This window comes from Neobacillus pocheonensis, assembly GCF_050477905.1.
GTDB lineage: Bacteria > Bacillota > Bacilli > Bacillales > Cytobacillaceae > Neobacillus > Neobacillus pocheonensis_A.
In genome coordinates, this window is the sequence record NZ_JBCNAD010000020.1 from 230,687 (window position 1) to 286,993 (window position 56,307).

Genomic DNA, 56,307 nt, shown 5'->3' on the forward strand with positions numbered 1-56,307 from the left:
ATCTCTGAGAAATGGTTTGGTGAAGATGTACTTAAATAGTATTTTTCTTGACCCTAAAAAAATTGAGATTGCAAAAAACTCCCTCCAGCCGCTGCTGGAGGGTGCTATTATGAATACCATTCCCTTAACGATTGTTTCGTTTATCTTTGGGATTATTTTAGCTGTATTAACAGCCCTTGCCCGTATATCTTCGGTAAAAATTCTTCAAATCATTGCAAGAGTTTATGTTTCGGCCATCCGTGGGACGCCATTATTGGTTCAATTATTTATCATTTTTTATGGTCTTCCGAATATAGGGATTATTCTCGATCCATTTATTTCAGCTGTTATTGGGTTTTCCCTTAGTGTTGGGGCTTATGGCTCTGAAGTTATCCGCGCTGCTATTCTTTCAATTCCAAAGGGGCAGTGGGAAGCGGGCTATTCGATTGGAATGACTTATTCACAGGCTTTAAGAAGAATTATTCTACCGCAAGCGGCTAAAGTATCGATTCCGCCATTATCTAATTCGTTTATTAGTTTAGTTAAAGATACCTCGCTCGCTTCTGTTGTGCTTGTAACAGAGATGTTTCGACGTGCTCAGGAAATTACCGCAGCCAATTATGAGTTTTTATTGGTCTATACCGAAGCCGCACTCATTTATTGGGTCATTTGCTTTTTTCTTTCCATTATTCAAGGATTTTTGGAGAAAAGACTGGACCGTTATGCGTCTTAATGAGGGAGTTTTACGATGATTTCAATTAAAGGTTTATATAAGCAATTCGGTCAATTAGAAGTGTTAAAGGGAATTGACCTTGAGGTTGCAAAAGGAAAGGTAGTTGTAGTCATTGGGCCGTCCGGCTCAGGAAAGACAACGATGCTCCGCTGTTTAAATGTGCTTGAAAACCCAACCAAGGGTGCTATATCCATTGAAGGTCAGCAGCTTGATTTTTCAAAAACCGTTTCGAAAAAAAATATTGCTTCTTTCCGCCGCTTAACAGGAATGGTTTTTCAAAACTATAATCTGTTCCCTCATAAAACTGCCCTTGAGAACGTAATGGAGGGGCCGATTATTGTAAAGGGGGAAAACAAAGATTCTGCTCGAAAAAAAGCACAAGCTTTACTTGAAAAAGTTGGTCTAGGTGATAAAATCGACTACTATCCAGCACAGCTTTCAGGCGGCCAGCAGCAGCGTGTCGGCATTGCCCGTGCGCTAGCGATGGAACCTAAGGTTATGCTATTTGATGAGCCGACGTCCGCACTCGATCCAGAGCTTGTCGGTGAAGTTTTAAAGGTAATGAAGGATCTCGCTAGTGAAGGTATGACGATGATTGTTGTAACTCATGAAATGCGTTTTGCCCGTGAAGCGGCTGATGAAGTCATTTTCATGGACGGCGGCGTGATTGTTGAACGGAATAAACCAGAAGAGATTTTCACAAATCCAAAAGAAGAACGAACCAGGAAGTTCTTGAATATGATTCAATAAGGTGTTGTGGCGTGGGTGCCATGGCACTTTTTTATTTTCTAAAGTAATAATTTTCCAAAAAATGTTTAAATGTTCAAAACGGGTTAAAAAATGTCCAAAGCCTAAATCTTAGACAATTTGTTCAAAGAATCTACTCAATATTCGTGCAGGAAATTGCAAATCTGTAGAGAACTAGATTAGAAAAAGGTGATTTTTGTATGAAATGTGAAACCTTTCCATAAATCAACCGTAATAAAGGTATATACATAAGAAGGGATTGATGCCAAATGGATGAGGAGTGGTTGATAGCGGGAAAAAGGATACAGTTTAGTGAATTTAACGAAAAGGATTGATGCACTTGGAACCTTTCAGCATACCTTTGGAAACCATTTATTTATACGGGCTAATTATTTCAGGTGTTTTGACGGTTTTGTATGTTTTATTTGCAGATGTGTTTCATTTTCATGGGGCTGGGGATGGTGGTCTTCACTTTCTAAACCCAGTGCTGATTTTTGCCTTTATTACCATTCTTTCCGCAAGCGGTTACTTATTTGAAAGGCTATCATCACTACATTATTTAATTTCACTAGGGATCTCGGCTATTGCCGCTTTTATTGTAGTTACCTTATTAAATGTGTTCGTTCTCATTCCGCTGTCGAGCGCGGAGGAATCCTTAGTATACAAAGAATCAGACTTGCAGGGCAGAATCGGGACCGTGATCACTACCATTCCTGCTGATGGATTTGGTGAAGTGATGATTGACAGTACAAGCGGCAGAATTGCAAAACCAGCATCAAGTTTTGATGGTGACACAATTCCAAGTGGTACTAGCGTACTTGTCGTCCAGGTAAAAAACGGCGTAATGGAAGTAACGGTTCATCATCAATTAGAAAGCTTCATTTAGAGAGGGGCATAAACTATGGAATTTGGATTTGTTTGGATAATCGTAGGAATAGTTGTACTTATTTTATTGGCGCTAATCGGTGTCTTTATTACAAAGTACCGAACAGCAGGACCAGATGAGGCATTGATCGTCACAGGAAGCTTTTTAGGTAATCGAAACGTTCATGTGGATGAAGCGGGGAATAAAATAAAGATTATTCGCGGAGGGGGAAGTTTTATTTTACCCGTATTTCAACAGGCAAAGCCACTAAGCTTATTATCTAGTAAACTAGAAGTTACGACTCCTGAGGTTTACACTGAGCAGGGTGTACCAGTCATGGCCGATGGTGTGGCGATTATTAAAATTGGAAGTTCAATTAGTGAAATCGCAACAGCAGCAGAACAGTTTCTAGGGAAGCCAAAGGAAGGCCGAGAAGGTGAAGCAAGGGAAGTTTTAGAGGGTCACCTGAGGTCCATTCTCGGCTCCATGACCGTGGAAGAAATTTATAAAAACAGAGACAAATTTTCGCAAGAGGTTCAAAGGGTTGCGTCACAAGACCTTGCAAAAATGGGCTTAGTAATCGTTTCGTTTACAATCAAAGACGTTCGCGATAAAAATGGCTACTTGGAATCACTGGGTAAACCACGAATCGCACAAGTGAAACGGGATGCTGATATTGCTACAGCTGAGGCGGAAAAAGAAACCCGCATCAAAAAAGCGGAAGCGTCAAAGGAAGCCAAGCGTAGTGAATTAGAGCGGGCAACCGAAATTGCTGAAGCAGAGAAAATCAATTTGATGAAAATTGCGGAATTCCGTCGTGAGCAGGATATTGCTAAAGCCCGCGCTGACCAAGCCTATGACCTTGAAAGTGCAAGAGCAAAGCAGGAAGTTACTGAGCAGGAAATGCAAATCAAGATAATCGAGAGACAAAAGCAAATTGAATTAGAAGAGAAAGAAATTTTGCGCCGAGAGCGCCAATATGATTCCGAAGTAAAAAAGAAAGCAGATGCAGACCGCTACTCTGTTGAACAGTCCGCTGCTGCAAATAAGGCGAGAGAGATTGCAGAGGCAGAAGCAAATAAATACCGTATCGAAGCGATGGCAAAAGCGGAAGCCGAGCGGATTCGCCTTGATGGTCTAGCCAAAGCCGAAGCGCAAAAAGCACAAGGTTCCTCAGAAGCAGAAATTATCCGCTTGAAAGGTTTGGCTGAAGCGGAAGCGAAGGAAAAAATCGCCGAAGCGTTTGAGCAATTTGGTCAAGCGGCAATTCTAGATATGGTCATCAAAATGCTTCCTGAATATGCGAAGCAAGTGGCAAGCCCATTATCCAATATTGATAAAATCACCGTTGTGGATACAGGCGGCGGTTCGGGTGCTGATGGCGGTGCTAATAAAATCACCAGTTATGCCACGAACCTAATGGCAAGCTTGCAAGAATCATTAAAGGCCTCCAGTGGAATTGACGTGAAAGAACTGATCGAAAACTACTCTGGTAAAGGTAATGTCCGGAAAAGTATCGACGAATTGACGGACGAGGTCAAAAAGAAAGCTGAATAAGCATGAAAAAATCCTTATCAATAGAAGATAAGGATTTTTTTGCGTTATAGGATAATGTTAAAAGTTGTTCCCACATCAACACTGCTAAACACCTCAATCGTCCCCCCGTGCGCTTCCACCAGTTGTTTCACAATCGAAAGCCCGAGACCTGATCCGCCGAGCGCCCGTGTCCGGGATTTATCAACCCGATAGAATCTTTCGAAAATACGCGGCAAATCTTCAGGCGGGATCCCTTTTCCTTCATCCTGGACCGTTATATGAAGCTTAGCATCCACAAGCCTTACCTCAACAACAATTTTCGTATTTGGTTCCGAATATTTCCGGGCATTGTCCAAGAGATTGAGGATAACCTGTTCAAAACGAATAGGATCTATTTCCTCATAGTGCTCAGAAGGGCATGCAAGGATAAGTTCCATATGATTCTCTTTAAGAGCAGGTGAAACCTTCTCAATGATACTCTGAAAGAAGCTTAGCAAATGCACCTTTTCTTTTTCAATCGAAAAAGTATTTTCATCCATTTTTGCTAGATTGAATAACTCTTTCACGAGCTGCGAAAGCTTAACGGCTTCCTCAAAAATAATCCCTAAATATTTGTCTCGATCTCCAGCGGTTGTTTCCCCGCGGCGGGCAATTTCCGCATAGCCCTTAATATAAGTCAATGGGGTTCTAAGTTCATGCGAGATGCTCGCCAAAAACTCATTCCGTTCATTTTTTAATATTTCTAAATCGCTTGCCAGCACTTTTATCGACTCGCCGAGTTCACCGATTTCGTCCTTACCTAGCTTTGGCAGAGAAACGGAAAAGTCTCCATTACTAATCCGCTTAGTCGTTTCGCTCATCTGAATAAGCGGATGCGTTACCACCCTTGTCAAAAATACAATGATGATCATCATGAATAAAAGGGAAAGCAGCCCAGCGAGCAGGAAATGTCTGTTTAACCCAGAAATTAAATCCTTAATTTTTTGTGTACTCTGAAACATATAAACATAACCATTAATCTTATGATCGATAACTATAGGACTAACGGAGGCAATATATGTTGCTTTCTTCCAGTCGTCTTCTAGAATTAATCCATCGTGTGGAACATTCTTTGGTGTTGTTTTTATGATTGTTTTCATTTCATCTGTTACCTTATTGGATGACATATAAATGCCGTCGGCTGGTGTTGTTAAGATGACCTGGGTATCTGTCCGCGCTTCCATCATGGCAATATGCCTGATTGTCTCATCGTGATAAGAAGCCTCAAGAATTTCGCGATGATTATTTCCTCTCGTTTGAAGTGCCGACAACTCATCATGGACCCGGGAATGAATGATATTATCATGTAAAAAAAACATCGAAATACTTTCTAATAGAAAAATAGCCAAAAAGAAAAGCAAGCCTATTTTAAAAGAGATTTTATTCATCGTTTATCAACCACCTCACAAACTAAGAATACTACATGTTAGGTCATGAGAAAGACACTATTTGTAGCCATTTTCTTAAAAAAAAAATGGGGCCCCGTACGTCGGGACACCCTGGTATATAAAAGGAGAGGTTAAATTTGGGATGAGTAAGAGGTTTTTGAACCTTGTTACTGCATCAAAGAGGTGATTATGAAAAACTGGGGGTCCTTCAATTAATCTCCTCTTCTTAACTACAATCACATTTTAGCGGGAAATATTGAAGATGTTATGAAGAACTTGTGGTGAATTTGTGAAGTTAGAAAAATCACAGACCTAAGATGCTATAGTTAAGATATGGGGAGTGATAATAATGAAAATATTATTAGTGGACGATGAACGTAGAATAATAGAAGTTCTCGAAGCTTACCTTGAAAGAGAAGGCTATGAAATACATAGCGCCGATAATGGAATTGATGCCTTAAAAAAAGTCAAAACCATCAGCCCTGATCTTATCATACTAGATTTAATGCTTCCAGACATTTCGGGGGAAGAGGTTTGCCGGCTCGTCAGAAAAGAATCGGAAGTACCGATTCTCATGTTGACTGCGAAATCAGCAGAGGATGACCGCATTAATGGAATCGTGATGGGGGCAGACGATTATTTAACAAAACCCTTCAGCCCTCGGGAAGTCGTTGTTCGGGTCCAAGCCATTTTAAGACGTGTCAAAAAGACGGAAAAAGTGGAACGGCTCGAATTTAACGGGAAAAAGCTGGCAATAGATTTAGATAAAAAAGAAGTTACAGTAAACGGACAATATGTGACCCTGACTCCACTTGAGTATAAACTTTTAACCAATATGGCGACGAACCCTGGACGAGTATACAGCCGCATGGACCTCTTAGAAAAAATTCAAGATGAAGGGATGTACTATGAAGGCTATGAGCGCAGTGTCGATACACATATCAAGAACCTGCGTAAAAAAATCGAGCTTGATTCAAGGCAGCCGAATTTCATTGTAACGGTATTTGGCATGGGTTATAAATTTGGAGGGGTGCTGGATGCTGCAAACGCTACGGTCTAAGATCCTCTTTTACTTAGTACTGATCTCCATGATCGGGATATTAATCGTCAGTTTTTTTATCCAATATGGTTTTGAAGAAAGCTTTCATAGCTATTTAGACCGAAACCGGGAGAAAAAAATCGATAGAATTATTACCGAAATTGAGAAGGATTATAAAAAAAATGGCCACTTCACGAGTGACCCAGTGTTTGGATTGCTGCACGAGCATGCGATGACCGATCAGCTTTATTTTCAAATGTACGATCGCTTTGGGCAGATGCAGATGGATTCTTCGAACATTCGAGGTATGTTGAACAGCTTAGGTTTAACAGAACCGACGCCAGATGGGGAGGAATGGCATTCTAAAACGTATACCTTAAAAGTTGATGATGCAATGATCGGAAAGTTAGTTGCCATCTACCCAGAAGGCTTAATTGACGATGAATATACCTTCATACAAACCATTCAATTATACATTTTAGCGGCCGTATGTTTAACAATCGTCTTAGCCATTGTCTTTAGCATGCTTTTTTCAAAAAAATTAACGTCAGGCTTAAAGAAGCTATCGTTTGCGGCAGTTGAACTGCAGCAGCACAATCTTAACATTCGAGTCCCTTTATCTGGATTACCGACAGAGGTAAAGCAAATTGCTATTTCCTTCAATAATCTCGCCGAGTCATTGTCAAAGGAAGAAATGCTCCGTAAGCAGTTTACGGGCGACCTTGCTCATGAACTGCGGACGCCGCTTGCTACTTTGAGAAGTCAAATTGAGGCCTTTCAGGACGGCATTTGGGAGCCGACCTCGCAGCGCCTACAGGCCAGTCATGAAGAACTTATGCGCTTAGTTAGGCTAGTTAATGAGTTAGAAAAATTGCTTGCAGCTGAGAATCCGCAAATTAGACTTGAAAAAATAGAATTAGATGCAGGCAGTGTTCTCGCGGCACTATGGGAAATGTTTATGCCCTTGTTTAAAGAAAAGGGTGTTAACCTCCACATTGAAGAACCAGAACAAGTGGAATTATTTGAAGCGGATAAGGACCGCTTGATGCAAATCCTATCCAACATCCTCAATAATGCCCTGAAATATACACCGGAAGGAAAAAATGTCACCATCTCCGTTGAAACGGATAAGGTAGGCTATGTCGGCTTTAAGATTCAAGATGAAGGCTCTGGTATGGCTGAAGATGATATTCCGCATATTTTTGAGCGCTTTTATCGCGGCGATAAATCACGTGACCGGAAAACGGGCGGAGTTGGGATCGGACTGTCCATTGTCAAAGCGTTGATGGATGCCCATAAAGGAGTTATTAAAGTAAAAAGCAAACTAAATAAAGGAACAAGCATTACATTATGGTTTCCAAATGAAGACTAAGAGTTAAGGCCTCTGCAAATATGCAGGGTCTTTTTTTGCTAATAAGAAAATAAAAAAACAGCCCCAAACGGAGCTGCGATTAACGTGCTTGGGGATAAAATTTTTTCCACTCGTTCAGGAAGGGGATGGTGGATAAATTGGGATGTTCTAGGACCTGAAGGGTCGGTCCAGTTTGTTTCATTTCACCATTTACAATAATGGCAAGCCGATTTGTTAAGTAATTGATTTCCATGAGGTCATGGCTTACCAACACTGCCGTTGTTTTTGTTTCACCGATAATTTTCTTGAAATCTTCCATTAACTTAATCTTAGTAGGAAAGTCTAGGGCTGAAAAAGGCTCATCTAAAAAAAGGATTTCCGGCTCGACAATCATCGCCCGCGCTAAATTAACGCGCTGCGCCTCACCACCGGATAAATAATGGGTGTTTTTCTTCGCCAAATGGCTGATTCCAAACAGCTCTAGCCAATGAGCTACTTTTTCTTTTATTTCTCTCTTTGGTACTTTTCGTAAGGTTAAGCCAATCGCAATATTGTGATAAACAGTCCCATCTAACAGCAAAGACTGCTGAAGAGCAATCGAGAACTTCCTCCGTAATTCAAGGGGGGCGCTGCCCTTAGGAATGACCTGGCCACGATAAAGGATTTCGCCGCTGCTGCATTGTTCAAGAAAGGACAGCAATTTCAACAGGGTACTTTTGCCCGCGCCGTTCGGACCCATAATGCCGAGAAATTCGCCTGCCTGAATCTGAAAATGAGGGATTTCCAGAATCTTTTTCTGATGGGCATTTAAGGTGATATTTTTCAGCTCTATAATCGGGCTCAAGATAATCCCTTCCTTTGCTGTAATAAGGTTAACGCTGCCGTTATCAAAAGGGCAACTGATAAGAGAATAAACGAAAGGGCTAAGGCGATATCAAAGTTACCTTTTGAAACCTCCATCACAATCGATGTGGTTAGAATCCGAGTGTCACCTTGAATATTTCCGCCTACCATCATCGCGGCGCCCACTTCGGCAATCACTCGGCCAAAGCCTGCCATAATCGCAGCCATAATCGCAATTTTCGATTGCTTGACAAGTATCATCAAGGTCTGGAGCTTTGTGGCTCCGAGGGCTTTAATTTGCAAGAGCATTTTGTCATCGATTTGCTGAAAGGCAGTGCAAGTCAGACTTGTGACAATGGGCAATGAAACTAGTATTTGTGCCATGACGATCGCTGTTGGCGTATAGAGCAAAGAGAAATTGCCAAGCGGGCCGGAGCGCCACAAAAACATCGTAATCCATAGACCGGCAACGACAGGAGGCAAGCCCATACCAATATTAATAAATAATAATAGTAGTTTTCGACCTTTGAATCTAGCTAGCCCGAGAAAAATACCAAGAGGCAATCCGATGAAAGTGCTAATCATTATCGAATAAAGACAAACTCTTAGCGTAAGCCAGGTAATCGCAAACACTTCCTGATCACCGGAAAAAATCATCTCTATCGCTTTCTTAAGTCCATCGATTAGCAGTTCCATGGGTGCCTCCATCAATACTAATTCTATTCGGTATATTTAATAAATAACGATTGGCCGTATTCCTTCTTGCCAAAGTTTTCAATGACATCCTGTGTTTTTGGAGCTACCATAAATTCAACAAATTTTTTGGCGTCTTTGCTATTAATTTTTTCATGTTTATCAGGGTTTACCTGCATAACGTGGTAAATATTCATTAAATCTTTACCGCCCTCAACGACAATTTGCATGTCAGCCAAATTTTTAGATTGAGCTAACCATGTCGCACGGTCAGTTAATACGTAGCCTTTTTTCTCAGCTGCTACCTGTAACGTTTGCCCCATACCTTGACCAGTTGAAACATACCATTCGCCAGCAGGCTTAATGTTATCCATAGTCCAAATAGAGAGTTCTTTTTTATGTGTTCCAGAATCATCGCCACGTGAAACGAAGGTTGCTTTAGCATCGGCTAATTTTTTAAAGGCTGCCATAATATCATCACCGGTAACACCGGCAGGATTATCCTTAGGTCCTACTAAAACAAAATCATTGTACATTACGCGTTTGTAGTTAATGGCATCACCAGCATCGACAACTGCTTTTTCAGCTGCTGGAGCATGAACGAGAAGGACATCTGCCTCTCCTTTTGTTCCCATTTCAAGTGCTTGACCAGTACCGACAGCAATCGTTTTTACTTTTACATTGTTTTGTTTTTCAAACATTGGAATGATAACGTCAAGTAAGCCGCTGTCCTGTGTACTTGTAGTGGTTGCCAAAATCATTTCAGTTGGTGCTGCTTTAGGCTCAGCTTTTTTCGTTTTTGCCTCAGCTGTTTTCGTTTCTGAATGTCCGCACGCTGATAAAACCAAAAGTAGCAAAGCAAATAGGGCTGCGAAATAGCGTTTTTTTAACATGTTTGTTCCTCCGTTTGATAGATAATTTTTCCTAAATCTTGAGTTGAATAGCCCTCTAAATCTGTCAGGCTATTTTGAAAGTCAAATGATTGCAGGTAATGAATTAAATCGGTCAGGCATTGTTTATTACCTTCTGTAAAGCGAAAGACAAGATCAAAATTTTCTTTAGCAACTGAAATGAAATCAAGTCCCAGGTGACTGGCAGCGGATTGAATACCAAAGGTAACATCTGCCGTTCCTCTGCTGATATAGGAAGCCGCAGACAGATGATTCCATTCTTCCGTGTTATAGCCTTTAATATTTGTTGGATGTATGCCATAGCTAGAAAGTTTTGAGTCTAGTAAGAAGCGAGTACCCGAGCCTTTTTGTCGATTGATAAATTGAACGTTTTTTCTAGTGAGGTCGGGAAAATCATCAATCTTTTTCGGATTACCCTTGGCGACGATGAACCCTTGTTCTCTAGCGGCTAATCTTATAACCATAATAGATTCATAGACAAAAAGCTGGCGGATAAATGGAAGATTATATTCTTGTGATGCAGGGTCTAATAAATGTATAGCCGCCATATCACATTGTCCCCGATACAGCATCATTAACCCTTCTAAGCTGCCTATGAATGAAGGCTGGATTTGCAGGTTGCAAGCAATTGTCGCTTGTTTGGAAAAATGCTCAACCAGAAAATCGTGGCTCCCAGATAGCCGGATTAAGCTAGCTTGATTGCCTGGATTAGGTGTTTCTTTTTTCGATGGTGCTTTTGTATTTTCCTTGAATCGCTCAATCTCTGCATGTTCGATTCGCATCTTGTTTCCGATTTTAAATGCTTGGAGCTCACCTCTTTTAATTAATTCATAGACGGTATGTTTTGAGATTTGAAAAATTTGTGCTACCTCATCGGGGGTATAAGCCTTTTCTTCCATTTTTCACCCTCCTTTTGTCATTATTTTAAAAAATGCCTAGTAATGTGCATGTGACTTTTGTTAAGTGTTATTTAGTTTTGTTAAGTTTCGTTAAGAATTGTCGTGATTTGTTCAAAATATAGGCATGTGTTTCATATAATTTTCACAAACTTCACTTATTGTTCATTTGTGAGCAATCCCTTATGTAGTAGTATAGTAATAGAAGAAGAAATTGTAGATAAAGGAAGGGATCGATATGGCCAAGTTATTATATATTACCGCCAATCCGAAAAACGATATAAAACTTTCCAAAGGGATGCAAATTGGGGAAGTGTTTTTAGAAGAGTTTAAACAAGCACAGCCTGATGTTGAAATTGAGCGCTGGCACTTATATGATATGGAAATCCCTGTTATCGATATGGATTTATTATATGCGCGGGCGAAACTCTCCTTTATGGGCTACACAAAAGAACAGCTAAAAGAAGAGGAACTGACGAAAATTGAAAAAATGCACGCCCTGGCCGACCGCTTTATTGATGCAGAGTATTATGTGTTTGTGACACCAATCTGGAACTTCGGTGCACCGGCAATCGTCAAAGCCTTCATGGATTGTTTATTTATTGCCGGAAAAACCTTTACATATACTGAACACGGTGCGAAGGGACTGCTTACCGGCAGAAAAGCCATCCATATTCAAACCCGCGGCGGCATTTACTCAAGCGGTCCAATGGTCGAATTTGAAATGGGCGATCGCTATTTAAGGAAGGTATTTGAATTCCTAGGGTTTGAGAGCCTGGAAACCGTGTTTGCAGAGGGAATGGACCATTTTCCGAAAAAAGTACCTGAAATTATGGCCAAAGCAAAAGAACAAGCAGCAGAAGCAGCAAGAGAAATGGCGAAACAGCCTGTTAATCAATAAAAAAATGCGACCCTCGAGTCGCATTTTTTACTGTCTAGCTTAAGCGCCAAGGAAAAAATGAACTACTTTTTTCCTAGGACAAGGGGCTTGCGCTTTTCTATTTAGAATCTACCTGTAAACTGGAAAAATAGTACGATGATTCCCAGAGCCCAAACATAAATCGCAAACGGTTTTAAGGAATGCTTTTTCAAATAGCCAATCATCCATCTTACGGCAACATAGCCAAATAGGGCAGAAGAGACAATTCCGACGAGCAGGGCAGATAAAGAAATTTCTTCTCCGGCACCACCGAGTAAATCCTTCGTTTGCAAAACGATTGCTCCGGCAATGGCTGGTGTTGACAATAGGAAGGAGAAATATGCAGCCGTTTCACGGTCCAATTTTCGCCACAAGGCTGCCACAATCGTCATCCCTGAACGGGAAATGGCTGGCATGATGGCAACCGCCTGAAACGTTCCAATGATCAACGCATCCTTATAACTGATGTCGTCCATTTTTTTATGGCCATTTTTCGCTGAATCAGCGAGCCACAGAAAGATCCCCGTAATTAAAAACTCCCAGCCAATCGTCACGCCAGTTTTCGAAATTTCATCAATAAAATCCTTAAAAGCAAGTCCAAAGATAACAGCAGGAATCGTTCCGACAATGAGCAAAATCGTTAATTTACTAAACGGATTTTTAATAATTTTAATAAATTCATCCTTATAAAAAACAAAGACAGCAAGCAATGTACCGACATGGAGCATCGTATCGAGCAGGAGTCCTGCTTCCTGTAAGCCAAATAAATTTCTTCCTAAATAGAGATGTCCTGTACTACTGATGGGCAAAAACTCTGTTAAACCCTGGATAATCCCAAGTATCAGCGCTTCTAATTTTGTTAACATACATTCCCTCACATTCTAAAAAAAATAACTTGTACAATTAAAGATATGTCAAACTAGATATTGAAATTCTCTTCTATTGGATTTAATTGCCAAAACCGTCAAATAAAATCTGAAACAAAATATGTGCAATTTGTTAGTCCACTCCCATAAAATAGGATTAAAGCCCTTCCGAGAGGAGATACACGTTTGGAAAATAAACATTTGCACTTTAATACTTCAATCGGTGTCAAAAAGCCTGAGAATATCCGCAATAAAGCCCAGGCATGCCCTTTTTGTGAAAGGGACCAGCTTACCGACCTCATAGCAACGGACGGTCCGATTATTCTATTAAAAAATAAATATCCCGTTTTGGAAAATGCCTATCAAACAGTGTTAATTGAGACGGACGATTGTCATGCTGAGCTATCAACCTATTCGAAAGAGCATTTACATAGATTGATTAGGTTCGGCATCAAGCATTGGTTAGAAATGGAGAAAACCGGCAGGTACCGATCTGTTATTTTTTTCAAAAATCACGGACCATTATCTGGCGGCACACTTGCCCACCCGCATATGCAAATCATCGGACTTCATGACCTTGACTATAAAGAAAAAGCAGATTATGAAATGTTTCAAGGGATTGTGATGGACGAAGGGGAAGGGGTTCGGATGATTTTATCAACAAAGCCCCGCGTTGGTTTCTATGAATTTAATATAGAAATGTCAGAGTCAATTTATTTGGAAAGGTTTGCGGAATATCTGCAAATTGCAGTCCACTATATTCTTAATCATTTTCCCTTTAAGGCAAATAGTTATAACGTGTTTTTTCATCATCTTGATCGAAAAATTTATGCAAAGGTGGTGCCGCGTTTTGTGACGACCCCGTTATATATCGGCTATGGTCTTCCGCAGGTGCCCAATAATCTGGAGTGGATGGCTGAGGAGTTAAAGCGGATTTATTTTTGTAAATAAATCCAGTCAATGGTTAGAAGTTGTGATTTAGGCGTTAAAAAAATATAATGGAGTAATGTAAAAGTTTTATTAAGGTGGAGACTTACGCATGACTTCCAATAAAAACACAACTTCCAAACTTGATTACAATCTTGTTTTTATTTTATTATTATTGTTTTTGGCGAGCTGTATTTCTATTTATAGCGCCCAGGCGAGCGGGCAATATAAGGAGAATTTCGTCGTTAAGCAAATCTTTTGGTACGCCGTGGGCGGCGGTATCATCACCGCGGTGATGACCCTGGACTCCGACCAATTGAAGAAGCTGACATGGTATGCCTACGGGTTCGGGCTTTTTCTGCTGGGCTTTTTAATTGTTGCGCCAGCGAGCATTGCTCCTGTGATTAATGGAGCGAAGAGCTGGTTCATCGTTCCGGCAATTGGTTCACTTCAGCCATCAGAGTTTGTTAAAATATTCATCATCTTAACCATTTCACGAGTGATTGATGATCATCATCTAAAAAATCAGGGAAACAAGACGATACAGTCTGATTTTTGGTTATTAATAAAGATTGGCATTGTGACGATGGTGCCATTGATGCTGGTCATGCAGCAGCCTGACTTAGGTACGTCGCTTGTGTTCCTTGCGATCATGATAGGTATGATTTTTATTTCCGGTATTACCTGGAAGCTGCTTGTACCGATTTTCTCATTTGGAACGGTGCTAGCTTCAACGATTTTATATTTTGTTGTCTGGAAACCGGATATTCTGGAAAAATATCTTGGTGTAAAACAGTATCAATTTGGCCGAATATACTCCTGGCTCGATCCATACAATTTTCAAAGCTCGGCCGGTTACCAGCTAACGAAATCCTTGCTTGCGATTGGCTCAGGTCAAACAGGTGGAAAAGGTTACGGAAATCGGGAAGTTTACTTGCCAGAAAGCCATACTGACTTTATCTTCAGTGTAGTTGGCGAGGAATTTGGATTTATTGGCGCGAGTGTGTTAATCAGTTTGTTTTTCCTTTTGATATACCATATCACGAAGGTAGGCATGGAAACGAAGAATAATTTTTATACGTATATTTGTGTCGGCGTCATCAGCATGATTACCTTTCACGTTTTCCAAAATATTGGCATGACGATTGGCGTTCTGCCAATCACCGGTATTCCGCTTCCGTTCATCAGTTACGGGGGTAGTGCATTAATGGGGAATATGCTCGGACTCGGCTTAATCTTTTCGATTCGTTACCATTATAAAAAGTATATGTTTTCGACAACGGCATAATCTTGTTTTGAAAAGGGCGACTTGGATCGCTCTTTTTTTTGCTGAAAAATTGGTTTCGCGGAATAAATCCCAAAATCGGCGAAATAAATTAGAAAACGCGCGAAATAAATTCAAAAGTTCGCGAAATAAATTCAAAAGTTCGCGAAATAAAACTCAAAACTAGCGAACATCAAAAGTGCGCGAATTTCCTCCAAAACAAACTAAAAAAGAGCGAGGCCATGGCAAGCCTCGCTCTTTTCATATATATAGAATGGAAGGTTTTTTACAAAAATTATTTCTTTAATAAGATTTTCTCAAGATCATCCAGCATTAGGTTTGCTGCTAAAACACCGCCGGCTGTGTTCCAAATTGCGTCACTTACTTCGTGCACATTTCCGCTCTTCACCGCATTTAAATTTTTCCAAAGTGGGTCATTTGTCCACTCTGTTGCTGTATCCAACGCTGCTTTATCACCGTTTGGCGCATAGGTGAAATAGAAAAGTTGGTCAGCATCCATTTTAGGAATCACTTCTTTGCCTACCTCAACCGCAAGTTTACCGAGCTTATTTTCTGGTGTGAACAGCGCTTCCTGTTGGGCTGCTCGTTTAAATCCTAATTTATCGAAAATTACGCCGGAGAATGAATCCGTGTAGTATATACGGGATTTTCCAGCCATAAAACGCACGATGGAGATCTGTTGATTTACTTGATCGCCTAGCTTTCCTTTAACATCTGCAACGTGTTTATCAAAATCACTTAAGACTTGGGTGCCTTTTTCTTCAAGGTTTAAAGCTTTTGCATATAATTTAAAGTTCTCTTGCCAATCTCCTCTAAGTGTTTCGGAAAATACAGTTGGTGCAATCGCACTTAGCTGAGGGTAAATCTTTTCTTGTCGAAGCTTGTTGCCAATGATTAAATCAGGCTTTAGGGTGGCAATCTTCTCAACATTTACTTCACTTTCCACGCCAACAACCTCTACGCCGTCCATATCCTTTTTAATATGGTCGTACCATGGATTTCCAAGATAAGATTGAACAGCCCCAACAGGTTTTACACCTAATGCGAGCAACGCTTCTGTTCCCTCGTTTGTTAAAATAACGACTCTTTTTGGAGTCCCTTTAATAGTGGTAGAGCCCATGGCATGTTCAACCGTATAGGATTTTTCTTCTGCTTGTTTCGGTTCTGCCTTCGTACCGGCCGTTTTTTCAGTCGAACTGCCGCAAGCAGCTAATAAGAAAATAGCTAAAACAGATAAAAGCGTAAGTATCGTTCTTTTCATCTTACTATGTAGCCTCCTTGTTTAAATGTGAATGATAATCATTTTCATCTACACGCTTATCATAAAATGGGAACTAGCCAACTGTCAACAATTTTATTGAAAATGATTCTCATTTCAATTGACAATCATTATCAATTGAGGCTAAACTTAAATTAATAACCTAATAGAAAGGTTTAACTCGAAATGTTTTTAAAAAGTACTTTTACAAAATGGATTGGTTTAATCACGGCAATCCTGTTTATGCTTGGTTTTATCTGTGCCAGCATTGTTTTTGGCTATACGGAAACAAGTTGGCAAACAGCGATCGATGCCTTTACAAATAACAATGGATCCAATGAACATATTATTATTCAAACGGTTAGATTGCCGAGGGCGTTGATTGCTTCTGCTGTTGGGGCCAGCTTGGCCATTGCCGGGGTTCTCATGCAAACATTAACGAAAAACCCATTGGCTTCGCCTGGAATTTTTGGGATTAATGCTGGTGCAGGATTTGCTGTTGTCGTCGCCATGAGCTTGTTTTCGGTTAACAGCCTGCAGGCATTCAGCGGTCTCGCTTTCCTAGGAGCAGCTGTCGCCGCCATCAGTGTTTACGCTATCGGTTCATTCGGCCGTGAAGGGTTGACACCAATGAAGCTGACACTAGCGGGTGCTGCGATGTCAGCGATGTTTTCCTCATTTACACAAGGTTTGCTTGTATTGGATGATGCCATGCTTGATCAAGTATTGTTTTGGCTGGCAGGTTCAGTTTCAGGCCGGAAATTGGAAACGCTGATTTCAGTCCTGCCATACATAGGGATAGGCTGGCTTGGTTCTTTCATCATTGCAGGAAAAATGAATATCCTCGCTATGGGGGAAGACGTAGCAAAGGGCCTTGGGTTAAATACCGGCTTTGTAAAAATTACAATTGGAGTTTTGGTCATTTTATTGGCTGGCGGCTCCGTTGCTGTGGCTGGTCCGATTGGCTTTGTTGGAATTGTGGTCCCGCACATTACTAGATCGATTATCGGAATCGACCATCGGTGGGTGATACCATTGGCCGGAATCCTAGGGGCGATTCTATTATTAGCCGCAGATATTGCTGCGCGCTATATTTTAATGCCGTCCGAAGTTCCTGTCGGGGTTATGACGGCCATCATTGGAACTCCATTCTTCATTTACATTGCAAGAAGGGGGTTCAATGCTAGATGAGTAAATATAAAAATTTCCGTGTATTTAATGGTCGAATGTCATTTTTACTCGATCGTAAAGCAGTCATTATTTTTATGATTCTTTTTTTGATAACTTTTGCAGTCTTTATCATAAGCACGGGCGCTGGTGAAATGAAAATTAGCCCGCTTACCGTGGTTAAGGTTTTATTTGGTACAGGACCTGAAATGGAAACGCTGGTTATCGAATCCTTTCGGCTGCCAAGAATCATTATCGCTTTAATGGTTGGGATTTCTTTAGCCGTTGCAGGAGGCATTTTACAAGGAATGATCCGCAATCCGCTGGCTTCCCCAGATGTCCTTGGGATTACTGGCGGAGCGGCCTTTGCCGTTGTTAGTTTTTTAGCGTTATTTAGTGATAAAAACCATTCCTTAACCGTCAGCATTGCCTGGCTGCCATTAGCTGCTTTTATCGGTGCTGGAGTTGTTGCTTTTTTAGTCTATTTCCTTGCATGGAAAAATGGCGTTTCACCAATCAGGCTGGTTTTGATAGGAATAGGAATATCAACATTAATGCAAGCATTAACAACTTTAACCATGGTAATGGGTCCGATTTATCAGGCAAGTCAGGCAAACATTTGGATTACTGGTACTGTTTACGGCTCCAATTGGAAAAATGTTGCCACTCTGGTCCCATGGTCAGTCATATTTCTCATTATTGCTTTTGCAGTTTCAAGAACCATCAATATCCAAGAGCTTGGTGATGAAGTTGCTACCGGATTGGGTGGTAAGGTTCAAAAGCAGCGGTTTATGCTGCTCATGATTAGTACCGCATTAATCGGAAGTTCGGTAGCCTTTGCCGGCGGAATTGGCTTTGTTGGCCTTATGGCTCCGCATATGGCACGGAGGTTAGTAGGTTCCTCATTTGGCGCACTGCTTCCAACCTCTGCGCTCTTAGGCGGAATTTTAGTCATGGTCGCAGATTTAATCGGGCGAACAATGTTTTCGCCATTAGAGGTTCCGGCAGGTGTATTCACAGCTGGAATTGGTGCACCTTATTTTATCTATCTGCTTTTTAAAACAAGAAATGCTTAGAAAAGGAGCTGGCATGATGAAGAATGCGATTGAAACGAAAGAATTATCACTTTCATATGGGGAAACGCTCATTATTAATGAGTTGAATTTGCAAATTCCAAAGGGTGAAATAACCGTTTTTATTGGAGCAAATGGCTGTGGAAAGTCAACTCTGCTTCGTTCAATCGCCCGTCTGCTCAAGCCAAAATCCGGTTCGGTTATCCTTGAAGGAAAGGCAATTGCCACGCTTTCTACCAAAGAAATTGCAAGAAAAATGGCGATTTTGCCGCAGTCGCCAACCGCGCCTGAGGGCTTAACCGTTTTGCAGCTTGTCAAACAGGGACGTTATCCGCATCAATCCTGGTTAAAGCAATGGTCGGAAGAGGACGAGAAAAAGGTTAATGATGCCCTAAAAGCGACACGCTTAGAGCACTTGAAAGAAAGGCCAGTTGACTCTCTTTCCGGAGGACAAAGACAGCGCGCTTGGATTGCGATGACTTTGGCCCAGGACACCGAGATTATTTTACTAGATGAACCAACCACCTATTTAGATATGACCCATCAAATCGAAATTCTCGATTTGTTGTTTGAACTAAATGAATTGAAGAATCGAACCGTCGTTATGGTCTTGCACGACCTTAACCTCGCCTGCCGCTATGCTCATAACGTTGTAGCGATTAAAGATCAAAAGGTTTACGCTCAGGGAAAACCCGAGTATGTCATCAATGGCAGTCTTGTAAAAAATGTTTTTGATATGGACTGTGAAGTTATGAAGGACCCTTTATTCGGTACACCCCTTTGCATTCCTTATGGGAAGGGAAGATGTATCATCGAGAAGGCGGTAGCAGCCAATGGGTAACATGCTGGCAGAAACTAATCTGCAAAAATATAGGTTAGCATCAGAATTGAAAAATTCATTTTGCGTCGGCGATTTACTTGATGAAAAATTTCTAAAGGTATTCATTGATAATCTCAGTGAATCAATTGGTGCTCCGTCGGAAAAAGTGTCTGCTTCGATTTTTATGAAAAGGTATGCATTCATTACGGTCTTGTCACTTTACGTCATGACTGTTTGGAATAAAAAGCTGAATGTGACTTTAAGCAATATTGAAATGGAGTCTCCCGAGCAAGGGAAGGAGTGGCTCCCTTCCCTATCATTAAAGGATGCAAACGGAATTGCATGGGATGGGAAGAACCGTGCTGAGTGGAGAAGAGGAGTATTAAAAGACCTTTTTGCAAAAAATATATTCCCTATCATCGAAAAATTAGAAAAAATGTTCAGAATTTCGAGGTTAATTTTGTGGGAAAATATTGCTGTGTACATATTCTGGCTGTATGAAACCGAATTAAAGGATTTAAATAATGGAAACGTATTAAATGATTTTCGTTTTTTGATGGTCGAAGCAGAAGGAGCGATGTTTGGACGATATAAAGGAAATCCTCTGCAAAAATACTATACCGAAAAGGTCGAAGAAGTTAGAATGAGGAATACATGTTGTTTTTCTTATCAATTACCGGCTGGTAAGCGTTGCAAAACCTGTCCGTGTACGCAAATCACCAAAGATAGAAGGTGTCATGATGGAGAAAGTATTTGCTCAGCAGTTCGAAGCTTTGCTTGAAAAATACAGTGAGTTATTAGTTGGGGAATCCTCTGAGGTTACGAAAGAAAAAGTGAAATCCTGGGCTCTCTACACCCACATCGCTAAATCCATGCCCGCTCTCGCCAAGCACTGGAATGAACTATACCCAGAAGCAAAGGAAGAAATGAAGCAAATCATTAACGAAATCAAACAACTAAATGAACAGCATCGAAACTCTGCAAAAAAGTGAAAAACAGGCTGAATGGTTCAGCCTGTTTTTCTATTTTTTAAACTGACTATTTTGGCTGTTTGTTTTGTTGAATCCTGGATCCTCGCGGCCAGGGCCAGCATTGCCCTGCGCACTAGCAGCACTTACGCTTGCCTTGGAAGGATTTTTTTTCATTTTACCCATTGATATCACCTCTAAAAATAGATTTCCCACATCACCTAAAATTATCAAAAGTCAAGATAAAAGTAATTTTTCAAAAAAAATTCAATTTTCCGCGTTTATTGATTGCACAAATTTTCGAAATATTTTATATTAATTAATAACAGGACTCATTCAAATGTGAAATTTTTTTAATAAAAAAATGAATGAGTATTCATTCAAAGCGATGAAGGGGGAGACAATGTTGAACCAACTTATTAAAAAAGCAGCCGTCCTAGGATCTGGAGTAATGGGGTCAGGAATTGCGGCGCATCTCGCAAACATTGGAATACCAACACTATTATTGGATATTGTGCCACGTGAATTAACCAAGGAAGAAGAAGCAAAAGGACTCTCTTTATCTGACAAACAGGTACGCAATCGTATCAGTGTAGCGAACATTCAAAAATTATTAAAGCAAAAGCCAGCACCATTAACCGTGAAAAAAAATCTTGCCCTAATTGAAGCAGGAAACCTCGAAGACGATTTAGTCAAATTGAAAGATGTTGACTGGGTTATCGAAGTAGTTGTTGAAAATCTGAATGTAAAGAAACAGGTTTTTGAAAAGGTTGATCAATACCGCAAGCCCGGCAGTATCGTCAGTTCCAATACTTCTGGAATCTCAGTGGAAGCGATGGTGGAAGGACGTTCCGATGATTTTAAAAAGCACTTCCTTGGAACACATTTCTTTAACCCGCCGCGTTATTTAAAATTGCTTGAGATTATCCCAACGCAATATACAGATCCAGAAGTTCTCTCATTCATGAAAACGTTTGGTGAGGATGTTTTAGGTAAAGGTGTGGTTGTCGCAAAGGATACACCGAACTTTATTGGTAACCGCATAGGTACTTATGGGCTCCTTGTAACTGTTCGTGAAATGCTAAAAGGCGGCTACAGCGTCGGTGAAATTGATTCAATCACTGGACCTTTAATCGGCCGTGCGAAAAGTGCGACATTCCGTACACTTGATGTAGTAGGATTAGATACTTTCTATCATGTAGCAAACAATGTATATGAAAATGTCGCTGGAGAAGAAAAAGAAGTATTCGAAGTCCCTTCATTTATGAAGACAATGGTGGAAAAAGGATGGCTTGGCAGTAAATCCGGGCAAGGGTTCTTTTTGAAAAAAGGCAAAGAAATTCTTGAATTGGATCCAAACACACTTGAGTATGGTCCACGCAAAAAGCTTTCCACTCCTTCAGTAGAGCTCTCTAAGCAGGAAAAAGGAACAGGGAACAAATTGAAAGCGCTTGTATACGCAAATGATCGTGCCGGACAATTTTTATGGAATACAACGAAACATTCTTTAATATACTCTGCACAGTTATTAGGAGAAATTGCTGAAACAATCGTTTCAATCGATAGAGCGATGAAATGGGGCTTCGGCTGGGAAAAAGGTCCCTTTGAAAATTGGGATGCCATTGGTGTCGAACAATCAGTTCAGAAAATGAAAGAAGAGGGCTTGGAAGTGCCAGCTTGGGTGACAGAAATGCTCGAGAAAGGAAACACCACGTTCTATAAGGAAGAAAACGGTGATCTCTATTTTTATCACAAAGGCGAATACCAACTTGTGGAGATCAATCCAAAAGTGATTGACCTTAAGAAAATTAAAAATCAAAAAGGTGTTATTAAAAAGAATGGTGGCGCAAGCCTGATTGATATTGGTGACGGGGTAGCCCTGCTAGAATTCCACTCACCAAATAACGCCATCGGACTAGATATCGTGCAAATGATTAACTTCGCTGTCGATGAAGTCGAGAAAAATTATAAGGGACTAGTGATCGGAAACCAAGGAAAGAACTTCTGCGTTGGTGCAAACCTGGCGATGATGCTAATGGAAGCCCAGGATGATAATATACCTGAGCTAGATATGGTGGTTCGTCATCTTCACAATGCACTTTTAAAAGTAAAATACAGCTCTAAGCCAGTTGTGGCAGCCCCATTTGGAATGACACTTGGTGGCGGAGCAGAGGTATGCTTACCTGCAGCACACATTCAAGCCTCGTCAGAAACATATATGGGTCTTGTTGAAGTAGGTGTAGGCTTGCTTCCAGGTGGAGGCGGAAACAAGGAGCTTTACATTAAGCATTTAGAAAGCTTGCCAAATGGTGTCCAATTCGACTTGCAGAATATAGCGAATAAGGTATTTGAATCCATCGCCACCGCGAAGGTATCTACATCAGGTGATGAAGCTCGTGAAAATAATTTCTTAAACTTTGCTGATGGAATCAGTTTCAATGGCGACCATCTGCTCTATGATGCCAAACAAGCAGTGCTAGCTTTACATGAAAAAGGCTATAAGCCTAAAGTGCGCCGCAAGGTTCCAGTCGTAGGTGAAACAGGTTATGCGACACTTCTGCTTGGTGCAGAAGCGATGCGTTTATCCGGCTTCATTTCTGAACACGATCTAAAAATTGCCAAGAAGATTGCCTATGTCATTGCCGGCGGGAAAGTGCCATTTGGTACGGAAGTCGATGAGCAATATCTATTGGATTTAGAGAGAGAAGCATTCTTAAGCCTAATTAGAGAGCCAAAAACACAACAGCGCATGCAGCACATGCTTGTAAAGGGTAAACCATTACGTAACTAAACTAATAGATTAAGAGAAAGTGAGGGAACTTCATGAGAGAAGCGGTAATTGTGGCCGGAGCGCGGACCCCGGTTGGCAAAGCAAAGAAAGGAACGCTTGCCCAGGTTCGTCCAGATGATTTGGGAGCATTGGTCGTAAAAGAAACATTAAAGCGGGCCGGTAATTATGAAGGAAATATTGATGATTTAATCATTGGCTGTGCTATGCCTGAAGCGGAACAAGGAAATAACATGGCCCGTAATATCGGGGCATTAGCAGGACTTCCTTACACGGTCCCCGCCATCACTATCAATCGTTTCTGCTCATCGGGCTTGCAGGCGATTGCTTATGCAGCCCAAGGAATTATGCTTGGCCACACCGATACAGCCATCGCAGGCGGAGCAGAATCGATGAGTTTAATTCCGATGATGGGGCATGTCGTTCGTCCAAACGTTAAATTGGCGGAAACTGCTCCTCAGTATTACATGGGAATGGGGCATACCGCTGAGCAAGTAGCGCAAAAGTATGGCATTTCCCGCGAAGATCAAGACGCCTTTGCGGTAAGAAGTCATCAGCGTGCGGCTAAAGCGTTAGTCGAAGGAAAATTCGTTGATGAAATCGTACCCGTCGATGTCACCATTCGTACAGTTGGTAAAGACAATAAACTAGTTGAAAAAACGATTCAATTTTCACAAGACGAAGGTGTTCGTCCAGATACAAACTTAGAAACATTAGCGAAGCTCCGCCCGGCCTTCTCTGTTACAGGTTCGGTAACGGCTGGTAATGCCTCACAAACTAGTGATGGAGCAGCGGCCCTCATGTTGATGGACCGTGAAAAGGCAGAGTCGCTTGGACTTAAGCCATTAGCGAAATTTAGATCATTCGCAGTCGGAGGAGTTCCTCCTGAAATAATGGGTGTCGGCCCGGTTGTGGCGATTCCAAAAGCGTTGAAGTTAGCTGGTTTAGAGGTATCTGATATTAATCTATTTGAATTAAACGAAGCCTTTGCCTCACAATCTCTTCAGGTTATTCGTGAGTTGGGACTTAATGAAGAGAAAGTAAACGTAAACGGCGGAGCCATTGCTCTTGGCCACCCACTAGGCTGCACAGGAGCAAAGCTTACATTAAGTCTTATCCATGAATTGAAGCGCCGAAACGAACAATTTGGTGTTGTCACCATGTGTATTGGCGGCGGAATGGGTGCAGCAGGAGTATTTGAATTATTGTAAAACCTTAAAAAAAGATTAGGAGGAATTTTCATGACTGAAACTAAAAAAATCGTAAAAGGCGGAAGCTTTTTAGTTGAGGATCTTTCATATGAAGATATTTTTACACCAGAGGATTTTACCGAAGAACACTTAATGATTGCCCAAACAGCAGCAGACTTTGTTGAAAAAGAAGTGGCTCCGGTGCTTGAACACTTAGAAAACCATGAATTTGATCGTACCGTGAAGCTGTTAAAGAAAATGGGTGACCTTGGTTTATTAGCCGTTGACGTCCCTGAAGAGTTTGACGGCTTAGGATTAGATAAAGTCACTTCATCAGTTATTACAGAAAAAATGTCAGGGGCTGGCGGATTTTCCCTTTCTTATGGGGCACACGTTGGAATTGGATCCTTACCAATCGTTTTATTCGGAAACGATGAGCAAAAGAAAAAGTATTTGCCTGCCCTTGCATCAGGTGAAAAAATTGCAGCCTATGCCTTAACAGAGCCAGGCTCAGGCTCAGATGCCCTAGGTGCTAGAACTACTGCAAAACTAAATGCTGCAGGAACTCACTATATCCTAAATGGTGAAAAGCAATGGATCACAAATGCCGGCTTTGCTGACGTATTTGTTGTCTATGCAAAAATCGATGGTGAACACTTCACGGCTTTCATTGTCGAAAAAGACTTCAAAGGCGTTTCTACTGGTGCTGAAGAAAAGAAAATGGGGATCAAAAGCTCATCCACTCGTACACTAATTTTAGAAGATGTAGCAGTCCCTGTTGAAAATTTATTAGGCGAATATGGCAAAGGTCATGTTATCGCGTTTAACATCTTAAACATCGGCCGTTACAAGCTAGCAGTCGGCGGTGTCGGCGGCTCAAAAAAAGCATTTGAAATGACAGTAAAATATGCAAATGGCCGTAAACAATTTAAAACACCAATTGCCCAATTCAATTTGACAAAAGAAAAATTCGGCACAATGGCTTCTAAAATCTATGCCGCTGAAAGCTCTGTTTACCGTACAATTGGTTTGTATGAAAATAACCAGGGACAGCTCTCTACTGAAGAGGCGAAGGACATTAAGAAGGTTGCTGGTTCAATTGCGGAATATGCAATCGAATGCTCCGTAAATAAATTCTTTGCAAGTGAAGTATTGTCGTATGTGGTAGACGAAGGCGTCCAAATTCATGGCGGATACGGCTTCATGCAGGAATATCCAATTGAAAGAGCTTATCGTGATGCCCGGATTAACCGCATTTTTGAAGGAACAAACGAAATCAACCGACTATTGGTGCCAGGCACCTTCTTGAAAAAGGCATTTAAAGGAGAGCTTCCTTTATTCCAAAAAGCAATGGCGCTTCAAGAGGAATTAATGATGTTAATGCCGGAAGAGCCTGGCGATGAGCCGCTTGCGCAAGAAAAATACCTCGTTAGAAATGCAAAAAAGATTGGCTTGCTTGCAGCTGGTTTAGCGGCACAAAAATTTGGCAAAGCGCTTGAAACTGAACAAGAAATCCTCTCTAATATCGCGGATATTACATCTCAAGTTTATGCAATGGAATCAGTTGTTTTACGTACTGAGAAAGCAATTGCTAAGGCCGGCTTAGAGAAGAGCAAGCAAAAGCTTCTTTACACACAAATCTTCTGTCAAGAAGCCTTTAATGAAATCGAAGCGCATGCGAAAGAAACACTAGTGGCGATCGAACAAGGTGACACCCTTCGTATGATGCTTACATCACTTCGCAAGTTCACTCGCCACACACCGATCAACGTGATTGCGAAAAAACGTGAAGCCGCAGATGTAATCATTGAGGCAGAACGCTATTTAGTGTAACGTGCTCCGCTCCCTTCAAGTTTGAGGGGAGCTTTTTATTTTTAAATATTTTTTTTATAAGCAGGAAATTCTACAAAAGGTGTCGAAATTTATCTTTGAATGCCGTCTATTAGGATTTTGAAATGTCATATGATAAAATGCATTTGACTAAAGGGTTTTAGAGGGTGGTGTAACCGTTGGCATTAACTTTTTACTGGTATCCGAAATGTGGAACCTGTCGAAACGCGAAGAAATGGCTGGATGCCAATCATATTTCTTATGAAGAAGTACATATTGTGGAAAATCCTCCGTCACGTGAGCAACTGCAGGGATTTTTCCAAAAAAGCGGCTTGGAATTAAAGAAGTTTTTTAATACAAGCGGTCAGAAATACCGGGAATTAGGGATGAAAGATCGAATGAAGTCGGCAACTGACGATGAACTATTAGATTTATTAGCATCCGACGGCATGTTAATCAAACGTCCTATCTTATCTAACGGTGAGCATGTTACAGTGGGCTTTAAAGATGAAGAGTTTGAAAAAATGTGGCTGAAGTAACGTTGCCATCATGCGAAACTGGTAATCGATTTATTTCGATGATAGATTTAAGAGAAAATTTATTGGAGGGATTTAACTAATGAGTACACCAAAAGAATTACGTTATTCTGAAGAACATGAATGGGTAAAAGTTGAAGGAGAAAAAGTGCGTGTAGGGATCACTGACTTTGCACAACATGAGTTAGGCGATATTGTTTTCGTTGAACTTCCTGAAGTTGGCGATGTAGTAACCGCTGATGAGCCATTCGGCAGCGTTGAATCTGTTAAAACTGTTTCTGAGCTTTATGCTCCTGTTAGTGGTAAGGTCGTTGAAGTGAACGAAGATTTAAGCGACAGCCCTGAGTTTGTTAATGAATCACCATATGAAAAAGCATGGATGATTACAATTGAACTATCCGACAGCAGTGAGTTAGACAAGCTGATGACTGCTGAACAATACGATGAAATGATTAAAGAAGACTAATTTTTTGCAAAAGGCACCTCAATGTGGGTGCTTTTTCTATTGAATAAGTATAAATTTCCACTTTTTCTACTACTAATTTTGGGCAGGCTATAATAAAATGTGAAGACAAGCGAAATACAGACATGAGCTAATTCCTATTTTTAAGATGGCAATAATGATATAGTTGACGTACTTAGAAGCAGGCACACGTTATACGGAATTTGGAATATGTTAACATAAAACAACTTCTCTTATAGGTGATGGATAATGAATGATTCGTATGTTGACAAAGTTCTTATTGTCGAAGGAAAATCGGATAAAAATAAAGTAAAGAGTATCGTAAAGGAACCAGTTGAAATCATTTGTACAAATGGAACCATCAGTATCACAAAATTGGATGAATTGATTGAATTTCTTGAAGACAAGGATGTCTATATCCTGGTGGATGCCGACGAAGCCGGCGAGAAATTGCGCAAACAATTTAAACGGGAATTTCCTCAGGCGGAACATTTATATATTGATCGGATGTATCGTGAAGTAGCCACCGCGCCAGTACATCACCTAGCGACTGTACTGTTAGGGGCGAATATTGACGTTCATACCGAGTATTTAGAAATGAGCTAATTGAAAATGAATGAATGGAATAGAAGTGATTTAACTGCCTTCCTCGAATCGGAGGCAACCGGGTTGGTATATTTTTATACCCCTTTATGCGGAACCTGCCAGCTTGCATCAAAAATGCTGCTAGTAATTGAAGAATTAGTTGAAATTAAAAGTGGAAAAATGAACTTAAATTTTTATCCAGATTTGGCTTTGGACTTCGCGGTTGAAAGTGTGCCTTGTTTGCTTATCGTGCAAAATGGGGTGGTGAGAGAAACGCTTTATGCGTTCCACTCTGTGCCGTATTTGTTAGATAAAATTAAAGAGTATATAAGCTAAAAAACAGATGCTGGTTGAGGCATCTGTTTTTTTGAGTCACGGGTGATAGTGGGCGTTCCTGGTTAAAAAAAGTCGTGCCTGTTATTCTGAGAGGTTCAGAGTGCCGGTGCCAGAGAAAAAATAGAGCCGCCGGTCACTGTGAAAGGATCAGAGTGCCCGTACCAGAGAAAAAACAGAGCCGCCGGTCACTGTGAGAGGTTCAGAGTGCCCGTGCCAGAGAAAAAATAGAGCCGCCGGTCACTGTGAAAGGATCAGAGTGCCCGTGCCAGAGAAAAAATAGAGCCGCCGGTCACTGTGAGGGGTTCAGAGTGCCCGTGACCGTAGAAAAGCAGAGCCACCGGTCACTGTGAGAGGTTCAGAGTGCCCGTGACAATGAAAAAGCAAAGCCAACGGTTACCGTAAAAGTTCAGAGTAGATGTATCATTTTAAATCGAGAAAACTATATTCTTTCTTTCCAACAACATAATAGTTTCGCTTTAAAACCCTCCGAATAGTTTTCATTGAATCCACCCCACACCACTCCTGTACAACATTAGTAGTAATTTTCTTATCTGGAAATAGCAGCTTAATTTCCTCCACGCTTCGCAAAATCGCAGAGTCAAGCCCTTCCTCGTATCCACAATCATTACAAACCAGTTTACCGTTAGATAAGGACACATTGAAATTATCAAAGTATGAACGTTTTTCGACATATTTCTCAGGAAATCCCTGCAATAACTGTCGAGCAATAATAAAAGGATTACAGCTCTTTCTGAAAGAATAGTATAGGAAATAGCATTGGACCGGAGTGGTGAAAATGATAGAGGCCTTCAATAAGTTTCTGGAAAAAGTAAGCCAACAAGAGCATATCCTTCCATTGATTGAAGATGCAGATATACGGGTAAACCTTGTATCAAGCCAACAATCCATCCAGTTAGTAATAAAAAAAGGAGTCATTTTTACCCTGCAAAATGAACCCGCAAAATATGAAATAAGCGGCGATTTACATGCCATGACACAACTACTCGAGGGTAAGCAAAGATTACGAACCCTCCAACTAACCATAACAACTCCATTAAGAATCACATTATTGCTTGAATCCCTATTTTACCTTACGAAGGCGCAGGAAGATTTTGCAAAAATAATTTAATCATACGTATTGACTCGGAATTAACGATCAGGTAATATGTAAATAGAATATTCTACCAATTAAAAAATCAATCTTATCAAGAGTGGCGGAGGGACTGGCCCAATGATGCCCGGCAACCGGTTTGACAACAACACGGTGCTAAATCCAGCAGAGCGGACCAAGCTCTGGAAGATAAGAAGAGAGACCCCCTCTTCTTACTGAAGCGGGGGTTATTTATTTTAAAAGGGAGTGGGACTAATGGCTGAAAATCAAAAAAAATATCGGTTTGAAACATTAAGTGTTCATGGCGGTTTAGCTCCAGATCCAGTGACAGGTGCACGTGCAGTTCCGATTTATCAAAACAATGCCTATCAATTTAAAAGCACAGAACATGCAGCCAACTTGTTTAGCTTAGCAGAACCGGGATACATATATACACGTATTCACAATCCGACAACCACGGTTTTTGAAGAAAGAGTAGCTTTATTAGAAGGCGGTGTTGGCGCCCTAGCAGTCGCAAGCGGGATGGCTGCCATTACACTCGCCATTTTGAATATTGCTGAAGCAGGCGATGAAATTGTCGCAGCATCTAATCTCTATGGCGGAACCTATAATTTATTTGCCGTTACTCTCCCTAAATACGGAATTAAAGTGAAATTTGTGGATACCGATAATCCAGAAAACCTCCGCACGGCTATTTCTGAAAAAACAAAAGCCGTCTTCGCTGAAACGATTGGTAATCCAAGCTTGCGCGTACTTGATATTGAAAAAGTAGCGGAAATTGCACATGAAGCCGGAGTCCCGTTAATTATTGATAATACTTTTGCTACACCTTACCTGTGCCGACCGATAGAGCATGGGGCAGATATTGTTGTCCATTCTGCAACTAAATGGCTCTTAGGCAATGGTACAACCACAGGGGGAATCATTGTGGATGGCGGTAAGTTTGACTGGAATTCGCCAAAGTTTCCTGGCTTCATTACTCCAGATGCAAGCTATCATGACCTTGTTTATGCCGAGGCATTAGGTGCCATTGCTTATATCATTAAAGCCCGTGTGCAATTATTACGTGATCTTGGTCCAGCTTTAAGTCCGCAAAATGCCTTCTTGTTTACGCTTGGTCTTGAGACTCTCCATGTTCGCATGAAAGAGCATGTGGCCAATACTAATCAAGTAGTGGAATATTTGTTAAATCACCCCGCTGTTGAGTGGGTCTCTTATCCAGGGCATGCTTCACACCCTGATTATGATTTAGCTAAAAAGTACTTGCCAAAAGGTGCGGGATCTATGGTTATTTTCGGTATTAAGGGTGGAAAAGAAGCAGGGGCGAAACTGATTGATGCTCTTTCATTATGGGCGCATGTTGCTAATGTTGGGGATGCAAAGAGTTTAATCATTCATCCGGCTAGTACCACACATCAGCAGCTGGATGCGGAAGGACTCAAAGCAGCTGGTGTATCAGAGGACTTAATCCGTTTATCGATTGGAATTGAAAATGTTCAGGATCTAATTGAGGATTTAGAATCAGCGATTGAGGCGTCAACTGGGTTAACGTCGATAAAGGCCAATGTATAAAATTTCCTAAATTATTTTTTCAGAAATTTCATTGACACTCCTTTTTATCCGTGTTACGATAGCTTTTGTGAAATAATTACTTAATCGATTTAAAGTGTTAATTGAATATAGGATGCTTGATGCTCTTATCAAGAGAGGTGGAGGGATGTGCCCGATGAAGCCCGGCAACCGTCAATTTATTGAAATGGTGCCAATTCACACAAAGCGATTGCTTTGGGAGATGGGAGAAAGGATTATATTAATGATGCCTTTCTGCCTGCGCAGGAAGGCTTTTTATTTTCCTGAAATAGGAATCATTCCAATGGAACAATCAAACCCTATATTCAAGTAGTAGGTTGCAATTTCAGAATTTTAAGTAAACAGGATAAAAAGTAGGTGAAACCATTCAATGATTTCGATAAAAAATGTCCGAAAAATCTTTCCTTCGAAACAGGGGCAGCTAAAAGCAGTTGATGATGTCAACCTAGAAATTAAAGAGGGAGAAATTTTCGGAGTGATTGGATATAGCGGCGCAGGGAAAAGTACCTTAATCCGGATGCTCAATGGACTTGAACTTCCAACGGATGGTACGGTTACGGTGGCAGGTCGCGAAATTTCAAAAATCAAGGGAAGCGAGTTAAGGAAGGCGCGCCAGGAAATCAGCATGATTTTCCAGCATTTCAATCTCCTATGGTCAAGAACCGTTAGCGATAATATTGCCTTTCCATTAGAAATCGCCGGAGTCCCAGCCTCTCAAAGGCAAAAAAGAGTTAACGAGCTAATTAAGTTGGTTGGTCTTGAAGGCAGAGAAAATGCTTATCCTTCTCAACTTAGCGGTGGGCAAAAACAAAGGGTCGGTATTGCCAGAGCACTTGCCAATAACCCTAAGGTATTACTTTGTGATGAGGCTACCTCAGCGCTCGATCCTCAAACAACGGATTCAATCCTAGACTTATTAGTCGATATCAATAAACGGCTTGGATTAACAATCGTTCTAATCACGCATGAAATGCATGTCATCCGAAAGATCTGCCACCGGGTAGCTGTCATGGAAAGCGGGAAAGTCGTGGAGATTGGACCAGTATTGGATGTATTTAAAAATCCAGAACAGGCCATTACCAAACGCTTTGTACAACAGGTAACAGAACCGGAGGAAACAAAGGAAACTGTTGATCATTTGCTTGAACGATACCATACCGGACAAATCGTCCAGTTAACTTTTGTTGGCGAATCAGCAGAGCAGCCAGTGATTACAAATTTAATTCGTCATAACAACGTGACGGTTAATATTTTGCAGGGGAAAATTTCGCAAACGCAAAGCGGTTCATATGGAACCCTCTTTATTCATCTTGATGGGGATGACCATGAAGTCGACAAAGCCGTAGACTTTATCCGGTCGCAGCAGGTTGGAGTGGAGGTGGTTGTAAATGATTAAAGAATATTTTCCAAATGTTGATTGGCTAATTTTGTGGCAGGAAACAAAAAATACCCTTTATATGTCGGGGATTTCAGTCCTAGCAACCTTTATTTTAGGGACCCTGCTCGGATTAATATTATTTCTTACTTCAAAGGGAAACCTATGGGAAAATAAACCGATTAACGTGGTATTCAGTGCGATCGTTAATATTTTCCGCTCCATACCGTTTATCATCTTAATCGTGTTATTAATTCCGTTAACAACGATATTGGTTGGATCGATGATTGGCGTTAATGCCGCCTTGCCTTCACTAATTATTGGGGCTGCCCCGTTTTATGCGCGGATGGTGGAAATTGGCCTTAGAGAGATTGATAAAGGGGTTATTGAAGCAGCCCGTTCAATGGGAGCAACAACTGGCACCATCATTTGGAAGGTACTACTTCCAGAATCAATGCCGGCACTCATTTCAGGGATTACGGTTACAGCGATTGCCCTTGTCAGTTACACGGCGATGGCGGGTGCGATTGGGGCAGGCGGCTTGGGAAGTCTCGCTTACAACTATGGGTACCAGCGAAACCAAAATGATGTCACCTTTATGGCTACAGTCGTCATTCTACTTATTGTGTTTGTGATTCAATTTATTGGTGATTTCATCACTTCAAAATTAGATAAAAGATAAAAAGGAGAGGTTAAAATGAAGAAATGGTTAACAGTACTTTTAGCATTAACACTTGCACTTGCTTTAGCGGCTTGCGGTAAATCTGAAGAGAAGTCCGAAAGCACAACTGAAAAGGGCAGCAAAACAACAACATTAGTTGTCGGGGCATCAACTGTTCCACACGCAGAAATTCTTGAAAAGGCAGCACCACTTTTAAAAGAAAAAGGTATTAATTTAAAAGTAACCACATTCACAGACTATGTTTTACCAAACAAAGCTCTTGCTTCAAAAGAACTTGATGCTAACTACTTCCAGCACATCCCTTACTTAGAGTCTCAAAATAAAGAGTTTGGATATGGTTTTGTCAATGCTGGCGGTATCCATATTGAGCCAATTGGTATTTATTCTAAGAAATACAAAAAACTAAGCGATCTTCCTGAAGGTGCACACCTAATTATGAGCAACTCTGTCGCTGACCATGGCCGTCTTCTTTCATTACTTGAAAAAGAAGGACTAATCAAGCTAAAAGACGGAATTGATAAAACAAAAGCTGAATTAAAAGATGTTGTTGAAAATCCTAAGAAATTAAAGTTTGATGCTAACTATGAAGCGAAATTATTACCACAAATCTATAACAATGGCGAAGGCGATGCTGTTCTAATCAACTCCAACTATGCGATTGATGCTGGTCTAAACCCAGTTAAAGATTCCATCGCAATCGAAGATAAAGAATCACCATACGTAAACGTAATCGCGGTTCGTAAGGGCGATGAAAACAAACCTGCAATCAAGGCTCTAGTTGAGGTACTTCATTCAAAAGAAATCCAAGACTTCATTCTTGAAAAATACAAAGGTGCCGTTGTACCGGTTTCTGAATAATAAAAGATGAGAAAGCAGGCGTCCAGCCTGCTTTTTCATATAAATAGGAAGAAAGTAAGAATACATGAATCAACCTAAATGGGTAAAAATACAAGAGACTTTAAACTTGAATCCCCTTGGCAAATGGTAAAAAAATAAGGTATTATTTTAACCGAGTGTGTTTTACATAATAGGTTATTTGTCAGAATTATCGTAAAATTCCTTTTTGTATTCTCATTTAGGACTTGCTTAATGAAAATAGCTGCTTGGTTTTTACTGTTTTAGAGTTGCTAATACATTTCATTTGTTATAAGATTGGAATGAGAATAAAATGAGAATTGAGTTACAGATCACACGTGATCTACATTGATACAAATTAATCTTTTCGGAGGTATAAATATGGCTGGATCAACGTTAACTATCAAGGATTTACACGTAGAAATTGATGGGAAAGAAATCTTAAAAGGTGTAAACCTTGAAATAAAGGGTGGAGAAATTCACGCAATCATGGGTCCTAACGGAACTGGTAAATCGACTTTATCTTCTGCTATCATGGGTCACCCAAAATATGAAGTGACTAGCGGTAGTATCACATTAGACGGACAAAACGTTCTTGAAATGGAAGTAGATGAGCGTGCCCGCGCAGGACTTTTCCTTGCAATGCAATATCCAAGCGAAATAAACGGAGTAACAAATGCCGATTTTTTACGTTCAGCCCTAAACAGCCGTCTTGGTGAAGGCAATGAGATTTCTCTTATGAAATTTATCCGGAAAATGGATAAGCAAATGGAATTCCTAGAAATGGATTTAGATATGGCACAGCGCTATTTAAATGAAGGCTTCTCCGGCGGTGAGAAAAAGCGTAACGAAATTCTGCAATTGATGATGCTTGAACCAAAAATAGCGATTCTTGATGAAATCGACTCAGGTCTTGATATTGACGCTCTAAAGGTTGTTTCAAAGGGTGTTAATGACATGCGCGGCGAAGACTTCGGCTGCTTAATTATTACTCACTATCAACGTCTTTTAAACTATATCACTCCTGACCATGTGCATATTATGATGCAAGGCCGTATTGTGAAATCAGGCGGAGCAGAGCTGGCACAACGCTTAGAAGCAGAAGGATATGACTGGATCAAGAAAGAGCTTGGCATTGAAGATGAAACAGTTGGGCAAGAAGCGTAAGCAGTTAGGAGGATTACTATGACAACCGAAACAACATTACCATTTGATAAAGGGTTTGTTGGCTCTTTTTCAAAAGAAATGAACGAACCTGCCTGGTTTGCGGAGCTACGTCTAAAGGCATTAGACCATTTCGAAGAATTGCCAATGCCGCGCCCAGACAAAACGAAAATTGATAAATGGAACTTTACTCAATTTAAACAGCATACCGTAAAAAGTGCTGCCTACACTTCACTTAATGAATTGCCAGAAGAAGTAAAAGCATTGGTTGCTGAAAATAAGAACGTATACATCCAACGTAACCAAACTCCAGCCTTTTTATCTATATCAGAAGATCTAAAAGCTAAGGGTGTTATTTTTACAGACATTTTCACTGCTGCAAGAGATCACGGAGATTTATTGAAAAAGTATTATATGACACAAGCAATCAATGCTGATGAACATCGTCTTACTGCCCTTCACGCAGCACTTGTAAATGGTGGAGCTTTCTTATACGTTCCTAAAAATGTTGAAATCTCTGAACCAATTCAAGCTGTTTATGTACATGATGATGCAGAAGCGAATCTGTTCAATCATGTGATTGTCGTGGCAGATGACAACAGCTCTGTAACGTATGTTGAAAACTATATATCAACAATGGAAGAATCGAATACAGTAGCCAATATCCTTACCGAAGTCATTGCCAATGGTAATGCCAAGGTTCAATATGGTGCGGTCGATACCCTGGCAAAAGGAATCACTACCTACGTGAACCGCCGCGGTGTTGCCGGTAGAGATGCACGGATTGAATGGGCGCTTGGATTGATGAATGAAGGCAATACCATTTCAGAAAACACCACTAACCTACTTGGCGACGGCGCTTACGGTGATACAAAGACCGTAGTTGTCGGCCGCGGAGAGCAAACACAAAACTTTACTACTAAAGTTGTTCACTTTGGTAAACATACAGAAGGCTACATCTTAAAGCACGGCGTTATGAAAGATAGTGCTTCTTCCATTTTTAATGGAATCGGCAAAATCGAACATGGTGCATCTAAATCCAATGCAGAACAGGAATCTCGTGTATTAATGCTTAGCGAAAAAGCACGCGGCGATGCTAACCCAATTCTGTTAATTGATGAAGATGATGTAACAGCAGGCCACGCAGCTTCTGTTGGTCGTGTCGATCCTGTTCAACTGTATTATTTAATGAGCCGTGGAATTCCGAAAAAAGAAGCAGAACGCTTAGTTATTCATGGCTTCCTTGCTCCAGTTGTAAACCAGCTTCCGATTGAAGGAGTAAAGAAACAGTTAACTGAAGTGATTGAAAGGAAAGTACGCTAATGAATATCGGGGATATTCGCAAACAGTTTCCAATCTTAGATCAAGAGGTTAACGGCAAACCTTTAGTATATCTAGATAGTTCGGCAACTTCGCAAAAGCCGCTAAAGGTTATTGAAACGATTGAAAAATATTATCGTGAAATCAATTCCAATGTCCACCGTGGTGTGCATACACTAGGAACAAGAGCAACTGATGCTTACGAAGGAGCTCGAGAAAAGGTTCGTAAGTTTATCAATGCCAAGTCAATTCAAGAGGTTATTTTTACAAGAGGAACAACGACTTCCATTAACACGGTTGCTGCAAGCTACGCGGCAGCGAACCTGAAGGAAGAAGATGAAATCGTTATTACTTATATGGAGCATCACAGCAATATTATTCCGTGGCAGCAAGTAGCGAGACGGACTGGTGCCCGGTTGAAGTACATCCCGCTTCAGGAGGATGGAACGATTTCGCTCGAAGATGTACGAGCAACAGTGACACCGAATACAAAAATTGTTTCGGTTATGCAGGTATCCAACGTGCTTGGCGTCATTAATCCAGTAAAAGAAATTGCCCAAATTGCCCATGATAATGGCGCGATTATGGTAGTGGATGGAGCGCAAAGTGCCCCGCATATGAAAATAGATGTTCAAGACTTAGACTGTGATTTCCTTGCTTTTTCAGGACACAAAATGTGCGGACCTACCGGCATTGGTGTTCTTTATGGGAAGAAACACTTGCTTGAAAAAATGGAGCCAATCGAGTTTGGCGGTGAAATGATTGATTTCGTCCAGTTGCAGGAATCAACATGGAAAGAGCTGCCGTGGAAATTCGAAGGCGGAACACCAATTATTGCAGGCGCCGTTGGTCTTGGAGCAGCCATCGACTTTTTAAATGAAGTGGGCTTAGACAATATTGCCGAGCATGAACACAAGCTGGCTGCATATGCTTTAGAGAAAATGTCTACTGTGGAAGGCATGACCATTTATGGTCCGCTTGATCCGGCAAAGCGTGCAGGACTAATTACATTTAACTTAGCGGATGTCCACCCACATGATGTCGCCACTGTTTTAGATGCGGAAGGAATTGCTGTTCGCGCCGGACATCATTGTGCTCAGCCGTTGATGAGATGGCTTAAAGCATCGGCTACCGCTCGTGCAAGCTTCTATTTGTATAATACCGAAGAAGATATTGATAAACTTGTTGAAGGACTTGTTAAAACAAAGGAGTATTTCAGCGATGTCTTCTAATAATTTAGATACACTGTACCGTCAAGTTATTATGGATCATTATAAAAATCCTCGTAATCGTGGGGTTTTGGAAGATGGCAGCCATACGATTGACATGAATAACCCGACCTGTGGTGACCGCATTCGTTTAACATTAAAAGTAGAAAACGGAATCGTGGTTGATGCCAAGCAGGAAGGGGAAGGCTGCTCGATTTCGATGTCATCTGCTTCGATGATGACGCAAGCGATTAAAGGTAAAAAAATCGAAGAAGCTTTAAAACTAGCGCAGATTTTTTCCGATATGATGCAAGGAAAAGATGTTGAAGATGACGACGATATTGATTTAGGTGATATCGAAGCACTTCAAGGTGTGTGTAAATTTCCTGCAAGAATCAAGTGTGCGACACTTGCTTGGAAGGCAATGGAAAAGAGTTTGAAAGAAGAGGAACAACAATAGAACGGAAGGGGTTTTGAAAGCCCCTCTCGTTTATGAATGGGAGGAACACGACGATGGCGAAAAAAATGCCTGAAATCGGTGATTATAAATATGGTTTTGCCGATAAAGACGTCTCCATATTCCGATCAAAACGTGGTTTAACAAAGGAAATTGTTGAAGAGATTTCTAAGCTAAAAAATGAGCCTCAGTGGATGCTTGATTTCCGCTTGAAATCACTTGAGCATTTTTACAATATGCCAATGCCACAATGGGGCGGAGATTTGGCTTCTTTAAACTTCGATGAAATTACGTATTACGTAAAGCCGTCTGAGAAGTCTGAGAAGTCATGGGACGAAGTACCGGAAGAAATTAAAGCAACATTTGATAAGTTAGGGATTCCTGAAGCAGAGCAAAAGTATCTTGCTGGGGTATCTGCACAATATGAATCAGAGGTTGTATACCATAACATGAAGGAAGACCTTGAAGCACTAGGAATCGTCTTTAAAGATACGGATTCCGCGCTTAAAGAAAATGAAGATATTTTCCGCGAGCACTGGGCAAAAGTTATTCCTCCAACAGATAACAAATTTGCGGCTTTGAACTCTGCTGTTTGGTCCGGCGGCTCGTTCATTTATGTACCGCCTGGCATTAAAGTGGATACACCTTTACAAGCGTACTTCCGCATTAACTCTGAAAACATGGGTCAATTCGAGCGCACATTAATCATCGTTGATGAAGGCGCACACGTACACTATGTAGAGGGGTGTACGGCTCCTGTTTATACAACAAACTCGCTTCACAGTGCGGTTGTTGAAATCATCATCAAAAAAGATGCTTACTGCCGTTATACAACTATTCAAAACTGGGCAAACAACGTGTTTAACCTAGTTACGAAGCGTGCAGTATGTGAAGCTAATGCGACAATGGAATGGATCGACGGTAATATCGGTTCTAAGTTAACAATGAAGTATCCTGCGGTTATCTTAAAAGGCGAAGGCGCACGCGGTATGACGTTATCGATTGCGATTGCCGGTAAAGGCCAGCACCAGGATGCAGGAGCGAAAATGATTCACTTAGCTCCAAATACATCTTCAACGATAGTATCGAAGTCCATTTCAAAGCATGGTGGAAAAGTAACCTACCGTGGTCAGGTTCACTTTGGTCGTAAAGCCGACGGTGCCCGTGCGAATATTGAGTGCGATACGTTAATTATGGATAATTTATCAACATCAGATACCATTCCTTACAATGAAATCTTAAATGACAACATTTCACTTGAGCACGAAGCCAAGGTTTCCAAGGTTTCTGAAGAGCAGCTTTTCTACTTGATGAGCCGTGGTATTTCTCAGCAAGAAGCAACTGAAATGATCGTTATGGGCTTCATCGAGCCATTTACAAAAGAATTACCAATGGAATATGCCGTAGAGATGAATCGCTTGATTAAGTTCGAGATGGAAGGCTCCATCGGTTAATATTATTCAAAAAATTTCCCCGCTTGCCTTGTTGGCAGGCGGGTTTTTGTGTGTTGATGGTGACTTGGTATTAGATATTTGTCGGATAAGGTTATGTAACTGTCAGATAGCCTCTGTTTACTGTCGGAAACCGCAACTTTACTGTCGGAAGAAACTATTACTGTTGGATAAGGTTAATTTACTGTCGGTTACCTTCCGCTTACTGTCGGTAACGGCCACTTAACTGTCGAAATAAGCTATTATAAATCTACACGGCCCTTTTATTTGTAAAAATTATGCTATTATAAGTTTACGGAGGTGATCGAATTGATCTATATTGGTGTAACCGGCTGGGGCGACCATGACAGCTTATACCCTGGTCAAATTGCCTCAAGAGATAAATTGAAGGAATATGCAAGCCATTTTCCCATTGTTGAAGTAGATACCGCCTTTTATGCCATCCAGCCACAGCGGAATGCACAAAAATGGGTCCACGATACCCCGGAGAGCTTCCAGTTTATTGTTAAGGCCTATCAAGGAATGACCGGCCATTTACGTGGAGAAATCCCTTTTGATACGAAGCAGGCGATGTTTAAAGCTTTTATAGAATCATTAGAACCATACATAGACAACAAAAAACTTGCAATGGTGCTATTTCAATTTCCCCCTTGGTTTGATTGCAAGCGGGAAAATGTCGACTATTTAAGATGGTGCAAGCATGCAATGGGGGACATACCCTGTGCCCTGGAATTCCGGCACCAATCTTGGTTCAAACCAGATTTTCGTGAAAAAACACTAGATTTTATGAGAGAAGAGAACTGGATTCACAGCATTTGTGATGAACCACAGTCCGGAGAAGGCTCCATACCAACCATTCTACAGTCTACCGATCCTAACAAAGTCCTCGTCCGCTTTCATGGCCGAAACGTTCACGGCTGGCAAAAAAGAAAAGGGGAAGACTGGCGCGAGGTACGTTACCTGTATCGGTATAATCAACAAGAACTCGAAGAATGGGCAGAGTCCATTAAGAACTTAATGAAGGAATGCTCTCAAATCTATCTCCTTTTTAACAATAACTCTGGCGGTGATGCGGCAGACAATGCCAAACAATTGATGGAGATATTACAAATTGATTATGAGGGGCTTGGTCCAAGGCAGCTAGATTTATTTTAAAATTAGAAGGTGTAAAAAATGGAATGGATTCTTTTGGTTATTATCGGACTGGCAGCGAGTTCACTGGGCTCGCTAATCGGTTTAGGGGGAGGAATAATTGTTGTTCCGGCATTGCTTTATTTAGGCTCATTTTCAGCATTTGGCCATGTTACCCCGCAGATTGCGGTAGGAACGTCCTTATTTACCATGATTTTTACAGGGTTATCATCCACACTCGCTTACATGAAACATAAGACAGTTGATTATAGGAGCGGATTAATCTTCCTTATAGGAAGCGGACCGGGTAGTATTCTCGGAGCCTGGGTAACTGAAAAATTACCGATGCATTCTTTTAATATTTTTTTCGGGTTGTTTATCATTTTAGTTTCAATAATCTTACTGCTAAAAGATAAACTTAAGCCGCTTCCCTTTCAAAAGGAAAAAGGAATCGTTCGAACCTTTACAGACAATTCTGGGAAAACTTTTGAATATGGCTATAATCCAATTATTGGCGTTCTCGTAGCATTTATTGTTGGTTTTGTGTCAGGAATATTCGGAGTTGGCGGAGGCTCCTTAATGGTGCCGACGATGATATTAGTATTCTTCTTCCCGCCCCACGTAGCTACAGCTACCTCCATGTTTATGATATTACCAACATCGATTCTTAGCTCTATTACGCATATCTCGTTAGGGAATGTTAACTGGCTATACGCGTTGGCGTTAGTCCCAGGAGCGTGGATTGGAGCGAGGGTGGGCGTATATTTAAATACTAAGCTTAAGAGTAAAACAATCGTATTAATATTGCGGACGATATTAGTTATTGTTGGAGTACGATTAATCTATGAAGGAATTGTAGGATAGTGACACGAATGGAAACGATACATATTTATCATACGAATGATGTTCATAGCCACTTAGAAAATTGGCCCCGTATTGGGCAGTTCCTGAAACAAAGGAAGACACTGCATCTAAACAATAGTGAAGAAGTATTTCTCTTTGATATCGGTGATTTTATTGATCGCTGGCATCCCTATACGGAGGCAACAAAAGGAACTGGAAACATAGATTTATTAAATGAGTGCCAATATAACGCTATCACGATTGGAAATAACGAGGGGATCAATCTTCCATATAAAGAGCTGAATCATTTATACGATGACGCTCAGTTCGATGTTCTTGCAGCGAACCTTTACAAAAAAAATGAAGTATATCCAAGTTGGAATAAACCATATGAGATTTATCAGACGAATAAGGGAACAAAGATAGGCGTAATCGGTTTAACGGCAAACTTTGCCCATCTTTATGAATTACTTGGCTGGAGGTTAACAGAACCCATAGAAGAGCTAAAAAAGTGGCTCCCAATATTAAAGGAAAAATCCGATATCGTTATCTTACTTTCACATCTTGGCATCCATGATGATGAAAAGATTGCTAGTGAATTCCCAGAGATTGATGTCATTCTAGGGGCTCATACGCATCATTTTTTTGAAAAAGGAAAGCTAGTCAGGGAAACACTGCTGGGCGCCGCTGGGAAGTATGGCTATTTCGTAGGGCATGTCACCCTAAAGCTGAATGAACAAAAAAGAATTAACAGTAAGGCAGCCACTCTTTATAAAGTGGAGGAATTACTTGAGGCACGAGATGAGCAAAAACAAATCCAGTCTTACCTAATACAAGGTAAGGAATTATTAGCACAAAAAATTGTCACTTTAAATGAACCACTGAAAGTTGACCCTTTTAAGGATACGTACTTTTCCAGAATCCTATGTTCGGCATTAAGAGAGTGGTGTAAAGTTGATGCTGCCATGATTAATGCTGGGCTCCTTTTAGGCCCTTTATCAGGTGAGGTAACAGAATATGACCTACTAACCATTTGTCCTCATCCGATTAATCCTTGTATTGTGGAACTGACAGGAAGAGAATTAACAGAAATTCTAGTCGAAACCCGGGATGAAAATTTGCCGCATAAACAAATAATGGGTCTAGGTTTCAGAGGAAAAGCTCTTGGGATATTCGTGTATGAAGGTATACGCTTTCATAAAGAAATGATTTTTATTAATGAAAAGCCATTAGTGCTAGAAGATAGCTACTCATTGGCTTTGCCAGATATGTTTACTTTCGGTCATTTTTTCAAAGGAGTCCTTCCACATAAGCAAAAAACTTACTTCCTGCCGGAATTTTTGCGGGATTTGTTAAAATGGAAATTACAGCAGATGTCCTAGATGAATACACTCTTTTCCGATTCTTGTCATAATGTGATAATGAAGAAAGGAGTGTAGAAATTGATCGAGCTTTCACCAATCGAAATAGACGGCCATACCTTTTTGGCTGTCACTGTTTTACTTCCAAAAACAACCTTGCTTGCAGTGTCAAGCGATAAAGGATATATTATGTGCGGTGCTTTGGATGTGGGGTTACTAAATGAAAAATTAAAAGACCGCAAAATTATTGCTGCGAGAGCAGTTGGGGTAAGAACCATTGATCAACTTCTAAATGCACCAATGGAATCGGTGACACTTGAAGCGGAGGAACTGGGAATTCACCAAGGAATGATCGGCAGAAACGCCTTGTTAAAAATGATTTAAAGCTTGCTAAAAAAGGCAAGCTTTTTTTAATGGGCTAGTTCCATACATAAAAGCATACATATAGCTTGAAGGGGTGATTTTTTTGGCAAAGATTCGCAGAAGACGTTTGAAGCGAGGACCGCTGCCTTTCCGTTATGTTATGCTGCTCTCCTTTGTTTTTTTTCTTTTTTCGACGGCCATGGGATTATGGATTATTAATAAAGGTATTGAACCGGCATTAATCAGTTATGCTGAATCCCAATCAAAAAAAATAGCCTCACTGGTTATCAATAAAGCTATTAATAAAAAAACAGTAGATGTTGGCGACGTAATAGCATTAGAACCAGGCAGTGATGGGGCACCCCCCAGTGCTACATTAAAAACAGAGGTTGTTAATCAAAAGTTATCTGAAATCACTAATCAGATTCAAAAGAATCTGAATGCTGCGGAAAAGGGAGACCTGTCCTCCTTACAACAATTAACTGACGTAGAAATTGATGTGAAAAACACCAATACAAATGGAATCGTATGGAACGTTCCGCTTGGGAGAGCAACCAATTTAGCATTGTTCGGTAACCTTGGACCGAAGATTCCAGTGCGATTTCAAGCGATTGGCGATGTCCGTCCAGACGTAAAAATCACACCAAAACCGTTGGGAATCAATAATACATGGATTGATGTTGCTATTCATTTAGAAGTGTCCGTTCAAATCATTACCCCATTTGAGACGAAAATCACCAAACTTATTCAGAAAATCCCTGTTGGCGGAAGACTGATTCAGGGTGATGTTCCACAATTCTATAATAATGGCAGTAATGCGCTTCCCTCCATCGAATTGCCGAAACAAGAAGAGAAGAAAAAAACAAGTTCTTCAAACTAAGAAGGACTATCCGCCGGGGATGGTCCTTTATTTTTTTCGCAAATTCATTCTTTCAATCCGTTTCCATTTCGCTAAATGCGGGTAGGGGTCAAACGACCACTCTGTTATTCCATTGTCTTTATACATTCCATAATGCAAGTGTGGAGGAAATTTGCCTGAAGTGCCTGGCGGGCCATATCCCGTATTTCCAACACTGCCAATAACCATTCCAGGCTCCACTATCGACCCAACCTTTAAATTTCCGGAAAAGCCGCTAAGATGTGCAAAGTAATGATAAGTATTATTGATATCACGGATGCCAATTCTCCAGCCTCCGAACTTGTTCCAGCCCTTCATTTCTATTATGCCATAGGATGTAGCTCGAACAGGCACTCCATGACCGGCAAAGATATCCGTTCCTTCATGGATTCTTCGGCCGCCCCAGCCGCGGGCATCGCCCCAAGTACTGCGGTAACTGTGATTGGAGCGAATCGGTACAGGGAAAACCTGTGTATCTAAATTCAGCCTTCCAAAATGGCGATACAATTTTGCTTTTCCCTCGATAATTCCTACTGTTTTATCCCGATGATAATAATTCCATAATCCAATTTTTATATTGTCATGGTCGACACCATAGGAAAGTAGATAATTAGCAAAAGAATATAATACGTCCTCGTCACTTTTAATGCTGGCTTTACCATCCCCATTCCCATCGACGCCCATTCCATTAAAAAACTGGATGATAGCGGGGTCCTTTGTAGTAGGGTTCGGATTTGTCAGGCCAACCCATTCCTCAGGACGAAAATATATGGCAATCGTGCCATTTGGTTTAGGTAAATCACGACGAGCCAAACGGACACTTCTCTCATATTGATCAATGGCGGCAAGATAGTACCAAGGTATATTTGTAACAGTTTCCACTTTTCTGTAAAGCTTCATTCTTTCCTGATAGGGATCAGGTTCCTTAGCTTGAGCATCCCTGACAGCAAATGTAGTGGTAAAGAATAAGAGGAAAGTTCCAATTATCAGAACAGCCCGCACAGGAATCCTCCTTCCGATTAATGTACAAGATTAGTTTATGTCTTCTAAACAATTTCATTATGGTTAATAATTGGTAAGAAGAATTGATTGCTTGTCGTCAGGCAGGCAGTATGATAAAGTGACATCAGAAGAACTCATTTTCCATACATAAGTGGAATGCAAGGGGTGTAGAAATGAGCAAGAAAGAAGAAATATTACGTAAACCGGATTGGTTAAAAATAAAGCTAAACACGAATGATTCTTATACGGGCTTGAAAAAAATGATGCGGGAAAAAAATCTCCATACTGTTTGTGAAGAAGCCCGCTGTCCAAATATTCACGAATGCTGGGCCGAAAGACGTACGGCAACATTTATGATATTAGGGGATACGTGTACCCGTGCCTGCCGTTTTTGTGCCGTAAAAACTGGCCTCCCAACAGAACTGGATTTGCAGGAACCAGAAAGAGTGGCCGACTCCGTTCAGCTTATGAACTTAAAGCATGTTGTTGTCACAGCGGTAGCACGCGATGATTTAAAGGACGGCGGTGCTGCTGTTTTTGCTGAAACCGTACGTGCCATCCGCCGTAAAAATCCATTTACCAGCATTGAAGTTTTACCCTCAGATATGGGCGGTAAAGAAGAAAATTTACAAATGTTAATGGATGCTAAACCCGACATACTAAACCACAATATTGAGACTGTTCGACGTTTGACTCCAAGAGTGAGAGCACGTGCCAAATACGATCGTTCCCTTGAATTCTTACGCCGGGCTAAAGAAATGCAGCCGACCATTCCAACTAAATCTAGCTTAATGATTGGTATTGGTGAAACAAAGGAAGAAATTCTTGAAGTAATGGACGACTTAAGAGCTAACCATGTGGATATTATGACCATCGGACAATATTTACAACCAACAAAAAGTCATCTTAAAGTTGAAAAATATTATAGCCCTGAAGAATTTAAAGAACTGCAGCAAATTGCCATCAGTAAGGGATTCAGTCACTGTGAAGCAGGTCCGCTCGTTCGTTCCTCCTACCATGCAGATGAGCAAGTGAATTCGGCTGCAAAGCATAAGCAACTACTTGGTGAAAAGGAAACAAAACAAGCTTAAAATTAGGAAGAGTTCAGTCTAGGATGACTGAACTCTTTTTACGGTTTAGCTACCGATTTTGATTATAATTTTGGTCGTCGGGAGTAAGGCCATTTTCGTCCTCATGAGCGCTCATTCTCGAACCCTGAGGAGATTTTTTCATTTGCTTAATTAATCCATTGACCAAGTTCCGGGAATTACGACTTGTAGAATCCAGATTTGCCAGATTTTCAACGTCCCGTATTAAAACTTTATTGTCCGAAACGTAAACGTGGTAGTATCTTGGCACAACAGACATAGCGGTTCTTTTCACCTGATCAGCCGTTAGACTTCGGTTCTTTGAATCGGTCGAATAGGCGATTAAAACTTCCTGATCTGTTACAAGTGATGCGACATCGTTTACATTAGGAATATTTGTACTATACTTACTGATGATGTTAGCTAGCTGCTCTCGGTCAAGCGCTGTATAATGATCATTAGCTGTGTTATCATTCATCAGCGGACTTTTTTGATGTCGGACATACCCATAATTGTTGCTGACGTCTCGAATCCCGCGGCTTGCTCCTTCGTTGTAAAGTTCGTGTCGCTTATTATTGACATTGATGGTATTACCGCTTTCCTCATAAACATCATTTTTGGTCATGTCCTTGGAACATCCTGTAAGCGCTGTGATCGTACATAATCCGATGACGATGATCAATTTTTTCAAGCTTAACACCTCCTTTTATTAGAATAGCCAAAGGGAGGATTTTTTTTCTTAGTAATTGATGGTGAATCGGTTATAATGGGAATTAAGAGTTTCTGGCAAATAGAGGTGAAATAGGATGATTAATATTAACAACACCATGTATGAAGTGGTGCAGGAACATCGGAACGGATTTAATGAGGAAGCCTTAAAAGCGAGATATAGCGATATTTTATCACGATATGATTTCATAGTCGGCGATTGGGGTTACGGACAACTCCGATTAAAAGGGTTTTTTGATGATCAAAATCAAAAAGCAACCTTTGATACAAAAATTAGCACTCTAAGCGAATATCTGTATGAATACTGCAATTTCGGCTGTGCATATTTTGTATTGAAAAAAGTTAAAAAATAAACGAAGGGCTCCCTAAAACCCTTCGTTTTTTTTGTATATAATTTTAGAATTGTCCAGCTCCAGCGCCCAGCGACTAGTGTACTTCGCTCACCTCCTTGCGATAAGTCAACATCGAATCGCTTACGCTCTTCGTGTTTCCTTTATCTCATACGGTGCGCTCCAGTCCATACGTCGCTTAACGGGCGCTTACGCTTTTCTTATTGTTCATCAGTTTCTGAATCATCATGCGTGGGATGCGCTCCTTCCATCTGTCGAGGCAAGTCTTGATGAAAGGATTTGAATTCATAATTAAAAGCACTATAAGTTCTCTGTCCTTCTTCCCAAGGAGTGCTTTTATTTTGAACAGGCTTGTCTTTCCTAAATGAAGAACCATACGGACCCTCTGGAAATTCCTGAGCCGTTAGATAATTATGCTGTTTTTCAACATTGGATAATTCCGTATACTTTTCTGCATCTTTATCCGCCATTTATTTCACTCCTTTACATATAGTATTTCATTTGGAGTGAATTTCATGAGATAAAATTTAAACTAATTCCAGTAAAAAGGACCTTAATTCCTCTGCATCTTCTTCATTTAATTGAAACGCAAATTCTAAATAGCCTTCCTCCTGCAAGTCATCATGGCCTATAATGGCAAACCGGTTTCCCTGCATATCAAGGACAAGAGGTTTTCCATAGTGACGGTCGGTTTGAACAATCGCTAAATCATAGCGCTGGTTTTCCCCAACAAAACTAACAAATCTTGTTCTAGTATTTTCTGTATCATCGTATAAGAAAAAACGTTCCTTCATTAAAAAATCTCCTTTATCAAAAATACTTAATAAGCACCTTCTCTATAGTAACAAATTTATGCAATTGATGGGAGTAGAGAATTTTCTGCAAAATTTGTAAAATTTCGTGCCTGGAAAAATACGAAATCTGTCAAAATATGCTACAATATACTTAAATTCTCAAATGTTGGAAGAGGGATGAATTTAATGGTCCGTCGTTACATAGAAAAAGCAAGAAATGTAATGCAATGGGGAAAGAATTTGTTGCCTCTTTCGTCAATTCGCTTTTATCCGCCTCCCTTTATGTTGCGGAATCCAGTGGTAGAGAATGTAACAGAAGCCTTACAAGCCGGCCATGAGGTGGCTGTAATCGTGTTTAATTTAAAAAATTCTGCTGAATTGGCTGGGCTACTCGGGCAAACACAACATTCCCAACTTATTAAACAAATAAAAAAATATTTCCGTATTTCTGTTGAAAAAGAAATTGCCAAACAAGATGTAATTTCCCTTCATGATTTTTATGGAGACGGTTTTACATTATTTATAAAAGTTAATTTTGATCGAGATTGTTTATCGGAAATAGATTTGATGATGAAAAACATTACTTATCATATGGACAAGAAATTACAAACCCTTCACCCCGCAATTGAGCTTATTTTTCAACCGGGTTATATGTTTATAGATAAAAAACATTATTCGATTCATGATTCAGTAATTAAAGCCCACAGTCAAGCGGTTCATATGGCAGAAAAAAAAGCGAAAACCGGCTTTAATGATATGGTGCTTACCATGAGGAAAATTATTTCGAAAAAGGAAATTAAACTTTTGGCACAACCAATTATCGATGTTGCTACGAAAGAAATTAGGGCGTGGGAAATGCTTTCCCGAGGTCCTAAAGGAACTGGATTAGAAAATCCTATGCCTCTCTTTTCTGTCGCCAGGCAAACAGGGATGCTTTACGAGCTGGAAATGATTATAATAGAAAAGGTATTGGAGCAAATAAAGGTAACGAGATGCCGTCAAGACATTTTTGTTAATTGTACACCACTTACCCTTGGCAATTTAAGATTTACCCGGGATTTAAAAAGTCTTATGCTAAAATATACTAGTATTTCCCCTAAGCAGATCACCATCGAAGTGACCGAAAGCGATTCAATCGAGGGCTTAAAGAATTTTAATTATAATATTAAAATGCTACGATTAATGGGGTTTAAAATTGCAGTCGATGACACAGGGGCTGGATATTCGAGTTTGAGTACCATTAGTGAAATCATGCCTGATATCATCAAAATTGACCGTTCTCTGATTCAAAATATCCATCAAAATTCATTAAAGGAATCGATGCTAAAAGGTTTACTACTTGTAGCGAGAGAGGCAGGGTCATTAGTCGTAGCGGAAGGAATCGAAAATGCTGAGGAAGCATCGGTTCTAACACGCAATAAGGTGGACCTGGCTCAAGGGAATTTTTATTCACCGCCAACTGCATTAGTTAACGGATTTGCAACATAGTCAGACATGATAAAAGGAAGTGGAGCAAATGTATTTTGTTGACCGGGATAAAATTGAAACCACTTTGGTCTATTTAGAAAAGCAAATAGGTCTATTTATTAGCCAGAAGGAATGGAATGAACCATTAGAAAAAGCTGCCATGGAACGAATCACACAAATGATGCTTGAATCTGTATTTGATGTTGGAAATGCGATGATAGACGGGTTTATCATGCGCGATCCTGGGAGCTATGAGGATATCATTGATATTTTAATGGATGAAAGGGTTATTTCGAGTGAAACAGGTAACGCTTTAAAAACGCTTATCCCTTTTCGAAAAATACTCGTCCAAGATTATACGGAAATCGACCATCATCAATTATACGCGCAGTTTACAAAGTATCATCCTGCTTTTTCTAAATTTGTTCAAAATGCCCGAGAGTATCTCATAAATGAATTAGGACCAGTTACCGCATTTAAAAGTCAGAGGTGAGTATCTTTGAAAAAGTATAAAGGCTATTTGATTGATTTGGACGGGACGATGTATAGAGGGGCAGAACAGATTGAGGCCGCCTCTGATTTTGTCAAAGAATTGCGGGATAATGGAATCCCATATTTATTTGTAACCAATAATTCCTCAAGGACACCCGCACAGGTTGCCGAAAAACTACGTGGCTTCGATATTCCGGCAGAAGAAGAGCTTGTATTCACGACCAGCCAGGCAACTGCCAACTATATTTACGATCTAAACAAGGATGCTTCCGTTTATGTCATTGGAGAGGAAGGAATTCGCTCAGCTATTGAAGAAAAGGGATTCCAATTTGCTGGTGAGAATGCTGATTATGTCGTAGTTGGAATTGATCGTTCTATCAATTATGAAAAATTGGCTGTCGCTTGTTTAGCAGTTCGCAATGGTGCGACCTTCATTTCTACAAATGGTGATATTGCGATTCCTACTGAAAGAGGACTGATGCCGGGGAATGGTTCACTGACATCTGTCATTTCGGTTTCTACCCAAACAAAACCAATCTTTATTGGTAAGCCAGAATCGATTATTATGGAACAGGCTTTAAAGGTGTTAGGAACGGCAAAAGAAGAAACCATTATGGTTGGGGATTATTATGACACAGATATTTTAGCAGGTATGAATGCAGGAATGGACACATTATTGGTTCATACAGGTGTAACGACGAAGGAATTGCTAAAAGCCTATGATCGTAAACCAACCTATTCGATCGATTCGTTAAATCAATGGGAGTTTTAAAAGGATGGGAGTAGCTCCCATCCTTTTAAAATTCTAATTTTTCTCTTTTTCCTTCCGTGCTGCTCGGTGCGCGAGTCTGCTAGAAGCGGCGGCCGCAATGGCACCGACAATATCATCTAAAAATGTATGGCATTCACCAGTTGATTTATCATTTAAATGGGCCAAAATTCCAGGCTTTTGCTTGTCGATATACCCATAATTGGTAAATCCAATTGATCCGTACACATTGACTATGGAAAAGGCAAGAATTTCATCTACTCCGTATAAGCTTTCATCGGACGCAATGATGGATTGAAGAGGCTCTTCAAGCATTCCTTTTTCAGCAAGAATATCAAGCTGAATTCCGGTAATAATGGCATTTTGTACTTCACGTTTGGAGAGGACACGCTCAATATTGGCTACACAGTCTTGCATTTGTAAGTTTTCATGATATTTTTCTTGTAAATAGAAAACTAAATCAGCGATATCCTGAATTTCGACGCCTCTTTCTTTCAGCCATCTGCGTGCAGTTTCTTCGGTTACGTCTACTTTTTTGTCGTCAGCCATCCTTTTTATCACCTTTTCTTTGGATTTTCACTATATATATACTCTTTTTCCATAAGATATGCAATCTTCACGTAAAGAACTAAACAAAAATTTATCATTCCATTCGACCCTTTTTCCTATTCATTTTGTAAAAAAACGGGGAAGACAACAAGTTTTTTAAAGCTCACACATATATATGACTTAAGAAAAGGTATGGAGAAGAGGTGGGAACCCAATGCTTCAGAAAATGCTTGAAAATCAATATGGAATTGAGACACAAGAATATATAAAATTAGACACTTATGATGCGTTAAGAGGAAATGGCTGGCTTTATTTAATCTCTAATCCTGCCGGCCGGGAAGAAGCTGATATTTCAGAATTGGGGAAAATTGCAGAGCATCTGCGAAATTATGGCGACCAAAATGTACCTATCTTTTTGCAATCAAAGGAAGGGAATTTAATTACGACGTGGGAACAAAATAAATATTGCGTATTAGCCAATCGGCAAGCAGACGAAAAGCAGCGGAAAATCAAATTAGGGCGAAAACTTGCTAAATTTCATGAACGTGGCAAAAGAGTTCCTTTTCAAATTGAAAGGTCCAACCGGATTGGCAAATGGAAGGAATTATGGGAGAAGCGGCTCGAACAAATGGAAAAGGTATGGAATGGTCTCCTTTTCCAAACGCCAGAAGATGAATTTGAACGATTGTTTATAGAATCATTTCCCTATTATTTGGGCTTAACAGAGAATGCCATCCAATACTTAGTGGATACAGAGCTAGACGAGGAGCCAGGTGAAACGGATAATGGCACGGTCTGTCATGAACGCTTTTCCAAAAAAACATGGGGACCCCTTTCCACCAATCAGTATTTTATTAAAAATCCATTTGATTGGGTTTTCGACCATCGCAGCCGGGATTTAGCTGAGTGGACAAGGGAAAGGTATTTCCGTAATTTTCAAACCTATGATGTGGATTTAAAACAATTTTTTGAAGAGTACCAAAGTGTTGCTCCCCTAACGTCCTTTTCGTGGCGGTTATTATACTCGCGCTTAATCTTTCCGCTTCACTATTTTGAGTGTATCGAAAATTATTATATAACCCGTTCCGAACAGGATAAGAAAACATTAGAGGATAAGTTAAGTAAAATATTGAGGCAATCAGGCGAATACGAAAAGTTTTTAGCAGCATTCTTTCAAATCTCGGGAGCACCGATTAAAAGAATGAATTTGCCGCAGCCGGAATGGCTTTTTAAATAATTTCATTATCGTCATAAAATCGACAAATTTCTAAAAAAAATCAATTCAGAATAGGAGTCATAGAATAAGGATTGAGGAAAGGACGCAGCATGAAGCCTTACATTTATATAACAAGGAAACTGCCTGAGGCAGTCGTAGAATCCATTCGACAAACATACGAAGTAAAAATGTGGGAACACGAGGATATACCAGTTCCTAAAGAGGTTTTATTTTCAGAAGCACAAAAAGCAGATGCACTATTAACCATGTTATCTGACCAAATTGATGAAGAAATTTTAACGGCCGGGAATCAATTAAAGGTTGTCGCCAATCTGGCCGTAGGCTTTGATAATATCGATGTTAAAACAGCGAGCAGGCTAGGGATTGCTGTTTGTAATACTCCTGATGTTTTAACCGATACTACTGCTGATTTAACGTTTGCCCTGCTAATGGCGGCAGCTCGCCGGATTGTCGAAGCAGCCGAGTTTGTCAAAGAAGGTAATTGGAAAAGCTGGAGCCCATTGCTACTTGCAGGCCATGATATTCATCATAAAACAATCGGTATTGTGGGAATGGGGAAAATTGGCGAAACCGTTGCAAAACGAGCAACAGGGTTTGATATGAATATACTTTATCATAACCGGACAAGAAAACCTGAGATCGAACAAAAGCTTGGGGCCGTCTTTACTTCTTTTGAAGAGCTTGTAGAAAAATCAGATTTTCTAGTTTGTCTTACACCGTTAACACCAGAAACCAAAAATCTGTTTACGCGGGATGTTTTTAAGAAAATGAAACAATCAGCTATCTTCCTAAATGCTTCTAGAGGCCCGGTGATCGATGAACAAGCTTTATATGATGCCTTAGTAGCAGGGGAAATTGCGGGTGCTGGACTAGATGTATTTGAAAAAGAACCAATTAATGCTGAGCATCCATTATTAACACTGCCAAATGTTGTCGCACTTCCTCATATCGGAAGCTCGAGTGTTGAAACAAGAACCGATATGATGAAACTTTGCATCGATAATATCACCGCTGTTCTCGATGGTACCGAGCCTAAAACACTTGTGAATAAAGATTGGAAGCCATTAGTAAATGCTTAAATGAAAACACATAAAAAAGCGATTGCAGTGAATGCAATCGCTTTTGTCATTTTATTAAAAAACCTGCTCAACTTCGACAACGCCTGGCACTTCTTCTAAAAGAGCTCTTTCAATGCCGGCTTTTAGTGTAATAGTTGAGCTTGGGCATGAACCACATGCACCTAGCAAGCGAAGTTTAACAATACCCTCTTCTACATCAACTAATTCACAATCTCCGCCATCGCGAAGAAGAAATGGGCGTAATTTATCTAATACTTCTTGGACTTGTTCAAACATTTCTTGTTCTGCCATTTTAATCGTCTCCTTTCCTCTCTATATTATAATGTCATTGGCTCTAAAAATCCATTCTCAGAAAATAGGAAAACGCACATTTATAGACATTTTCTTCGTTTTTATTATTTAAATAATGTAAACTAAAAGAAAAAAGATTGGAATGGTCTTATGACATTTACGGAAGTGGAAATTATTCTATATGGCGCTGAACAATTATGCCCAAGCTGTCTCAACCTCCCTTCGTCGAAAGAAACGTTTGAATGGCTGGAAGCAGCGATTGCCAGAAAGTTTCCCGAGCAGCCTTTTAAAATGTCCTATGTGGATATCCATCTGCCTCCAGAAAAAGATAGTGAAAAAGTTCAATTTGCAAAGCGGGTCATCGATGAGGATATGTTTTATCCCGTGGTCGTGATTAAAGAAAAAGTGGTAGGGGAAGGGAATCCTCGCTTAAAAACAATTTTCTCTGAACTTGAAAAGTATGGTTATAAAGCCGTATAGAAAAGAGAAGCATTCCTAACAAGCGGAATGCTTCTCTTCATATCAGCCATTATGAAATTTATACATCCAAAGGATTCCTGATTTTAATAAGCGAGCGACGCGTCCAGTAATCGCGCGATCTGCCATCATTCCAAATCCGTGCTTTTTGCCTAAAGATCCAAGGACACCCTTTAATTTAATTGCAGGGAAGGATTCAGGCAATGCTTCACCGTTCCACCGCTTCTTTAATACCTCAACAATTTGTTCGGCCTGGCCTTCAGCTAATTGTGCGCTAGGAGCATGCGGAGAGCTAGCACAATCTCCGACCATAAAAATATGTTCATCATTTGGCAGATGATGATGAGTCGTGACCTCAAGTCTTCCTAACCGGTCCTTCTCGCCCTCCATTTCACGGACAATTTTATTAGCCTGAATTCCTGCCGTCCAAACAATCACATCACACCTAATAGGCTGATCGTTGTTATACAGCATATTTTCTTCTACTTTTGTAATGTTGGAATTGTTAATAATTTCAACATTATGCTTTACAAACCAGTTCTCCACATATTTGCTTAACCTCTCAGGGAAAGCGGACAAAATATATTTTCCCCGATCAAACAATTTAATTTGAAGATCCTCGCGGCTTTCACTTAATTCGCTTGCTAATTCTACACCGCTAAGTCCTGCTCCGACAATCCCAACAACAGAGCCAGGCGCTAAATTATTTAAAGCGGAATAGGTCCGGCGGGATTTTTCAATGCTTTGAATACTGTAAGTAAATTGGTCTGCACCTGGGACCCCATGATATTTATCCTCACAGCCAAGACCAATGATTAAGTCATCATATTCCACTGGTTCGTCATCATTTAACAGGACCTTTTTATCATTTCGGTCGATTCCAATGACATCACCGTATTTAATAGTGAGTTGCTCGTGTTCAGGAAAGGTTACACGAATTTCTTTATCAGAAATCGTTCCTGCAGCCAAAGCGTAGTATTCTGTCTTTAAGCAGTGATATGGAACGCGGTCAATAAGTGTTATCATTACGTCCCCAGGCAGATGATTTGGAAGGAATTCATTTAAAATTTTCATCCCGCCGTAACCGCCGCCAAGTATTACAAGGTTTTTCATTTTTTATTTCCCCTTTTTTCTACCAATATCTATTATCTTTATTTTGCTCACATGAGTATCATTTCAGAATCAAAAACATATGGGAATTAATTGATATATATTAGAATAATTCTCTGTTCTTTTACCACATATGAGTATATCTAAAATATGTCGAAATAACAACACTTATCACGCTATTCTTGACAACATCACCATAAACATGATAATTGACGTATCCTGGTAAAAATAGTAGGATAGGTACGTAATGGAGAGGTGAAAAGAATGATTCAACCGATCATTGAATTCTGCATCAGCAATCTAGCGAATGGTGCGCAAAAAGCACTGGAAAAATTAGAGAAGGATCCAAATTTGGATATCATTGAATATGGATGTTTAGGCTATTGCGGTAAATGTGCGACTTCTTTATATGCGCTTGTGAATGGTGAGGTCGTGACAGGAAAAACACCCGATGAGCTCGTCGAGAACATCTATCAATATTTAGAGGAAAATCCGATGTTTTAAAATATACTATAGTAAAAGCTTTAAAAAGGAGGAGAAATGATGAACAAGGATGTTGTAATCTTAACGGAAGCGGCCGCTTTACACATTAAAGAGATGATGAAACATAATGAGGAAGAGGGCGCTTTTTTACGCGTTAGTGTTAAGGGTGGAGGCTGCAGCGGATTATCCTATGGAATGGGCTTCGACCATGAGGCAAAAGAAGATGACGATCAACTTGAACAGCATGGTATTAAAATAATTGTTGATAAAGAGAGTGCGCTCATTTTACAAGGAACGAAAATTGATTATAAAGAATCCATGATGGGCGGCGGGTTTACGATTGATAACCCGAATGCCATTGCTTCCTGTGGATGCGGTTCTTCTTTCCGAACGGCAACGGCAGCTGGTACACCAGAAGAATGCTAGTTAAATAATAAAAGGCGTCCATGTGGGCGCCTTTCGTTTTATTTATCAAACATGGAAGAACTGTGTAAGGGTTGTACTTTTGCTTTAGGATCGATAAATGATTTCGCATTATTGACGGCAGTCG

The 56,307-nt window shown here is 40.5% G+C and carries 63 protein-coding genes and 2 riboswitches (2 of these 65 only partly in view); of the genes, 47 read left to right on the forward strand and 16 right to left on the reverse strand.

What is annotated here, in order from left to right; all coding sequences use genetic code 11:
- The 5 genes from ABES02_RS11225 to ABES02_RS11245 form a co-directional block, all read left to right on the forward strand.
- Positions 1-39, forward strand: the final stretch of a protein-coding gene (locus ABES02_RS11225; RefSeq protein ID WP_430134319.1) for an amino acid ABC transporter substrate-binding protein. The gene continues 795 nt to the left of window position 1, outside the view; the window shows 39 of its 834 coding nt (coding positions 796-834); the start codon falls outside the window, past its left edge; the stop codon is at positions 37-39.
- On the forward strand, positions 26-712 hold the full coding sequence (locus tag ABES02_RS11230) for an amino acid ABC transporter permease (RefSeq protein ID WP_430134322.1): 687 nt from the start codon (positions 26-28) through the stop codon (positions 710-712). Before ABES02_RS11225 ends, ABES02_RS11230 begins: the two co-directional genes overlap by 14 nt.
- A gap of 15 nt (positions 713-727) precedes the next feature.
- Positions 728-1,462: an amino acid ABC transporter ATP-binding protein gene (locus ABES02_RS11235; RefSeq protein ID WP_430134325.1), complete on the forward strand. Its 735-nt coding sequence runs from the start codon at positions 728-730 to the stop codon at positions 1,460-1,462.
- 331 nt (positions 1,463-1,793) lie between these two features.
- Positions 1,794-2,345: an NfeD family protein gene (locus ABES02_RS11240; RefSeq protein ID WP_430134328.1), complete on the forward strand. Its 552-nt coding sequence runs from the start codon at positions 1,794-1,796 to the stop codon at positions 2,343-2,345.
- Positions 2,346-2,360: 15 nt separating this feature from the next.
- Positions 2,361-3,881, forward strand: a complete 1,521-nt coding sequence (locus ABES02_RS11245) for an SPFH domain-containing protein (RefSeq protein WP_430134330.1) — start codon at positions 2,361-2,363, stop codon at positions 3,879-3,881.
- Between the two features lie 44 nt (positions 3,882-3,925).
- Here ABES02_RS11245 and ABES02_RS11250 read toward each other — a convergent pair whose 3' ends face one another.
- A complete protein-coding gene (locus ABES02_RS11250; protein WP_430134332.1) occupies positions 3,926-5,287 on the reverse strand; it encodes a sensor histidine kinase in 1,362 nt (453 codons plus the stop codon).
- 349 nt (positions 5,288-5,636) lie between these two features.
- On the opposite strand from ABES02_RS11250, the gene ABES02_RS11255 reads away from it, so the two are divergent.
- Positions 5,637-6,347 carry a response regulator transcription factor gene (locus ABES02_RS11255; RefSeq protein ID WP_430134334.1) on the forward strand — a complete coding sequence of 237 codons (711 nt, stop codon included), beginning with the start codon at positions 5,637-5,639 and terminating at the stop codon, positions 6,345-6,347.
- Positions 6,325-7,698, forward strand: coding sequence for a sensor histidine kinase (locus tag ABES02_RS11260; protein ID WP_430134335.1), 1,374 nt, complete (start codon positions 6,325-6,327; stop codon positions 7,696-7,698). Before ABES02_RS11255 ends, ABES02_RS11260 begins: the two co-directional genes overlap by 23 nt.
- 79 nt (positions 7,699-7,777) lie before the next feature.
- Here ABES02_RS11260 and ABES02_RS11265 read toward each other — a convergent pair whose 3' ends face one another.
- The 4 genes from ABES02_RS11265 to ABES02_RS11280 are packed head-to-tail and all read right to left on the reverse strand — an operon-like array spanning position 7,778 to position 11,023.
- Positions 7,778-8,521: an ABC transporter ATP-binding protein gene (locus ABES02_RS11265; protein WP_430134338.1), complete on the reverse strand. Its 744-nt coding sequence runs from the start codon at positions 8,519-8,521 to the stop codon at positions 7,778-7,780.
- Positions 8,518-9,216 (reverse strand): ABC transporter permease, encoded by a 699-nt coding sequence (locus ABES02_RS11270; RefSeq protein WP_430134341.1) that lies wholly within the window; start codon positions 9,214-9,216, stop codon positions 8,518-8,520. Before ABES02_RS11270 ends, ABES02_RS11265 begins: the two co-directional genes overlap by 4 nt.
- A gap of 23 nt (positions 9,217-9,239) precedes the next feature.
- A complete protein-coding gene (locus ABES02_RS11275) occupies positions 9,240-10,106 on the reverse strand; it encodes a substrate-binding domain-containing protein (RefSeq protein ID WP_430134342.1) in 867 nt (288 codons plus the stop codon).
- Positions 10,100-11,023 (reverse strand): substrate-binding domain-containing protein, encoded by a 924-nt coding sequence (locus tag ABES02_RS11280; RefSeq protein WP_430134344.1) that lies wholly within the window; start codon positions 11,021-11,023, stop codon positions 10,100-10,102. Before ABES02_RS11280 ends, ABES02_RS11275 begins: the two co-directional genes overlap by 7 nt.
- A 235-nt stretch (positions 11,024-11,258) precedes the next feature.
- On the opposite strand from ABES02_RS11280, the gene ABES02_RS11285 reads away from it, so the two are divergent.
- Entirely contained in the window at positions 11,259-11,921 is a 663-nt protein-coding gene (locus ABES02_RS11285; RefSeq protein WP_430134346.1) for an FMN-dependent NADH-azoreductase, read from the forward strand.
- 101 nt (positions 11,922-12,022) lie between these two features.
- Here the strand turns inward: ABES02_RS11285 and ABES02_RS11290 are convergent, their stop codons facing one another.
- Positions 12,023-12,805, reverse strand: coding sequence for an undecaprenyl-diphosphate phosphatase (locus tag ABES02_RS11290; protein WP_430134348.1), 783 nt, complete (start codon positions 12,803-12,805; stop codon positions 12,023-12,025).
- Between the two features lie 186 nt (positions 12,806-12,991).
- Between ABES02_RS11290 and ABES02_RS11295 the strand changes: the two genes are divergently transcribed.
- Together ABES02_RS11295 and rodA are read left to right on the forward strand one after the other, a co-directional pair.
- Positions 12,992-13,756: a DUF4931 domain-containing protein gene (locus ABES02_RS11295; protein ID WP_430134349.1), complete on the forward strand. Its 765-nt coding sequence runs from the start codon at positions 12,992-12,994 to the stop codon at positions 13,754-13,756.
- Between the two features lie 88 nt (positions 13,757-13,844).
- A complete protein-coding gene (gene rodA / locus ABES02_RS11300) occupies positions 13,845-15,020 on the forward strand; it encodes a rod shape-determining protein RodA (protein ID WP_430134351.1) in 1,176 nt (391 codons plus the stop codon).
- Between the two features lie 271 nt (positions 15,021-15,291).
- Here rodA and ABES02_RS11305 read toward each other — a convergent pair whose 3' ends face one another.
- Positions 15,292-16,278, reverse strand: coding sequence for an ABC transporter substrate-binding protein (locus ABES02_RS11305; protein ID WP_430134353.1), 987 nt, complete (start codon positions 16,276-16,278; stop codon positions 15,292-15,294).
- 183 nt (positions 16,279-16,461) lie between these two features.
- On the opposite strand from ABES02_RS11305, the gene ABES02_RS11310 reads away from it, so the two are divergent.
- The 5 genes from ABES02_RS11310 to ABES02_RS11330 are packed head-to-tail and all read left to right on the forward strand — an operon-like array spanning position 16,462 to position 20,327.
- Positions 16,462-17,466: a FecCD family ABC transporter permease gene (locus ABES02_RS11310; RefSeq protein WP_430134354.1), complete on the forward strand. Its 1,005-nt coding sequence runs from the start codon at positions 16,462-16,464 to the stop codon at positions 17,464-17,466.
- Positions 17,463-18,518 carry a FecCD family ABC transporter permease gene (locus tag ABES02_RS11315; protein WP_430134355.1) on the forward strand — a complete coding sequence of 352 codons (1,056 nt, stop codon included), beginning with the start codon at positions 17,463-17,465 and terminating at the stop codon, positions 18,516-18,518. The genes ABES02_RS11310 and ABES02_RS11315 overlap by 4 nt, the downstream gene beginning before the upstream one ends.
- Before the next feature lie 16 nt (positions 18,519-18,534).
- Positions 18,535-19,356 (forward strand): ABC transporter ATP-binding protein, encoded by an 822-nt coding sequence (locus ABES02_RS11320; protein ID WP_430134357.1) that lies wholly within the window; start codon positions 18,535-18,537, stop codon positions 19,354-19,356.
- Entirely contained in the window at positions 19,349-20,116 is a 768-nt protein-coding gene (locus ABES02_RS11325) for an IucA/IucC family C-terminal-domain containing protein (protein ID WP_430134358.1), read from the forward strand. The genes ABES02_RS11320 and ABES02_RS11325 overlap by 8 nt, the downstream gene beginning before the upstream one ends.
- Entirely contained in the window at positions 20,076-20,327 is a 252-nt protein-coding gene (locus tag ABES02_RS11330; protein ID WP_430134360.1) for a DUF2573 family protein, read from the forward strand. Before ABES02_RS11325 ends, ABES02_RS11330 begins: the two co-directional genes overlap by 41 nt.
- Before the next feature lie 30 nt (positions 20,328-20,357).
- Here the strand turns inward: ABES02_RS11330 and ABES02_RS11335 are convergent, their stop codons facing one another.
- Positions 20,358-20,489, reverse strand: coding sequence for a YuzL family protein (locus tag ABES02_RS11335; RefSeq protein ID WP_430134362.1), 132 nt, complete (start codon positions 20,487-20,489; stop codon positions 20,358-20,360).
- A 217-nt stretch (positions 20,490-20,706) separates the two neighbouring features.
- Here ABES02_RS11335 and ABES02_RS11340 point away from each other — a divergent pair, with 217 nt between their 5' ends.
- From ABES02_RS11340 to yunB, 22 genes are all read left to right on the forward strand, one after another.
- Positions 20,707-23,094, forward strand: a complete 2,388-nt coding sequence (locus tag ABES02_RS11340; RefSeq protein WP_430134364.1) for a 3-hydroxyacyl-CoA dehydrogenase/enoyl-CoA hydratase family protein — start codon at positions 20,707-20,709, stop codon at positions 23,092-23,094.
- Between the two features lie 32 nt (positions 23,095-23,126).
- Entirely contained in the window at positions 23,127-24,302 is a 1,176-nt protein-coding gene (locus ABES02_RS11345; RefSeq protein WP_430134366.1) for an acetyl-CoA C-acetyltransferase, read from the forward strand.
- A gap of 30 nt (positions 24,303-24,332) precedes the next feature.
- Positions 24,333-26,114 carry an acyl-CoA dehydrogenase family protein gene (locus ABES02_RS11350; protein ID WP_430134368.1) on the forward strand — a complete coding sequence of 594 codons (1,782 nt, stop codon included), beginning with the start codon at positions 24,333-24,335 and terminating at the stop codon, positions 26,112-26,114.
- Between the two features lie 176 nt (positions 26,115-26,290).
- Positions 26,291-26,650, forward strand: a complete 360-nt coding sequence (locus ABES02_RS11355) for an arsenate reductase family protein (protein ID WP_430134371.1) — start codon at positions 26,291-26,293, stop codon at positions 26,648-26,650.
- Positions 26,651-26,729: 79 nt separating this feature from the next.
- Positions 26,730-27,113 (forward strand): glycine cleavage system protein GcvH, encoded by a 384-nt coding sequence (gene gcvH / locus ABES02_RS11360; protein ID WP_430134374.1) that lies wholly within the window; start codon positions 26,730-26,732, stop codon positions 27,111-27,113.
- A 246-nt stretch (positions 27,114-27,359) separates the two neighbouring features.
- Positions 27,360-27,716 carry a toprim domain-containing protein gene (locus ABES02_RS11365; protein WP_430134376.1) on the forward strand — a complete coding sequence of 119 codons (357 nt, stop codon included), beginning with the start codon at positions 27,360-27,362 and terminating at the stop codon, positions 27,714-27,716.
- 6 nt (positions 27,717-27,722) lie between these two features.
- Complete coding sequence (locus ABES02_RS11370) at positions 27,723-28,031, forward strand: thioredoxin family protein (RefSeq protein ID WP_430134380.1); 309 nt, start codon at positions 27,723-27,725, stop codon at positions 28,029-28,031.
- A 796-nt stretch (positions 28,032-28,827) separates the two neighbouring features.
- Positions 28,828-29,160: a hypothetical protein gene (locus ABES02_RS11375; RefSeq protein WP_430134382.1), complete on the forward strand. Its 333-nt coding sequence runs from the start codon at positions 28,828-28,830 to the stop codon at positions 29,158-29,160.
- A gap of 70 nt (positions 29,161-29,230) precedes the next feature.
- Positions 29,231-29,338: riboswitch (SAM riboswitch) on the forward strand.
- Between the two features lie 59 nt (positions 29,339-29,397).
- Positions 29,398-30,714: an O-acetylhomoserine aminocarboxypropyltransferase/cysteine synthase family protein gene (locus ABES02_RS11380; protein ID WP_430134385.1), complete on the forward strand. Its 1,317-nt coding sequence runs from the start codon at positions 29,398-29,400 to the stop codon at positions 30,712-30,714.
- A gap of 122 nt (positions 30,715-30,836) precedes the next feature.
- Positions 30,837-30,941, forward strand: a riboswitch (SAM riboswitch).
- A 161-nt stretch (positions 30,942-31,102) separates the two neighbouring features.
- Positions 31,103-32,128: a methionine ABC transporter ATP-binding protein gene (locus ABES02_RS11385; RefSeq protein ID WP_430134387.1), complete on the forward strand. Its 1,026-nt coding sequence runs from the start codon at positions 31,103-31,105 to the stop codon at positions 32,126-32,128.
- Positions 32,121-32,789, forward strand: coding sequence for a methionine ABC transporter permease (locus ABES02_RS11390; protein WP_430134389.1), 669 nt, complete (start codon positions 32,121-32,123; stop codon positions 32,787-32,789). Before ABES02_RS11385 ends, ABES02_RS11390 begins: the two co-directional genes overlap by 8 nt.
- 15 nt (positions 32,790-32,804) lie before the next feature.
- Entirely contained in the window at positions 32,805-33,647 is an 843-nt protein-coding gene (locus ABES02_RS11395) for a MetQ/NlpA family ABC transporter substrate-binding protein (protein WP_430134392.1), read from the forward strand.
- 378 nt (positions 33,648-34,025) lie between these two features.
- On the forward strand, positions 34,026-34,811 hold the full coding sequence (gene sufC, locus ABES02_RS11400; RefSeq protein WP_430134395.1) for a Fe-S cluster assembly ATPase SufC: 786 nt from the start codon (positions 34,026-34,028) through the stop codon (positions 34,809-34,811).
- An 18-nt stretch (positions 34,812-34,829) separates the two neighbouring features.
- Positions 34,830-36,131: a Fe-S cluster assembly protein SufD gene (gene sufD, locus ABES02_RS11405; RefSeq protein ID WP_430134398.1), complete on the forward strand. Its 1,302-nt coding sequence runs from the start codon at positions 34,830-34,832 to the stop codon at positions 36,129-36,131.
- A complete protein-coding gene (locus tag ABES02_RS11410; protein WP_430134401.1) occupies positions 36,131-37,360 on the forward strand; it encodes a cysteine desulfurase in 1,230 nt (409 codons plus the stop codon). Before sufD ends, ABES02_RS11410 begins: the two co-directional genes overlap by 1 nt.
- Positions 37,350-37,796 (forward strand): Fe-S cluster assembly sulfur transfer protein SufU, encoded by a 447-nt coding sequence (gene sufU, locus ABES02_RS11415; protein WP_430134404.1) that lies wholly within the window; start codon positions 37,350-37,352, stop codon positions 37,794-37,796. Before ABES02_RS11410 ends, sufU begins: the two co-directional genes overlap by 11 nt.
- Before the next feature lie 53 nt (positions 37,797-37,849).
- The gene (gene sufB, locus ABES02_RS11420) at positions 37,850-39,247 is read left to right on the forward strand and encodes a Fe-S cluster assembly protein SufB (RefSeq protein WP_430134407.1); all 1,398 of its coding nucleotides are present in this window, start codon (positions 37,850-37,852) and stop codon (positions 39,245-39,247) included.
- A gap of 306 nt (positions 39,248-39,553) precedes the next feature.
- Positions 39,554-40,399: a DUF72 domain-containing protein gene (locus tag ABES02_RS11425; protein WP_430134410.1), complete on the forward strand. Its 846-nt coding sequence runs from the start codon at positions 39,554-39,556 to the stop codon at positions 40,397-40,399.
- Between the two features lie 18 nt (positions 40,400-40,417).
- Positions 40,418-41,239, forward strand: coding sequence for a sulfite exporter TauE/SafE family protein (locus ABES02_RS11430; RefSeq protein WP_430134413.1), 822 nt, complete (start codon positions 40,418-40,420; stop codon positions 41,237-41,239).
- Between the two features lie 8 nt (positions 41,240-41,247).
- Complete coding sequence (locus ABES02_RS11435; RefSeq protein ID WP_430134416.1) at positions 41,248-42,600, forward strand: bifunctional metallophosphatase/5'-nucleotidase; 1,353 nt, start codon at positions 41,248-41,250, stop codon at positions 42,598-42,600.
- Positions 42,601-42,660: 60 nt separating this feature from the next.
- Positions 42,661-42,963, forward strand: coding sequence for a YunC family protein (locus tag ABES02_RS11440; RefSeq protein ID WP_430134418.1), 303 nt, complete (start codon positions 42,661-42,663; stop codon positions 42,961-42,963).
- Positions 42,964-43,036: 73 nt separating this feature from the next.
- Entirely contained in the window at positions 43,037-43,822 is a 786-nt protein-coding gene (gene yunB, locus ABES02_RS11445; protein WP_430134421.1) for a sporulation protein YunB, read from the forward strand.
- 27 nt (positions 43,823-43,849) lie between these two features.
- On the opposite strand, the gene ABES02_RS11450 is transcribed toward yunB, so the two are convergent.
- A complete protein-coding gene (locus ABES02_RS11450) occupies positions 43,850-44,842 on the reverse strand; it encodes a peptidoglycan DD-metalloendopeptidase family protein (protein ID WP_430134424.1) in 993 nt (330 codons plus the stop codon).
- Positions 44,843-45,015: 173 nt separating this feature from the next.
- On the opposite strand from ABES02_RS11450, the gene lipA reads away from it, so the two are divergent.
- Positions 45,016-45,933 (forward strand): lipoyl synthase, encoded by a 918-nt coding sequence (gene lipA, locus ABES02_RS11455; protein ID WP_430134425.1) that lies wholly within the window; start codon positions 45,016-45,018, stop codon positions 45,931-45,933.
- Positions 45,934-45,982: 49 nt separating this feature from the next.
- On the opposite strand, the gene ABES02_RS11460 is transcribed toward lipA, so the two are convergent.
- Complete coding sequence (locus tag ABES02_RS11460; protein ID WP_430134428.1) at positions 45,983-46,630, reverse strand: YhcN/YlaJ family sporulation lipoprotein; 648 nt, start codon at positions 46,628-46,630, stop codon at positions 45,983-45,985.
- A 106-nt stretch (positions 46,631-46,736) separates the two neighbouring features.
- Between ABES02_RS11460 and ABES02_RS11465 the strand changes: the two genes are divergently transcribed.
- Positions 46,737-47,012 (forward strand): YutD family protein, encoded by a 276-nt coding sequence (locus ABES02_RS11465; protein WP_430134431.1) that lies wholly within the window; start codon positions 46,737-46,739, stop codon positions 47,010-47,012.
- A 197-nt stretch (positions 47,013-47,209) separates the two neighbouring features.
- On the opposite strand, the gene ABES02_RS11470 is transcribed toward ABES02_RS11465, so the two are convergent.
- Positions 47,210-47,479: a cytosolic protein gene (locus ABES02_RS11470; RefSeq protein WP_430134433.1), complete on the reverse strand. Its 270-nt coding sequence runs from the start codon at positions 47,477-47,479 to the stop codon at positions 47,210-47,212.
- A 57-nt stretch (positions 47,480-47,536) separates the two neighbouring features.
- Entirely contained in the window at positions 47,537-47,803 is a 267-nt protein-coding gene (locus ABES02_RS11475; protein ID WP_430134436.1) for a DUF3055 domain-containing protein, read from the reverse strand.
- A 186-nt stretch (positions 47,804-47,989) separates the two neighbouring features.
- On the opposite strand from ABES02_RS11475, the gene ABES02_RS11480 reads away from it, so the two are divergent.
- From ABES02_RS11480 to ABES02_RS11490, 3 genes are read left to right on the forward strand one after another with little or no spacing between them, the layout of a single operon-like run.
- Complete coding sequence (locus ABES02_RS11480) at positions 47,990-49,291, forward strand: EAL domain-containing protein (protein WP_430134437.1); 1,302 nt, start codon at positions 47,990-47,992, stop codon at positions 49,289-49,291.
- A 28-nt stretch (positions 49,292-49,319) separates the two neighbouring features.
- Positions 49,320-49,763: a DUF86 domain-containing protein gene (locus ABES02_RS11485; protein WP_430134439.1), complete on the forward strand. Its 444-nt coding sequence runs from the start codon at positions 49,320-49,322 to the stop codon at positions 49,761-49,763.
- A gap of 6 nt (positions 49,764-49,769) precedes the next feature.
- On the forward strand, positions 49,770-50,534 hold the full coding sequence (locus ABES02_RS11490) for a TIGR01457 family HAD-type hydrolase (protein ID WP_430134441.1): 765 nt from the start codon (positions 49,770-49,772) through the stop codon (positions 50,532-50,534).
- 33 nt (positions 50,535-50,567) lie between these two features.
- Here ABES02_RS11490 and ABES02_RS11495 read toward each other — a convergent pair whose 3' ends face one another.
- Positions 50,568-51,080: a phosphatidylglycerophosphatase A family protein gene (locus tag ABES02_RS11495; RefSeq protein ID WP_430134443.1), complete on the reverse strand. Its 513-nt coding sequence runs from the start codon at positions 51,078-51,080 to the stop codon at positions 50,568-50,570.
- 214 nt (positions 51,081-51,294) lie between these two features.
- Here ABES02_RS11495 and yutH point away from each other — a divergent pair, with 214 nt between their 5' ends.
- On the forward strand, positions 51,295-52,317 hold the full coding sequence (gene yutH, locus ABES02_RS11500; RefSeq protein WP_430134445.1) for a spore coat putative kinase YutH: 1,023 nt from the start codon (positions 51,295-51,297) through the stop codon (positions 52,315-52,317).
- An 89-nt stretch (positions 52,318-52,406) separates the two neighbouring features.
- Positions 52,407-53,396 carry a 2-hydroxyacid dehydrogenase gene (locus ABES02_RS11505; protein ID WP_430134448.1) on the forward strand — a complete coding sequence of 330 codons (990 nt, stop codon included), beginning with the start codon at positions 52,407-52,409 and terminating at the stop codon, positions 53,394-53,396.
- Positions 53,397-53,450: 54 nt separating this feature from the next.
- Here ABES02_RS11505 and ABES02_RS11510 read toward each other — a convergent pair whose 3' ends face one another.
- Entirely contained in the window at positions 53,451-53,687 is a 237-nt protein-coding gene (locus tag ABES02_RS11510) for a NifU family protein (RefSeq protein WP_430134451.1), read from the reverse strand.
- A gap of 150 nt (positions 53,688-53,837) precedes the next feature.
- Between ABES02_RS11510 and ABES02_RS11515 the strand changes: the two genes are divergently transcribed.
- Positions 53,838-54,167 (forward strand): YuzD family protein, encoded by a 330-nt coding sequence (locus tag ABES02_RS11515; protein WP_430134452.1) that lies wholly within the window; start codon positions 53,838-53,840, stop codon positions 54,165-54,167.
- 42 nt (positions 54,168-54,209) lie between these two features.
- Here the strand turns inward: ABES02_RS11515 and ABES02_RS11520 are convergent, their stop codons facing one another.
- Positions 54,210-55,277 carry an NAD(P)/FAD-dependent oxidoreductase gene (locus ABES02_RS11520; protein ID WP_430134454.1) on the reverse strand — a complete coding sequence of 356 codons (1,068 nt, stop codon included), beginning with the start codon at positions 55,275-55,277 and terminating at the stop codon, positions 54,210-54,212.
- 261 nt (positions 55,278-55,538) lie between these two features.
- Here ABES02_RS11520 and ABES02_RS11525 point away from each other — a divergent pair, with 261 nt between their 5' ends.
- Both ABES02_RS11525 and ABES02_RS11530 read left to right on the forward strand, forming a co-directional pair.
- Complete coding sequence (locus tag ABES02_RS11525; protein WP_430134457.1) at positions 55,539-55,778, forward strand: YuzB family protein; 240 nt, start codon at positions 55,539-55,541, stop codon at positions 55,776-55,778.
- A 39-nt stretch (positions 55,779-55,817) separates the two neighbouring features.
- The gene (locus ABES02_RS11530; RefSeq protein ID WP_430134460.1) at positions 55,818-56,183 is read left to right on the forward strand and encodes a HesB/IscA family protein; all 366 of its coding nucleotides are present in this window, start codon (positions 55,818-55,820) and stop codon (positions 56,181-56,183) included.
- 38 nt (positions 56,184-56,221) lie between these two features.
- On the opposite strand, the gene ABES02_RS11535 is transcribed toward ABES02_RS11530, so the two are convergent.
- Positions 56,222-56,307, reverse strand: partial view of an NAD(P)/FAD-dependent oxidoreductase gene (locus ABES02_RS11535; RefSeq protein WP_430134462.1) — the end only. Its footprint extends 913 nt past the window's final position; the window shows 86 of its 999 coding nt (coding positions 914-999); the start codon falls outside the window, past its right edge — the gene reads right to left on this strand; its stop codon occupies positions 56,222-56,224.

Excerpts from the sequence above, each read along its gene's own strand:
- sufU (WP_430134404.1), top strand. The coding sequence starts at position 37,350 with ATGTCTTCTAATAATTTAGATACACTGTACCGTCAAGTTATTATGGAT.
- ABES02_RS11515 (WP_430134452.1), top strand. The coding sequence starts at position 53,838 with ATGACATTTACGGAAGTGGAAATTATTCTATATGGCGCTGAACAATTA.
- ABES02_RS11495 (WP_430134443.1), bottom strand. The coding sequence starts at position 51,080 with ATGGCTGACGACAAAAAAGTAGACGTAACCGAAGAAACTGCACGCAGA.
- lipA (WP_430134425.1), top strand. The coding sequence starts at position 45,016 with ATGAGCAAGAAAGAAGAAATATTACGTAAACCGGATTGGTTAAAAATA.
- ABES02_RS11530 (WP_430134460.1), top strand. The coding sequence starts at position 55,818 with ATGAACAAGGATGTTGTAATCTTAACGGAAGCGGCCGCTTTACACATT.
- ABES02_RS11250 (WP_430134332.1), bottom strand. The coding sequence starts at position 5,287 with ATGAATAAAATCTCTTTTAAAATAGGCTTGCTTTTCTTTTTGGCTATT.
- ABES02_RS11410 (WP_430134401.1), top strand. The coding sequence starts at position 36,131 with ATGAATATCGGGGATATTCGCAAACAGTTTCCAATCTTAGATCAAGAG.
- ABES02_RS11380 (WP_430134385.1), top strand. The coding sequence starts at position 29,398 with ATGGCTGAAAATCAAAAAAAATATCGGTTTGAAACATTAAGTGTTCAT.
- ABES02_RS11480 (WP_430134437.1), top strand. The coding sequence starts at position 47,990 with ATGGTCCGTCGTTACATAGAAAAAGCAAGAAATGTAATGCAATGGGGA.
- ABES02_RS11285 (WP_430134346.1), top strand. The coding sequence starts at position 11,259 with ATGGCCAAGTTATTATATATTACCGCCAATCCGAAAAACGATATAAAA.
- ABES02_RS11465 (WP_430134431.1), top strand. The coding sequence starts at position 46,737 with ATGATTAATATTAACAACACCATGTATGAAGTGGTGCAGGAACATCGG.
- rodA (WP_430134351.1), top strand. The coding sequence starts at position 13,845 with ATGACTTCCAATAAAAACACAACTTCCAAACTTGATTACAATCTTGTT.
- ABES02_RS11260 (WP_430134335.1), top strand. The coding sequence starts at position 6,325 with ATGCTGCAAACGCTACGGTCTAAGATCCTCTTTTACTTAGTACTGATC.
- ABES02_RS11330 (WP_430134360.1), top strand. The coding sequence starts at position 20,076 with ATGGAGAAAGTATTTGCTCAGCAGTTCGAAGCTTTGCTTGAAAAATAC.
- ABES02_RS11315 (WP_430134355.1), top strand. The coding sequence starts at position 17,463 with ATGAGTAAATATAAAAATTTCCGTGTATTTAATGGTCGAATGTCATTT.
- ABES02_RS11255 (WP_430134334.1), top strand. The coding sequence starts at position 5,637 with ATGAAAATATTATTAGTGGACGATGAACGTAGAATAATAGAAGTTCTC.
- ABES02_RS11485 (WP_430134439.1), top strand. The coding sequence starts at position 49,320 with ATGTATTTTGTTGACCGGGATAAAATTGAAACCACTTTGGTCTATTTA.
- ABES02_RS11435 (WP_430134416.1), top strand. The coding sequence starts at position 41,248 with ATGGAAACGATACATATTTATCATACGAATGATGTTCATAGCCACTTA.
- ABES02_RS11510 (WP_430134451.1), bottom strand. The coding sequence starts at position 53,687 with ATGGCAGAACAAGAAATGTTTGAACAAGTCCAAGAAGTATTAGATAAA.
- ABES02_RS11320 (WP_430134357.1), top strand. The coding sequence starts at position 18,535 with ATGAAGAATGCGATTGAAACGAAAGAATTATCACTTTCATATGGGGAA.
- ABES02_RS11365 (WP_430134376.1), top strand. The coding sequence starts at position 27,360 with ATGAATGATTCGTATGTTGACAAAGTTCTTATTGTCGAAGGAAAATCG.
- ABES02_RS11280 (WP_430134344.1), bottom strand. The coding sequence starts at position 11,023 with ATGGAAGAAAAGGCTTATACCCCCGATGAGGTAGCACAAATTTTTCAA.
- ABES02_RS11520 (WP_430134454.1), bottom strand. The coding sequence starts at position 55,277 with ATGAAAAACCTTGTAATACTTGGCGGCGGTTACGGCGGGATGAAAATT.
- ABES02_RS11350 (WP_430134368.1), top strand. The coding sequence starts at position 24,333 with ATGACTGAAACTAAAAAAATCGTAAAAGGCGGAAGCTTTTTAGTTGAG.
- ABES02_RS11430 (WP_430134413.1), top strand. The coding sequence starts at position 40,418 with ATGGAATGGATTCTTTTGGTTATTATCGGACTGGCAGCGAGTTCACTG.
- ABES02_RS11395 (WP_430134392.1), top strand. The coding sequence starts at position 32,805 with ATGAAGAAATGGTTAACAGTACTTTTAGCATTAACACTTGCACTTGCT.
- ABES02_RS11235 (WP_430134325.1), top strand. The coding sequence starts at position 728 with ATGATTTCAATTAAAGGTTTATATAAGCAATTCGGTCAATTAGAAGTG.
- ABES02_RS11370 (WP_430134380.1), top strand. The coding sequence starts at position 27,723 with ATGAATGAATGGAATAGAAGTGATTTAACTGCCTTCCTCGAATCGGAG.
- sufD (WP_430134398.1), top strand. The coding sequence starts at position 34,830 with ATGACAACCGAAACAACATTACCATTTGATAAAGGGTTTGTTGGCTCT.
- ABES02_RS11275 (WP_430134342.1), bottom strand. The coding sequence starts at position 10,106 with ATGTTAAAAAAACGCTATTTCGCAGCCCTATTTGCTTTGCTACTTTTG.
- ABES02_RS11230 (WP_430134322.1), top strand. The coding sequence starts at position 26 with ATGTACTTAAATAGTATTTTTCTTGACCCTAAAAAAATTGAGATTGCA.
- ABES02_RS11345 (WP_430134366.1), top strand. The coding sequence starts at position 23,127 with ATGAGAGAAGCGGTAATTGTGGCCGGAGCGCGGACCCCGGTTGGCAAA.
- ABES02_RS11340 (WP_430134364.1), top strand. The coding sequence starts at position 20,707 with ATGTTGAACCAACTTATTAAAAAAGCAGCCGTCCTAGGATCTGGAGTA.
- ABES02_RS11525 (WP_430134457.1), top strand. The coding sequence starts at position 55,539 with ATGATTCAACCGATCATTGAATTCTGCATCAGCAATCTAGCGAATGGT.
- ABES02_RS11310 (WP_430134354.1), top strand. The coding sequence starts at position 16,462 with ATGTTTTTAAAAAGTACTTTTACAAAATGGATTGGTTTAATCACGGCA.
- sufC (WP_430134395.1), top strand. The coding sequence starts at position 34,026 with ATGGCTGGATCAACGTTAACTATCAAGGATTTACACGTAGAAATTGAT.
- ABES02_RS11245 (WP_430134330.1), top strand. The coding sequence starts at position 2,361 with ATGGAATTTGGATTTGTTTGGATAATCGTAGGAATAGTTGTACTTATT.
- ABES02_RS11390 (WP_430134389.1), top strand. The coding sequence starts at position 32,121 with ATGATTAAAGAATATTTTCCAAATGTTGATTGGCTAATTTTGTGGCAG.
- ABES02_RS11240 (WP_430134328.1), top strand. The coding sequence starts at position 1,794 with ATGCACTTGGAACCTTTCAGCATACCTTTGGAAACCATTTATTTATAC.
- ABES02_RS11475 (WP_430134436.1), bottom strand. The coding sequence starts at position 47,803 with ATGAAGGAACGTTTTTTCTTATACGATGATACAGAAAATACTAGAACA.
- ABES02_RS11325 (WP_430134358.1), top strand. The coding sequence starts at position 19,349 with ATGGGTAACATGCTGGCAGAAACTAATCTGCAAAAATATAGGTTAGCA.
- ABES02_RS11290 (WP_430134348.1), bottom strand. The coding sequence starts at position 12,805 with ATGTTAACAAAATTAGAAGCGCTGATACTTGGGATTATCCAGGGTTTA.
- ABES02_RS11385 (WP_430134387.1), top strand. The coding sequence starts at position 31,103 with ATGATTTCGATAAAAAATGTCCGAAAAATCTTTCCTTCGAAACAGGGG.
- yutH (WP_430134445.1), top strand. The coding sequence starts at position 51,295 with ATGCTTCAGAAAATGCTTGAAAATCAATATGGAATTGAGACACAAGAA.
- ABES02_RS11470 (WP_430134433.1), bottom strand. The coding sequence starts at position 47,479 with ATGGCGGATAAAGATGCAGAAAAGTATACGGAATTATCCAATGTTGAA.
- ABES02_RS11375 (WP_430134382.1), top strand. The coding sequence starts at position 28,828 with ATGATAGAGGCCTTCAATAAGTTTCTGGAAAAAGTAAGCCAACAAGAG.
- sufB (WP_430134407.1), top strand. The coding sequence starts at position 37,850 with ATGGCGAAAAAAATGCCTGAAATCGGTGATTATAAATATGGTTTTGCC.
- ABES02_RS11305 (WP_430134353.1), bottom strand. The coding sequence starts at position 16,278 with ATGAAAAGAACGATACTTACGCTTTTATCTGTTTTAGCTATTTTCTTA.
- gcvH (WP_430134374.1), top strand. The coding sequence starts at position 26,730 with ATGAGTACACCAAAAGAATTACGTTATTCTGAAGAACATGAATGGGTA.
- ABES02_RS11505 (WP_430134448.1), top strand. The coding sequence starts at position 52,407 with ATGAAGCCTTACATTTATATAACAAGGAAACTGCCTGAGGCAGTCGTA.
- ABES02_RS11335 (WP_430134362.1), bottom strand. The coding sequence starts at position 20,489 with ATGGGTAAAATGAAAAAAAATCCTTCCAAGGCAAGCGTAAGTGCTGCT.
- ABES02_RS11270 (WP_430134341.1), bottom strand. The coding sequence starts at position 9,216 with ATGGAACTGCTAATCGATGGACTTAAGAAAGCGATAGAGATGATTTTT.